This window comes from Streptosporangium sp. NPDC003464 (genome assembly GCF_053588315.1).
The window spans coordinates 1-40,473 of record NZ_JBSFPS010000056.1 but is presented as its reverse complement, the minus strand read 5'-3'; the positions used below and the strand labels follow the sequence as shown (position 1 = coordinate 40,473).

The window sequence follows — 40,473 nt, the reverse complement described above, 5'->3', positions numbered from 1 at the left end:
ATCACGCCGGGCGCGTCGATAGGGCGCCTGGCGAACTTGCGGGCGTTCTTGTGCGCCACCGAGCCGTCGGAGGACAGGTAGGGGTTCTCCCGGGGGTTGATGTCGACCGCCCTGCCGTAGGCGTGCTGGGACCAGTTGCTGGACCCGGTCGCCGGGCGGCAGTTGAAGGCCGAGGTGTTGTCGGCGTCGATCGAGTCGAAGTCGTCGCCCTTGTAGACGTCGACGAGCTCCATCCTGCGGATCGGCCAGCGCCAGTCGTACAGGCGCCTGAAGACCGTGACGATGTCGTCGGCCGCGCTCTTGTTCACCACCAGCTCGCCGGTGTGCGGCCGGTCGTCGAAGCCCCAGTAGGTCATCGTGATCAGCCGCAGGTCGCCGACGGGGACCGGGCAACCGGGCCGCCAGGAGTGCCGGAGCCGCTCACGGGCGACCTTGGTCACCTTGGCGGAGAACTTCGGCGGGGCGGTCGAGGTCGGGCTCGCGGCGGGGGACGGGCTGGAGGTGGTCGGCCTGGTCGAGGGGGTCGGCGGCGCGGGCGCCGGGGTGAGGGTCGAGGTGGGCTGCGCGGGCTGTGCGGGCTGCGAGGTGGCGGTCGCGCTGCACGCGGCCGCCGCCAGACAGCCGACGGCCAGCGCGGCGGCCGCCCGGACGCGTGTCATCAACGGAGAGCTGCTCACCTGTTGCCACCCCACAGCCGACTCGCCATCCAACCGACAGAGACAAGCCTCCATTGTATTTGACCGGCTACCTCAAGTTATAAGAGGCGGTGGCGGCCCGGAAAGTCATAAGAGGCGGTGGCGGCCCGGACCCTGATGGCTTCCGTCCCGGTTTGATCCATGTCGGCGGGGCGCCGACATTCTTTAGCTGAGCTTTCTCCGGGAAATCTCGGTCCTGTGTTCGAAGCCGCGCTACAGTCTGAGGCACCGGATCGAACACGGGTTCGGACGATGTCTCCGCAGGTGAGGAGTGATGTCATGGCGACGCTCGCGGCGCGGCCGACGGCACATGCTCCTGTTCTGCGGGGTTCCGTCCGGCATCGCGCGACACGCCGTAGCGCTTTCTACGGAAATCTACGTCGGCCGCTATATCCCGTCATAAAGTCCGAGAGCGTGGACCCCGTGCGCAATCCCTACGCCCCCGGTGCGGGGCAGCGTCCCCCAGAGCTCGCCGGGCGCGACCGCGAGCTTCAGCAGTTCGAAATCGTCCTGGAGCGGGTGGCGCGTGGCCGCCCGGAGCGCAGCATGGTCGTCACCGGTCTGCGCGGTGTCGGCAAGACCGTCCTCCTCAACACCTTCAAGTCGATGGCCATGCAGCGGCTGTGGGGGACGGGGAAGATCGAGGCGCGGCCCGACCAGTCGATCCGGCGTCCCGTGGCCGCCGCCCTGCACCTGGCGATCCGTGAGCTGGCGCCCCGGCACCGGGCGCCCGAGCGCATCGAGGAGTTCCTCGGCGTGCTCAAGGCGTTCGCGATGCGCGATCCGTCGGCGGCCAAGGGCACCTCGCACTGGTCGCCCGGGATCGACGTGCCCGCGAGCCGGGGCCGGGCCGACTCCGGAGACCTGGAGATCGACCTCACCGAGCTGTTCGTCGACGCGGCCGGGGTGGCCACCGACCTCGGCGTCGGCATCGCCCTGTTCATCGACGAGATGCAGGACGTGCAGACCCCCGACGTCTCGGCGCTCTGCGCGGCCTGCCACGAGCTCTCCCAGAGCGGCGGCCCGCTGATCGTGGTGGGCGCCGGCCTGCCCCACCTGCCCAGCGTCCTGTCGGCCAGCAAGAGCTACTCCGAGCGGCTCTTCCGCTACGCCAGGATCGACCGGCTCGACCGCGAGGCGGCCGATCTGGCGCTCATCGCCCCGGCCGAGAGCGAGGGCGTGGCGTTCACCCAGGAGGCCCTCGACGCGCTCTACGAGGCCGCCGACGGCTACCCCTACTTCGTCCAGGCATACGGCAAGGTCGCCTGGGATCTGGCGCTGCGCAGCCCGATCACCGTCGACGACATCAGGGTCTCGGCGCCGGAGGCCGAGGAGGAGCTCGCGGTCGGTTTCTTCGGCAGCCGTTACGAGCGGGCCACCCCGGCCGAGCGTGACTACATGCACGCGATGGCCTCCATCGGCGACGAGCCCGTGGCCACCGCAGAGGTGGCCGAGGGGCTCGGCCGCAAGCCGTCCAGCCTCTCCCCGGCCCGCGACAGCCTCATCAAGAAGGGCCTGATCTACAGCGCCGAGCGCGGACTGATCGCGTTCACCGTGCCGCACTTCGGAAAGTTCCTGCGTTCCCAGCCCATGTGAACATACGTTCGATATAGTGTGAGAGTCTCCTAGACCTCTATATGGCTCTCTAGTGGGGAAGCTAGAGAGCCATATAGAGCCGAATCGCGCTGGGTAGGAAAATCTAGGGCTCTCTAGTGCCCGGCCGATACGGGGATAGATTCCCGCAGAGAGCCGATCTCGATCTGCCGCCCGTCGGCGCCGACCATCGCCACCCGCACCGCCGGATGGCGCCCGCTCAGATAGACCGCGAAGACCACGTCCGCCGGGTCCCCGGTATGGCTGCGTCCCGGATAGACGAAGAACCGCCAGCAGAGCTCCCGCCAGCTGTCGACCGGGTCCGTGCTCGACAGGAGTCCCTCGTGCGCCCGCCAGGCGGTGCTCGAACGGAGCCGGTTGAGCGCCGTCGCCGGATCCAGCGGGCGCTGCTCGCAGGGGGCACGGTGCCGGAGCCGGGCCGCGGCCTCCTCGATCTCCGGCGAGAGGGCGGCGAGCACCAGCAGCCCGCCGGCCGCGGCCGCGATCTGGTGCCAGGTGATGCTGGCAAGTGTCGACCAGCCGGAGACCGGCGGAGTCCAGACCGTGCCCACGGCCATGGCGGTCAGCGTCATGGTGCGCCCCAGCGAGCGCAGCCCCACCGGGATGGCGCTGACCTCGCCGAAGCAGCCGCAGCCCACGTCCGGGCGGCGGCGGCGCAGCTCCCACAGGACGTAGGTCGACACGGCGAAGAAGGCGGCCGTGCCCCACCGGAACAGGGGATGGCCGGTCACCGCCAGGCCGACCAGCAGGACCGCCTCCACGGCCGCGCAGCCGAGCATGGCGGGCGCGCGCCAGCGGTCGGCCACCAGCACCGCCGGCCCGAGCCTGCTCAGCGCGCCCGGCTCGGACTCGCTCACCACGGTCCGCACCTTGGCCAGTGCGCCCGCGGCCAGCAGCGCGCCCAGCACCGGCAGTTGCGCGGCGGCGATCGTCGTCAGCATCCCTGTCACCCCAATCCGACCCGGGCGTTGAAGCACCCTCTGGTCAGGTCGCCGCCGAGCTCCACGAAGGCGGTCGCCGACAGCTCCACGATCCGGCCCCGCGGGGAGGTGCCGCACTCCAGGCACCGGTCGCAGAACCGGCCGGCCAGACAGCCGCAGGCCACGACGGGCAGGACCGAGGTGCGCCCGGCGCACACGTTGCGCACGTTGAGCGTCGAGCCCAGCGCGAGGTAGGGCAGGCCCGCGCAGGACACCCCGGCGTCCTCGCAGTCGGCGTCGGAGCGCTCCAACATGGGGTAGGCCGCCCCCGACTCGTCGCAGTCGAAGGCGTCCGACCAGGTGGCGGTGCCGGAGATCCGTGACTGCACACCGCTGTAGCCGGGGGGCGGCTGCGGCACCGCCGTCCACCGGTAGGGCGGCTGCGAGGTCGCCGGCAGCCGGGCCTGGGCCACGCCGTCCTCACGGACCCCGATGGCGTCGAACAGGTAGCCGGGCTCGAACTGCGGGTGCCGGACCCGCAGCCGCCCCGAGGCGCGGTAGGGGATGACGACCGTGCGCCGTCCCCGGTGCGGCCCGCAGTACAGCTCCATGGTGCGGTCCCGGGAGCCGGAGCCGATGGACTGGATCACGCCGGTGATCCGGGTGATGTCGGCCCAGATCCGGTCCACCACCCGGCCGGACCGGAGCGCCCTGATGACCACATGGGTGCCCAGCGGCAGGTCGGCCGGGGCGACGGCCTCGCCGCGCCAGGCCGTCGCCCACGGCGCGATGACGAGCCGCTCCTCACGGCCTTCGGGGGTGTCGACGACTATCAGGTGCGGGCTGACGTCGAGGATCTCACCGGTGACCGCCTGGAGGAGCTCGCCGTCGTCGGAGACCGCCCCCGGCTCCTCCAGGGTCCGGCCGAGCGCGGCCGCGGCCAGTACGCGGCGGCGGTCAACGCTGCGGTACGGCATCGCCACTCCCCATGTTTCGCCGAGGTTTCCCCGTTAGCGTCACATGCCTGCCGGGGTCCCGCCGTCCGCTTGCGCCAATAACTCCGGCAGGTGTCCGACCACGTATCAAAATTCCCATCCCTGGTGCAACGCGTTGTCCCCCACATTGGGGCAAACCCGCACCCAATGTCCCGCGGCTCGGTGATCACGGGGCTGGGCTGTTTTTGCCGTTGAGGGGATGAAATATAGGTTCCGGTTCAGCCGAATTATGGGCTCCGGCTGCGATTCTGGCCACGAGACGCACCCTGACCACGGGCTGGTGATCGCGGTGACCGGCGGGACCCACGAGGAGTTCCGCGAGTACGTCGTTGCTCGCGGTCCCGCGCTGCTACGCGCCGCCCACCAGCTCACCGGGCAGCCCAGCGACGCCGAGGACCTGCTCCAGGCGGCGCTGGTCAAGACGTACCTCGCCTGGGACCGCATCCAGGACCGCGCGGCCCTGGACGCCTACGTGCGCCGAGCGATGATCAACATCAACATCTCCTGGTGGCGGCGGCGCAAGCTGGAGGAGTATCCATCAGAGGAGATCCCCGAGCCGGTTCTGGTGGGCGGCCACGGTCACGGCTATCTGCCCGAGCGGGTGGAGCAGGCTCTGGAGCGGCTGCCGGCCCGCATGCGGGCCGCGGTCATGCTGCGCTACTACGAGGACATGACCGAACCGGAGATCGCCAAGACTCTGGGGATCAGCGTCGGCACGGTCAAGAGCACGGTCTCGCGGGCGATGGCCAAGCTCCGCGGTGACCTCACGATCCCGGAGCAGCGGCAGATGGAGACGCAGGCCCAGCGCTAGATCCGCGGGTGCCGCGCGACGGCGGACGGGGACTTCACCTGTCCGAGGGCGGATCGGACGGGGACTTCACCTGCCCGAGGGCGGATCGGACGGGGACTTCACCTGCCCGAGTGGGGATGAGGGAGTCTCCCCGCCCGATGGCGGCCGAGAGGAGCTCCCGTCATTCAGCGGCCGAGGGGAACTCCCGTCATCCGGCGCCGTCCGGACGGGGGCTCCCGTCGGCCGGACGCTGTGTGCCGCCCTCTGCCATCCGGACGCTGTGCGCCCTCCGTCATCCGGACGCTGTGAGCTCCGCCCCCGCCGTGGCGCACGGCCGTACGGCGTCGCGGATGATCCTGAGCGTGGCGAGGAAGGTACTGAGCTGCTCGGGGGTGAGCAGGCCGGTGAACCAGGTCTCGATGTCCGCCAGGTGCTGGGGGAGCACGGCGCCGAGCCGGTCGGTGCCCGCCTCGGTGATGGTCGCGTAGGAGGTCCGGCGGTCGCTGGCACACGCCTGCCTCGCCACCAGCCCCTCGCGCTCCAGCCGGTCCACGACCCTGGTCACCCCGCTGGTGGACAGGCTGGTCTGCGCGGCCAGATCGCTCATGCGCAGGCGCTGGCCGGGTGAGCGCGCCAGCCGGATCAGGGTCTCGAAGTCGATGTCTGAGAGTCCCGCCGCTGAGAAGGACAGGTGCATCTTCGCGGACAGGCCGGTGTGGGCCTCGGCCAGCAGGCCCATGGCGGTCAGTCGGGAATCGTCAAACAGGGTCACGTCCACACTGTATCCGACGATAGTTGACGTGCGGAATATTCCTCGTGTAGAAATCTGTTGTCGCAAACATCCTCACGGCAAGCATCTCGATCGGGAGTAGACATGAGCACTCGGACCTGGGAAGACCTGCAGATTCCGGCCCCCGGAACCTTCGCCATCGACGTCGCCCACACCCGGATCGGCTTCATGGCCAAGCACATGATGGTGAGCAAGGTCCGCGGCAACTTCGGAGAGTTCTCCGGGACCGTCACCATCGCCGAGAACCCTCTCGACTCCTCCGCCGAGCTCACGATCAAGACGGAGAGCATCACCACCGGCTCCGCCGACCGTGACGGCCACCTGCGCAGCGACGACTTCCTTTCGGCGGAGAAGTTCCCCGAGCTCACCTTCCGCAGCACCCGTGTGGTCGGCTACTCCGGCGGCGAGTTCACCGTCCTGGGCGACCTCACCATCCGCGACGTCACCAAGCAGGTCGAGCTCACCGTCGAGTACGGCGGCGCCGGCACCAACCCGTGGGGCCAGGAACTGTGGGGCTTCTCCATCACCACCGAGATCAACCGTGAGGACTTCGGCCTGACCTGGAACCAGGCCCTGGAGACCGGCGGCGTCCTGGTCGGCAAGAAGATCAAGATCGAGATCGAGGGCGAGGCCAACCCCGTCTGATCCCCGTGATCTACTCGGACTCCCTCCCCGTGTCCCCGCCTCCGGTGTGGGCGGGGAGGGAGTCCCTGCTGTGTCCGCCGGTTGAGAATCCGTGTCTCGCACTACGAGAATCCACAAGATATCCACCGTGTCGAGCTGCGAAGACTTGACTCTGTCCACAGTTGTGGAGCAAGTTATCCACAGATGGTGGATAACTTCACCGGTCCCGTTCTCGGCGACGCGACCGGTGGCCGCTTTGCTGCCTTGGCGGATGGCCGGTACTCTGTGCTGAGCCACACGGCAACCAGGAGGCTTCGCCTAGTCAGGTCTATGGCGCCGCACTGCTAATGCGGTTTGGGTTTACCGCCCATCCGGGGTTCAAATCCCCGAGCCTCCGCAGATCAAGAGGCCCTCTCCCGAAACCTCGGGAGAGGGCCTTTCTGCTGCCTGAACACTGCCGGGGTTGCAGTTGTCACCCGTCGCCCCAGAGAGCGGCCCCCATGCGCGTGCTCGCGTCCTGCATCAGCGCGCCGGCCACGTGGGTGTAGCGCTCCGTCGTGGTCACCCGCGCGTGGCCGAGGATCTCCTGAACCACACGGATATGCACACCCTGTTCCACAGGAGCGTGCCGGCCGTGTGCCGGGCGTCGTGGAGCCGAGCGTCACGGACACCGGCCCGCTTCAGGAGCGCCTTCCACGCCTTGTAGTCCTCGCTGCGGGTCAGCGGCTCAAGGTCGGGGCAGCGGCGCGCCGCGCCGCCGTATGCCCCGCGTCGACGTCCCCGCGCCGCGCTGCGACCTGGGGGCCGGTCACGGCGCGGGCGTCGCGCGGGGCATCGCCGTACGGCTGCCGCGCCGCAGCCAGCCAACGCGCCGACCGCCGACACGCCGCCGCTACCCACGGCCGATCCGTCTGGCGCCACAACCGGCCAGTCGAGCCGCCGCACACGCTTCTCTAGCCAATAAGCCGGTCCGGGTATCCCTGCGATCGGTCACCCAACGACTGGGCCATCCTTCACATCCTGAGCAGTTCGCTTTCGCACCAGATATACGACTCCGGCAACAAGCTTGAGCAGAATACTCAGAGAGAGAAACACCCACAGTCCTGTCAGCCAAGCATCCGGCATGGGCCCGCGAAACCCAGAGAGCCCGAACACCGCACCAGCCCCGCTCCACCCGCAGAAGATGAAGGTGCACGCAGACCCAAGCTGATACCAAAAAGATCGCCGCACATCCATGCCGCCGATCCTCCCGCTTCATCACGCAACCAAGCAATGCCTCCGGCGGGGGCCGCCAGCTCCGGGATGATCAGTCAGGGGCGGTGCATGCCGAGCGCGCACGCTGCTTGTTGACGCCGAGGCAAGCCACCACGCGTGACGCGTCGGGAGACAGGAAGAGCTGAAAGCGATAGTCGGACTCGGTGCTCTTGACGATGCCGAGGATGAGGTGCTGAAGCCCATAGGAGCAGAGCTGTGTGACCGCCTCGTCAAAGCCGAGGGACGGGATGTCCATCCGGCGGGTAAGGCGCGCGCGACGCTGGTAGATCTTGGTCAGGGGGAGCACCTCGACCGGGTCCGGCCAAATCTCGAAGGACGCCCCAGCCATGAGCGCCCGACGGCATGCACGGCCTGCTTCGCCTGCGTTGTCCAGGAGCTGAACGAGCGTCTCTCTGTCCACGAGGGCAGCGTACGCACAGCACAGTCTTCCGGTGCCATGCAATATACGTGCAATGATCATGAGGAGGGCGGCGTGCTTGTATCGCTCCGCCCCAGGTAGAAGGCCATGCGTCCGCCGTAACGGTCACGCGCTGTAAAATCGTCGGCACTCCGGTTCTGGGAGCCAACTTGGGAGCCAACGGGCCATACGACCCCGGACCGAGCTGGACTGATGTGAACAGGCGGATCGTTCGCGACCTGCGCGGCGAACTGGCCTGAACGGCCCTGGACATCGTTTGGGAACCTTCCGATCAGATGTCGCGGGCCGCGTCGCGATCTGATCGCTGCGTGACGCAGATCACATCCCCTGACACGAACTCGTGCCGACCCTTCGGGCGAAAGCTGGTGAACCACCGCTCAGGGATGGGAGCACCATGTGACCGATGACGAATCCGGTAGGGCTGACGACGCCGAGCTGATACGGCGGTCGGAGCACGACCCGGAGTCCTTCGCCGACCTGTTCGACAGGCACGCGCCCGCGTTACGGCGTTACGTTGCCCGGCGGCTGGGCCCCTCTCTTGCCGACGACATCGTCTCCGACGCCTTTCTGGCCGCTTTTCGGCGCCGTGGCCGCTATGACATGAGCCATTCTGACGCACGGCCTTGGCTGTACGGCATCACCGCTCGGCTCATCAGCCGGCACAGACGTGTGGAGGTTCGGTTCTACCGGGCGCTGGTCCGCAGCGGCATCGACGAGATCGCCGAGCCGTACGCCGAGCGTGTCGATGACCGGGTCGCCGCACAGCAGGCCGGGCTGGCGGCGGCGCTGGCAAAGCTGTCACCCGGTGATCGGGAGGTGCTGTTACTCGTGGCCTGGGCCGACATGTCATATCAGGACGTGGCCCGTGCACTGGATATCCCGATCGGCACTGTCAGATCCCGCCTGAACCGAGCCAGGACGAGGACACGCCAGGCGCTCGGCGGACACGACCCCGCGATGACCCGAGAGGAGTCTTTCGATGGATGACCTGCGATCGTTGCACGAGTGGCGTGCCAAGGTCCCCGAGCCCGGCCATGAGTGGATCATCTCGGAGCGCCGGCGGCTGCTGAAGCGGATACGGGGGCGCAGGCGATCAGTGGGGCGTCGCCTGCTTGCGATCGGGGCGCTGGGGGCCGCCGCCTCGGTCGCCGTGGCCACCCTATGGCCGCAACCGCCTGCTCCGGGGCCAGCGGCTACACCCTCAGTCATTCGGCTCGACTCCAACGTGGTGCTGGTCCGCGCCGCCGATGTGGCGAGCAGGCGTAGGAGCGCCCAGGTGCCGCTGCCGACCCAGTGGCACTACACCAAGACCCTGGACAAGCAGCCGAACTCAGAGACGACCAAGACCCAGGAACAATGGCTGCGCTATGACGGCAGGCAGGCCGCCAGCTTCGGCGAGGACGGCCAGCTCACCGTCGGTAAGGAACACAACCCGCTGGATCCCGGCGATGACGACCTGTCGCCGCAGCAGTACGACGCCAGGCTACGCAAGCTGCCCACTGACCCGAGGAAGCTGCTGGCCAAGATCACAGGTGATCGTCACTGGATCGAGGGAGCCCGCGAGGAGGGGGTGCCCAAGAGCGTCGAACCCGCCGACGCCCGCGCCTATCGCGTGATCATGCTCTATCTGAGCAGGTACGGCACGATGCCACCGCGGCTGGAGGCGGCCATGTTCCGCGCTCTGGCGCTCATTCCCGGCGTCCGGATCGAGCAGGGCGTGAGCGACGCCGCCGGTCGCAGTGGGCTGGGCCTCTGGCTGGAGCGCGCCGGCGATACGCGGCCCTTCCGCGAATACAAGATCCTGGATCCGGCCACCTACCGCTACCTGGGAACTCGGACCGTCTGGCTGCGCGATGCGTTCATGCCTGGCAGCGACGAGCCCACCGCCCGCAAGGGAGCGGTGTGGAGCACGGCATTGCTGACGTCGGTGATCGTGGAACGTCCCGGTCAGCGGGGCTGAGCGCTCACCCGTGGATGGGAAGCACGCAAAGATGAGGGCCGGCTTGGGGCCTGTTCGTCGTGCGCGACCGCATGAGCCAGGACGGTGGACGGCATGCACAGGGGCGCCGGGCTTGGCGTAATAGCGTCGTCGCGGGTTCCCAGGCTGATGATCGAGGCTACTGGCGTACAGGATTTCGGGCCTGAGCATGCGGAATGGAGGCGGCTTGGTCCGATCGCATGTGTGTTCCACCGCAGGCCACGAAGCATCGCGCAGCCAGAGTCCCGCTCCGCTTTCATCCGTTTGTTGCGGGAGCCACGTTGGGAGCCACCGGGGTGGACGATCATGAACTGAGCCGAACGAACCTGAACAGCGGGGCGACTGACAGCCAGCGCGGCGAACGATCCTGAATGGCCTTGGACATCGTTCGGGGATCTACGGATCAGAAGGTGCCGATCACGAAGGCGTTAGTCCGTTGCTGAGCTCTCACCAGGAACAATCGGGTCGTGAACTCCCAGAACTCCCCTCTTCTGAATCTTCCAGTCCTCGGTGCGTTCGATCGGACCGCCGTACCGGGTGGCGAACACGAGGTCGTGATCCTCCCAGCGATCCCCCGTCTTGAGTCGGTCCGCGGCCTGGAGCTTGTGGTGCACCTTGAATAGTGCGAGGAGCGAATAGTGCGAGGAGCTCGGGAGGGCACTGAAGGGTGAGCTTGCTCCTGCCCTTGCGCTGCCGGAAGACGACGCCCCCACCCGTACGTTCCGGGCACCTGTCGGCGTGGCTCGTACAGTCCTTGAGGCAGGTCCTCTTGAAGCAGGTGTGCCCCTGCTTCTTGCAGTCCTCCTCACAGCTGGGGTTGTGCCCGTGATTACTGCACTTCTTCTTGCAGGGCCAGCGGTGCCACCTCTCACCGCACCGGTGAGGATCAGGGCACCCGCGAAATAGCGACGGATGGGCTGAGCGACAACTTTCGAACGGCTGGCGGAGACGTCGATTTCGACGACTTCAGCAGGAGCAGCCCGGGAGTTCCCTCAGGAGGCTAAAGAAGCGGGCGTGCCATCCAATTAGCTTGACCATTTCGATGTACTTTGACGCTGATGGTGCAAATCTATCGAGATCTTGCGGAGATGAGCATTCGGAGTGCAATCACCTTCCGCGTCAACAACTGCTCGACACCTTGCGATGGACACAACACGCCTCTTCGAGGCGGCGGGCCCTATCCGAGCAGAGGTAGCCATTTCCTACTGATCGGGGCCGACGGGAACTCCGCCGGCCTCGATCAGGTGTCGCACACAGGCACTGGTGCGTCGCTGCCGGGCGTGAGCATTTTGTCGTCCTGGCGGACGCTATCGGCCGCGCTGGCCGTCGCCCGGTCGAGGCTGTGCCAGCCGACGGACCAGTGCCCACGCACCACGAGGCGCTACATGCCCGTTTCGTAGGTCATGTTCGTTTGGCCCGTCTTCACCTGGCCGGCGATGTGGAGGTTCCCGCTGGAGTCCAGGATCGCGATGATCTTCTTCTGCGACCCGTGGTGGGTCGTGAAGTAAATCTTGTCCGCCTCCTGAGAGGTGGAAAGGTTTGTGTTCACCGAAAACTCGATGCTCACCGGTGAGCTTATGAGCACGTCCTTCTTCGGAGAGGACGGGTAGATCTGGTTCTGGCGCAGCTTGATTCGGCCGTGGGTGTCACCTTCATCCCAGTCGGTGGCCACCCCAAGGTCGATATCCGGCATGTCGACTCCCTTCGTTTCTCCCCGTTTGAGAACGACCCTTATGGATCGTGCCACAGCGAAGGATATGTGGTTCTTAAGAGATTTTCTAGAGTTCTTCCAGGCACTTCCTAAATATGAAAATTGGGCCACCTAATATAAATCTGAGGCGTTAAATTCCCTTATCTGCTATTTGTCCGAATGTGATGAGTGGGGCAAGGCGTCGAGTGCGGAGTCGAGACGCCTCCGGCGGGGGCACTCCGGCTCCGGGATGATCATTGGTCCGGGCGGGGAGGTGCGCGCGTTCGCGCTGCGACCTGACACTCCTCGCCGCTGATAGGTGCCGCGATGGAGGCCGGCACGGGCTGCCGATGAGGTGGTTCCGGAGACGCCCAATACCCTTCGGAGGCTCCTCCTCGCCGGTCAAGTGTCCCGGCCGTACCCGCCGAATCGGCCACCGTGCCCGTTGCGTGCCCGATGGAGCGGTGATCAAGGGGGAGCGGCAGGGACTCAGGGGGAACGCGATCGGTGGCCCCAGCAGCAAAGACGCAGACCAATCATGATCGGCTTACGTCTTTGCAAGCAGGTGATCCGCTGGGCTTCCGGGAGTCATCGTGGGAGCCGCCCGGGTAGGTGATCATGAACTGCCGACAGCCTTGAACAATCGGAGCTCCGGCAGGCAGCACGGCGAACGGCTCTGAACGATCCCGGTCATCGTTTGGGGACCTACGGATCAGGAGGCGCCTGAGCTGAGGGCCGGCCCGTGGTCGGGCACGATCAGAGCGTGGATCTCCAGGATTCCTTCCTCCTGAAGGCTGCTCGGCTCTGCCCTGCCGACATCCGGACCGAGGCCGGCGTCGGTGTGGCCGACGTGCTGGAGCACCTGGAGCGCGATGACTGGGAGACAGCCCTCCTCCTTCTTGAAGAACTCGGCGACGCGCATCTTCAGTCGCCGGAGTTCTGGGACCTGCTGGCCGACACCGCCCGTCTGCTGTGGCTCCACAAGGACGCCGAGTGGTACGGATGGCGAGGCTGTGAGGTTCGCAGCGGCGCAGTTCTCGCCGAGCTTCACCTCATGAGCCCCGAGGAGGGAGGCCGGACGAGACCTGTGCCTCCTGACGTAGTGCTCCGGCCCATGTGGGACATCGGCCGTCTCACGCCCGGGGGTGACCCCCTGCTCAGCATCGCCATGCTCTGGGTCGAGGGCCGCGACCCCTTGGAGCCGGGGGAGTGCGGGCGGGTGAGACTGCTACCGCTGACGTTCGAGCACTGGCGGCACGTGAAGCCGGGCGATGTGATCACCATGCACGAGATACGGCCCCCGGCCGGTACGGCGCGCATCACCGAGATCATCCCACCCGGAGCAGCCGGTTCCTGGTTGCAGTTCCAGTTGCGATCCACCGTCGTGCCACGCCGTTCCAGACGGACCGGCCGCGCCTATTGGTCCAGGTGGAACCGATCGGGACAGGCAGGATCAGAGCCGCTGACGCGGTTTGGGTTTACCGCCCATCCGGGGTTCAAATCCCCGAGCCTCCGCAGATCAGAGGCCCTCTCCCAGAACTTCGGGAGGGCCTTTCTGCTGTCCGAGCACTGCCGGGGTTGTGGTTGTCATCCGTCCTCCGGGGTCCTCGGATCGTGAAGGGGAAAGGAGAAGCGCGACCGGAGGTAGTAGACGTTCATGGTCCGGGAAAGATTGATCGGTAGCATTTCGCCCCAACTATCTGATCCCAAGGAGTCATGGGTGCGACGGTCCCGGACACTGGCCGCTCTTCTCGTACTGCTCGCCGTACTGCCGACAGGATGCGCGAGTGCTGACGGCGGCAAGGGGGTCGCGATCCCCGACAGCCCGGTGGGCAAGCAGCTGCGGTGGTATCTGGATGCCGTGAATCGCGCTCCCCTTGCCGAGAGCGAGCTGAACGAGCATCTGAGCCAGGACTTCCTCAAGGAGATTCCTCCGCGGAAGTTCAATGAGATCGCCCAGAGCCTGAAGCGGCTGGCGGTGGACGAACTGAGCGGCATCAGACCGACGGAGCTGGTCGGGCTGACATCCATTCCCCTGGGGCAGAAGTACGGCACGAAGATCTCTGTCGATGCGGACGGAAAGATCGACTACTTGCTCTTCGACCCCAAGTAGCGGCACGGGGGGGCGGCGGCGGTGCCGGTGGCAACGGCCCCGGACTCGGCCGTATGATCTCGGCGCTCGATCAGGGCATCTGCGTCCGCCGCTCTCTAGCATTTCCGCCATGGAGAAGCGGAGCTGGCTGAACACGGGACGAGAGACCTACACCGCGAGGGAGCGCGAGCTGATCGGCGTCGATCACGCCGTGCGGGCCCGCTCCTTCTTCCGCGGTCATCCCGCCTACGGCCGCACCCCGCTGCGCCCCCTCCCCGCGCTGGCCGGTACGGCGGGCGTCGCCTCGATCCGGGTCAAGGACGAGAGCGGGCGCATGGGGCTGGGCAGCTTCAAGGCCCTGGGCGGCATGTACGCCGTCGCCCGGCTGGTGCGGACCGAGGCCGAGGCCGAGGCGGGGACGGGGACGGAGGGGGACCATGGCCCAGGGCCCGCCGAGGAGCGGTTGCGGGAGGTCGCCGCGCGCACCCCGTTCGTCTGCGCCAGCGCCGGCAACCACGGGCTGTCCGTGACGGCCGCGGTGCGCGGGCTTGGTGGCAGGCCGATCGTGTTCCTCAGCGAGGACGTCCCCGAGCAGTTCGCCCACCGGCTGCGCTCCCTCGGCGCGGAGGTGCGGCGCGGAGGGAGCGACTACGAGGAGAGCATGGCCACGGCCCTGGAGGCGGCCGGACGCCACGGCTGGCGGCTGGTCTCCGACAGCTCGTGGGACGGCTACACCACCGTCCCCCTCGACATCATGCGCGGCTACACCGTCCTGTTCGACGAGATAGGCGAACTGGGTGAACTGGGCGAGACGGGCGAGGCAGGTGAGGCGCCTACGCACGTCTTCGTCCAGGCGGGCGTGGGCGGGCTGGCGGCCGCGGCCGCCGGGTACGTACGCGACCGCTGGGGTGAGGGGCCCAGGGTCGTCGTCGTCGAACCGCAGGCCGCTCCGTGCCTGCTGGCGAGCGCCCGCGCGGGCAGGCCGACGCGGGTCGACGGCGGACGGACCCGGCTCGGGCGGCTGGACTGCCGGGAGCCGTCCCTGCTGGCCTGGCGGCTGCTGTCCCGGCTGGCCGACGCCTTCGTCACCGTCACCGACGGGCAGGCCGAGGCCGCCGCGAGGCTCCTGGCGGCCGAGGGCGTGCGGGTCTCGGCCTGCGGCGCCGCCGGCGCGGCCGGTCTGCTCTCCCTGGACCAGGACACGCGTGCCGCGCTGGAGCTGGGACCCGGCTCCAGCGTTCTCGTCGTGGGGACCGAAGGCGCTCTCTGACTGCCCGCCCCGGGGCGCCGGCGTTACGGCGCGGTCGGCGGCGACGGTGGTCTCCGCCGAACTCCAGCGGGCTGCACCGTCAGTCCAGGGACCTGTGGCGTTTCTGGAACCGGTTGCTCTTCGCGCGGTTGCCGCAGGTCTCCATGGAGCACCAGCGGCGACTGCCGTTCTTGCTGGTGTCGTAGAACCAGAGCACGCACGCGGGGTTGGAGCATTTACGGATCCGTTCGGGACGCTCGCCCATCAGGCGGACGAGGTCGGCCGCCGCCAGCCAGGCCGCGTGCCAGGACGGATGGTCGACGACGATCTCCTCGTACGGCTGCGCGCCCCGCAACCGGGGCCGCCGTGAACCGTGCTCGAGGACGGCGTCGAGCAGGGCCTCCCCCTCGCCGGACGTGGCGCCGGGCCGCTCCTCCCCGTCACTCAGGGTGGTCCGCAGCCTGTCGCTCAGGACGGTCCGTAGCGCCTGGCGCGCCATGACCAGGGGCTCCCTCGCCTGCTCGGCGTCGCCGGGCAGGCCGTGCTCGGCGAGCCAGGACTCCGTCCCGCCGAAATCGTCGAAGAAGTCCACCCAGGCGCCCTGCTCCACCCAGGCGGTGTTGACCAGGTCCAGCGCCAGGGGCTCGCCCAGCAGTGGCCGCGTTCTCGTCATGCTTCCAATATAACCCTCTAAGTGGACTTGACCGGTTGGTGGTGGCGCGCTACCTTGGCATCGCCAACCGGCAAAACGCTTTTAGATGGTTAGGGATGATCGTCATGGCAATCCGCCACCACTCAGCCAGGATCGATGAGCTGGACGTCTTCTACCGCGAGGCGGGTGACCCCTCCGCGCCCACGCTCGTGCTGCTGCACGGCTTCCCCACCTCGTCGATCGCCTACCGGGACCTCATGGAGGAGCTGGCCGACGAGTTCCACCTCATCGCACCGGACTATCCCGGTTTCGGGCACAGCTCCGCCCCGGCGGCGGACGAGTGGGACTACACCTTCGACCACCTGGCCGACATCGTCGACCGGCTGCTCGACTCGCTCGGCCTGACCAAATACGCGATCTACGTGCACGACTACGGCGCGCCGGTCGGCTTCCGGCTGGCCCTGCGCCACCCCGAGCGGATCACCGGCATCGTCACCCAGAACGGCAACGCCTACGAGGAGGGCCTGACCCCCTTCTGGGACCCCATCCGCGCATACTGGGCCGACCCGAGCCAGGCCAACGGTGACGCGCTGCGCGGCCTGCTCACCCGCGAGGCCACCCACTGGCAGTACACCCACGGCGTCCCCGACGTCTCGCTGGTCAACCCCGACAACGAGGCGTTCGACCAGGCGCTGCTCGACCGGCCGGGCAACCAGGAGATCCAGCTGGCCCTGTTCCTCGACTACGGGGTCAACCCCGGCCGCTACCCCGACTGGCAGGAGTATCTGCGCACCCAGCAGCCGCCGCTGCTCGCCGTCTGGGGACGGAACGACGAGATCTTCGGCCCGGACGGGGCCCGGGCCTACGCCCGGGACCTGAAGGACGCCCGCGTCCATCTCCTGGACGCCGGCCACTTCCCGCTCACCACGCGCCTGGCGCAGAGCGCCGCCCTGATCCGCGGCTTCCTCCGCGGCCTGTCCGACTGACCCGGTCTGTCCGGCTGGCCCAGTTTGCCCGGCTGACCCGGCCGGTCCGGCTGATCCGGCCTGCCGACTGGCGGGAGCGTCCGGTCCGCCCTCGGGCGGGTCGGACCCCGGCCCATCCCGTGGCCCATCCCGTGTCCTGAAGCGGCTCATCCAGCGTTCCGAAGCGGCTCATCCCGTGTCCTGAAGCCCGAACGGAGATCTCCGATGGCGATCCCTGCCTCCAGCCTGACGTCCAAGCCCTCGGCCGCGCCCGCGCGGCCGTCGGCGGTCGCCATCCTCGTCACCACCCTGGCCACCCTGGCCGGGCTGCTCCTGCTCGCCGCGGTGACCTCCGCGACCAGCCTCCCGCTGTTCGCGCTGCCGTTCGCGGCGAGCGCGGCCATCGTGGCGGTCGCCCCCGCCGCGCCGTTCGCGCAGCCGCGCAGCATCATGCTCGGCCACCTCAGCGCCGCCGCGCTCGCGCTGGCGATCACCGTGCTGAGCGGGCCGTCGATCTGGACCGCCGTCGTCGCGGCGGGCCTGGCCACCGCGCCCATGCTCCTGCTGCGCGCCCCGCACCCGCCCGCGACGGCGACCGCGGCCCTGATCGGCCTGACCGACCCGGACCCGGTCTTCCTGATCAACCCCGTGCTGGCCGCCGGCGTGGTCGTCATTCTCGGCGGCGTGGCCCTCGGCCGGGCACTGCCCGGCTACCGCTACCCCGCCTACTGGCGCTGACCGGAGCGGGACGGCCCGGTGAGGACGCCGTGCCCGCCCGGTGGCGGGCACGGCGTCCTCGGGCGTCCAGCCGGGTCCCGGCCGCACTCGGTCCGACGTGGTCGCGGTGCTCAGTTCGGCGGGGTCAGATCGACGAAGGCGGTGCAGTTACCCGGCCACGCCGGGTTCCCGGGGGTCCCGGGGGTGGGCTGCACGGTGCACCTCGTGTGGGCGATCTCGCCGATCGCGCTCCGCACCGTGACATGGATGTCGTTGCCCATGCTCGCCATGGAGACGCCGACCACGCTGCCGGGGTAGTTCGCCACCGATGAGATGTCGACCCAGCGGGGCACCGTCCGCAGGTCCCGGATCAACGTCGCCCCGTTGCTCTTGACGGCCCCGATGAACGTGAGGCTGCCCTGGAACGCCGTGGCGACGCTCGCGCTCGACCCCTGCGGCCCCTGGGGGCCCCGTGGCCCCGTCAGGCCTTGCTGACCTTGCGGACCCTGCTGACCTTGTGGCCCCTGAGGGCCGGGCAGACCCTGAGGGCCTTGAGGGCCCCGGGCTCCCTGCGGGCCGCGTACGCATTTGGAATTCTTGGCGTATCCGTTTCTGCAGTCCGTCCATGCGCGGGCCGCCGACTTCTGGGAGGCGATGCTGAAATAGCGGTTCAGCGCCGCCCCGCCGTTGGGGAAAGCGGAGCGCGGGCGGGCGGTGTCCGATTTATCGGTGGCGCCGGCCGGAGCCTGGTGCGATACCGCGAGAAATGCGCTGATCACCGCCATCGCGGTGATCCAAGTCCGGCCCCGCCTGCCGGGCCGCGGAGACGGGACGCCCCTGCTGTCATTGGGAGTCATTTAGTTCCGTATCGTCGGTGATTTCAGTGAATCGGCATCGGATGAGACCGCCGTTGCGGCGGCAGCCGGGAGATACCCGCTGTCCGGTGGGATGGCACGTCGATCCGGTTAACGGAGATTAAATGAGTGTCGCAGTGACGGGAAAACGCAATTCGCGCACGCTTCCGGCGCTCTGCGTTTCCCGTCGAATTGTTCCTTCGGCGCCGATAATCGAATTAGATGTGATTGATTTGCGATGAGAGTGCTTGGCCGAGATTCGGCGGGTCGCGGCTGCACCGGGGCACGGTGCCGCCGCCCTCCCGGCACCGCGGGAGGGCGGCGGCTCACAGACGTCGGCGTCACAGACGCCGGCCGGTCACAGGTAGACGCGGGGGTCGGCCAGGAGCGGACGCGGCAGCCGTACGGTGATGAACTCGTTGTCGTCGGGCCTGCCCGGCGTGCGGCCGGAGGAGAACGGGAAGTTGTTGTCGTCGAGCACGCCCAGCGTCCAGTCGTCGAGGATCACGACGTCCTCGATGGTCTGGAACGGGAAGCGGAAGGTCTCCCCGGCACCGCCCAGGCCGCGTGGGTCGGCCAGGTCCAGCAGATCGGCGACGAGGGTCTTGCGCAGCTCCTGGCCACGGGTGTCCACAAGATAGATGCGCTTGGTCCTGGCCTCCTCCCCCTGGAGGTTGTCGCGCTCGATGACCAGGAACCGGTGCCGGTCGACCGCGATCATGTCGCCGATCGCGTTGTCGGGGCTGTCCAGCCGGTAGGTCCAGCGCTTGCCGGTGTAGGTGTGCCGGCGCAGGTCGAACTCGTGCATCCGCAGCGTTCCGGCCGGATCGCCGGAGACGGTGCCCTCCAGCAGCGGGTAGAGGGCGCGGCCGTCGACCGAGCGGGCCATGCCCTCGAACCCCTTGCTCCGGCCCAGGTTGGGCTGCTCCCCGCCGAGGGACGGGTTCTCCGGGGCCTTCACGCCGGGCAGCGGGACGGGGGCCTCCAGCAGCTTGCCGGAGGGGGAGAAGTGGAGCAGGAACGGGCCGAACTCGTCGCCGATCCAGTAGGTCCCGTCGAGGGTCCGCACGATCGACTCCACGTCGAAGTCGGCGCCGGTCAGCACCCGGTCGGCGCGGACCAGCGGCCAGGTCACATGGCCGTCGGGGTCGCTCAGGCCGAACCCGCCCAGCACCTTGACCTCGCCCCGCCGGAAGTCGGGCTTGATCCGGTGCACCCGCAGCAGGAAGTCGGCGCTGTTGGCCTTGGCGCCGTAGCCGTTGTCGGACAGCACGTCGAAGGTGCCGTCGTGCCGCCGCACGATGCCGCTGAACCCCTGCACCGGCTGCGCGGCGAACGGCGGGGTCACCCCGTTGACCGGGGCAGTGCCGAGCTGGGCCCCCGACGGCTCGCTCCCGGGCACGAACGTCTGGGCGGGCAGGGAGGCGAACCCGGTCAGTGTGGCCCGGTCGGACCCGGGGTGCCAGGGGTCGGCCACCGCGGGCGCGGCCATCGCCAATGCCAGTACGGCCGCGCCCAGGGTGATCGTCATGCGTCGTCTCATGGCGGCACGCTAGGGAGCCCGCGTGAACTGCCGATGTTGTGGTGCGGGCCGCACAGCAAACAGCGGCAGAGCCGCACAAAAACCTTCAGACACGTGCATATGGCTACAGATAGCCAGATAGCAGGACAGAACCAGCCTTAAGGTCTGTCCGGCGTTCCGACCATGAGACGGGGGACTCTCCCGCCCCGTGCCGTCCGGCCCCTGTTGAGTCCTCCCGCGGCCGGTTCCGACCCCTGTTGAGTCCTCCCGTGACCGGTTCCGGCCGGGGGACTCCCGCGCCTCTCCGCAGGACGATGCAACAGTTCGCCGGGCAAGTCCATCTGAGAGGTGACATGGACGACGGAAGGCGGAGGCAGTTGGAAGCAGATCCTCGGTTCGCCGGGTTCGTCGCCGAGCGCGGTGATGCGCTGTTGCGTTACGGCTATGTCCTGGCTGGGAACCCGCACGACGCGGCCGACCTGGTGCAGGAGGCGCTGCTGAAGCTGCGCGCCTCCTGGCCGAGACTGCGTGCCAAGGACAATCCGGAAAGTTATGTGCGCACCACCATGGCCAGGCTGCACACGGCGGCCTGGCGATTGCGGCGGCGCGAACTGCTGGCCTGGGACCCACCGGAGCACGGATACCACGACGCGCTGCCCGGCGAAGACGAGCAGGCCCTGTGGGAGGCACTGGCCGGGTTGCCCCGCAAGCAGCGGGTGGTGCTGGTGTTGCGTTACTACGAGGGGCTGAGCGACGAGGAGATCGCGGCGGCCCTGAAGATCTCTCGTGGGACTGTGCGGAGCCAGGCGTCGCGGGCGCTCGGCAAGCTCCGGGCCACGGTGGGCGAGCACATCGAGGAAGGCGTCATGTCGGATCGTGGGGAGCGGCGATGACTGGCATCGAAGATCGGTTGAGCAGGACCCTGGAGCACGTGGCCGATCGAGCGCCGCGGCTGGCCCCCTCGGCGGCGGAGCGGCTGGAGACCGGCCACCGGCGGCGCAGGCACAGGTCCCAGGCGCTGCTCGCGGCGGCGGCCGTGGTGGTGGTCGCCGGCGGGGCGGTCGTGGGCCTGCAGAGGGCCGGCGACGGGAGGGCGTTGCCCGCGGTCGGCCCGTCGGAAGCGCCGTCCGTGGCGATCAGCGTCGCCGCGCAACCCGTCGAGAAGGTGTGGCCGCAGGCCGTATGGAAGATACCCGTCAAGGACCCCGAGGGCAGGGAGCTGCGTCCCGTCGCGCTGACCGACGACGGGATGCTGCTGATCAAGGCATGGCGCAAGGTCGAGCAGCCTGAGGTTCTCTACCTCTACAACCTGGCCGGAAGGGATCTGCGGAAGATCGCGGACGTGCGCCAGCCGAGGAAGGCCGCGGGGGGCGTCGCGGGCTTCAGCATGGGTGAGGGCGTGGTGGCGTGGTGGACGTCGACGAAGACCTCCGTACGCCTCTGGGCCGTGCCGCTGACCGGCGGCGAGGTCAGGCAGGTGGCCGAGCACAAGACCGGAGGCGACGTGATCGACAGCCTTGCCGTGGCGGAAGGCGCGATCGTGTTCTCCGTGCTGAAGGGCGGGGTGTTCAGCGTTCCTCTGGACGGGGGCCAGGTGACGCCGGTCGACCGCGGGACCGGGCTGCACCTGTTGTCCTGGCCGTGGGCGGGCTCGCCGGGCACGTGGAGCCCCCAGGACGGGGCGCCGTTCACCCACCTGGTCAACCTGGAGACCGGGCAGACCAGCGACGCGGCCCCGGCCGGCCAGGGAACGCAGTTGCTCGCCTGCGGCGTTCAGTCCTGCCTCGCGACGACCTCCGGCGGAGCCAGAGCGTTCACCCGGCTGCGTGACGGCTCAGATCAGCAGGAGGTGCCGACCGGCTTCCAGATCCCGGAGCCGCCCAGCCAGAGCCGCTTCTACGTGCGCGCCCTCAGAAGCGACGCCCCGGGACTTGGGCTCTACGACCTGAAGACCGGGACGCTGGCGGACCTGGGCATCAGGGACGAGGCCGCGCGGGGCGAGGTCCCGGTCGCCGACCGGGCCGGGCGGATGATGACATATCTGACCGCGAGCGGCAGGTACGTGATCGACCTGTCCAGGATTCCCTGATCGGGCCCAGGATTCCCTGACCGGGGGCGGGCCGGGTGATGCAACAGAGCCGGGTGATGCAACAGAACGGTCCCCCCGTGCGTCCCTGGGATCGTGGAGTTCAGCGATTTCGTCGCGGCGCGCGGGGACGCGCTGTACCGGTACGGCTACGTCCTCACCGGCAACGCCGAGGACGCGGCCGACCTGACGCAGGAGGCGCTGATGCGCCTGGGAGACGCCTGGTCCAGGATCCGGAAAAGAGATGACCCGGAGGGATACGTCCGTACGACCATGGCCCGCCTGCACATCAGCATCTGGCGGCGGCTGCGCAGGGAACGGCTGGTCGCGGCGGTCCCGGAGACGACCTACACCGATGACCGCCTCGACGATGACATCGGCCTGTGGAAGGAGTTGAAGGGCCTGCCGCCCCGGCAGCGGGCCGTGCTGGTCCTGCGCTACTACGAGGACCTGCCGGACCAGGAGATCGCCGAACTCCTCGGCGTTTCGCGGGGCACGGTACGCAGCCAGGCGGCCCGTGCGCTGGAAAAACTCAGAATCCGGGTCACCGATCTCGAAACGGGGCGAGTGTGATGACGTACGACAGGAGCGAGGCGGAACTGGCCCGCACGCTGGCCGGCGCGGCCGACGCCGCGCCTCCACCGGTGGACGACCTGCTCGCGGCGGTCCACCGGCGGCGCGGGCGGCGCACGCGCAGGCGGGTGCAGTCAGCGCTCGCGGTCGCCGGGGTGATCGCGGTGATCGGTGGCGGTACGGCGGTGGCCAGGGGATCCTTCTCCAGCGGGGGCGGAGAAGGGAACGCGCTCACCAAGGTGACGGCCGCGCCGTCGGCCGAGCCGTCCTCGGAGGACCGGGCCGGCGAGGACGGGGCCGAGGAGGCCGGGCGGCTCGACCTCCGGCCCGCCGCGGAGGTCTGGCCCTCGGCGGTGTCCACGATCCCGGCCGCGGCGCCGGACGGCTGGCGCTACCGGCCGGTGACCGGGCTGAGCGCCACCGAGCTGCTGCTGACCGCCGAGTCCTCCTTCGAGAAGGCCGGACGGCTGGAGGTCTACGACACCGCGACCCGCGAGCGCAGGATCCTCACCGAGATGACCGAGCCGCCGGGGGTGAAGGGCTACTTCGTCCAGGACGTCGAGGTGGGCCCCGAGCACATCGCCTGGTACGGCAGCAGGCCCAACAGCGGTGAGAAGTGGGCCGACTTCTGGGTGGTGCCCCGCTCCGGCGGTACGGCCAAGCGGATCGCAGAGGTGTCCGGCGGCGTGAACGTGGAGCGGATCGCCGTCACCCGCGACCACGTCCTCTGGTCCGACCGTTCGGGGGGCGTCTCTCGCGTCCCGATCACCGGAGGCACTCCGGAGAAGGTCCCCGGTGGAGAAGGGCTCCACCTGCTCTCCTGGCCGTGGGCCGCGGACTACGTCAGGTCCAGCGGCATGTGGAAGAACCAGAGCGTGCTCGTCAACCTGGAGACGGGCGAACGCCAGGAGATCCAGGTGCCCGACGGGGTGAGCGGGCTGCGCTGCTCCGAGACCTGGTGCGCCGGACAGCGGAAGGGCGGCGGTCTCCTCGTGCAGCGGCCGGACGGCTCGGACCGCCGGGACGTGGCGGACCTCTCCTACGGAGGGGATCTGGACATCGCGCTGGGACGCCACCTCACGGTCTCCCTGTCCGGTCCCTCCAGGAAGTTCTTCTCCGCGTCCTACGACCTGGCCACGGGCGCCGCGGGCGGGATCGGGTGGGTGAGCGAGGACGGCACCTCGGGCGGCATGGGCACCGGGATCTCCTCCAGCCCCAGCTCGATCCACTACTGGCGGGCGGGCACCGTGAAGATGGAGAAGGTCTGCCACAAGCGTGCCTGCGACACCGAGGAGGTGGGCAAGGCGACGGAGTACACGGTGCTGAACCTTCTCGCCGTCCCTCCGGCGGAATAAAGTTCCGAGCATGAGGATCTTCAAGGATGTCATGGAGCTCAAGGCGGCCGTCGGCGAGCACCTGGGCTACACCGAATGGCGCCAGGTCACCCAGGAACAGGTCAACCTGTTCGCCGACGCGACCGACGACCACCAGTGGATCCACGTCGACGTCGAGAAGGCGGCGCAGGGCCCGTTCAAGGGGACCATCGCCCACGGCTACCTGAGCCTGGCGCTGCTGCCGTCGTTCATGACGGAGCTGATGGAGGTGGGCAGCCTGGCCATGGGCATCAACTACGGGCTCAACAGGGTCCGCTTCCCCGCGCCGGTCCCGGTCGGCGCGCGGATCCGGGCCGGGGCGGAGCTCGGCGACGTCAAGGGGACCCCCTCGGGCTACCTGTCGAGCATGCGCCTGACCATCGAGGTGGAAGGCCAGAAGCGGGCCGCCTGCGTCGCCGACACCCTCTCTCTCTACGTCCCCGAGAAGACGTCCTGAGAGGACGTCCTGAGCGGGTGTCGAGGGGACGTCCTGACGGGACCTGGAGTTTCCGAGATCGGAGCCCTACGTCCCCGCTGACAGCTCCTGAGCGAGGATCGCGGCCTGGACGCGGCTGCGGAGACCCAGCTTGTTCAGCACCCTGCTGACGTGGGTCTTCGTGGTCGCCTCCGCCATGTCCAGCTCGGTGGAGATCTCCGCGTTCGACATGCCCCGCCCGATGCAGGCCAGCACCTCACGCTCACGCGGTGTCAGGCTGCCGATCTCCTGCGGCCTGCGCTCCGGGACGGACGTCCCGAAGGCCGAGATCAGCCGCCGGGTGACCGACGGCGAGATGAGCCCGTCCCCCCGGGCCACCACCCGCAGCGCGTCCACCAGCGCGCCGGCGTCGGTGTTCTTGAGCAGGAACCCGGCGGCCCCCGCCCGCAGCGCCCCGAAGATGTATTCGTCGATGTCGAACGTGGTCAGGATCAGGACGTCGGCGATCCCGCTCAGCTCGCGCGTCGCGGAGATCCCGTCCAGCTTCGGCATCCGGATGTCCATCAGCACCACGTCGGGCCGTAGGGCGATGGCCATGGCGACGGCCTGCTCGCCGTCCGCGGCCTCCCCGACGACCTCGATGTCCTCCTGACCTCCGAGGATGAGGACGATCCCGGCGCGGACCGCCGCGTGGTCGTCGGCGACGAGGACTCGGATGGTCATGAGATCTCCCCGGTGGGCAGTTCGGCGCGGACGCGCCAGCCGTCCTCGTACGGCCCGGCCTCGAAGAGGCCGCCGACGAGGGTGGTCCGTTCCCGCATGCCGATGATCCCGGCGCCCGCGCCGGGGAGCGCCCGCCCGGCGCCGCCGACCGGATTGTCCACGGTCAGCGTCACCAGGCCCGGCCGGTAGCCGATCACCAGGTCGGCGACCTTGCCGCCGTGCTTGAGCGCGTTGGTCAGCGACTCCTGGACGATCCGGTATCCGGCGAGATCCACCGGGGCGGGCAGCTCCCGGATGTCGCCGTCCACGCGGAGCCGTACGTCCAGCCCCGCCTCCCGGGCCCGCTCCACCAGCTCTTCCGCCTCGGCGACCCGCCGCCGCGTGGCCTCGGCCTCCTCGCCGTCCTGCCGGAGCAGCCCGATCATGGCGCGCATCTCGGCCATGCCCTGGACGCTGTTCTCCCGGATGGACTCCAGCACGCCCCGCACGGTCTCCGCGTCCAGATCCCTGCGGGACAGCACGGCCGTGGACTGGATGGCGATCGCGCTGAAGTGGTTGGCGATCATGTCGTGCAGCTCCCTGGCCATCCGGGCCCGCTCGGCGTCCACCGCCGCCTGCCGGTCCAGCTCGGCCAGCCGGGCGACCTGCTCGGCCCGGGCGCGCTCCAGCTCGGCCTGCTCCTGGAACTGCCTGATGATCATCCCGGTGAGCACGGGGGTGACCCCGATCAGGCCGAGCTGGACGGCGGTCACCGGCAGGACGCCCAGGTCGCGGAAGATGAACACCGCGGTCGTCCCGCCGATGACGGCGAAGACCGAGGTGACGCCGAGCAACCACTTGCCCAGCCGGGCCGGGCCGTACCGGGTGGAGGCGTAGAGGTTGTCGGTGAAGACCGCGATCGTGCCCATGGACGGGCCGAGGAAGCCGTCGGCGGTCAGCGCGACGACGCCCAGCGCGAGGGCGGCCCTCGGCGAGGTCCGCCGCACCGCGACCCCCAGGCAGCTGACCAGCAGCGGCCCGGCGAGCAGGTAGGCGGGCGTCGACCGGTGCAGGTAGGCGCCGGCGAAGAGCAGGACGATGCCGACGACGAAGGAGGCCACGGCCCACAGCGCGTCGTCCCGTCTCATGTCCCTTATCTCATCATCTCCGGGCGTCCCGTTGATCCGGAAGCAGGCGGGTCCGCCGTACACACAAGGATGTAGGCCGGTTCATCAGTGCCGACGATGTCCCGGCCGGCGGCGGCCCGGGATCATTGACGCATGATTCTGGCGGTTATCATCGGCTGCGAGATCGGGTTCTGGGTCTTCCTCGGGCTGGGCCTGGCCTCGCGCTACCTGTGGCGCATGCGGCGGCTCAGCACGGCGCTGCTGCTGTTGGTGCCGGTGCTGGACGTGATCCTGCTGGCCGCCGCCGTGGTCGACATGCGTGGCGGCGCGGAGGCGGACTGGCGCCACGGCCTGGCCGGCGCCTACCTCGCCTACTCGATCGTCTTCGGCCACCGGACCCTGAAATGGGCCGACGCGAAGTTCGCCCACCGCTTCGCCGGAGGCCCCGAGCCCTGGAAGCCCCCGCCCGGCGGCATGGCCAGAGCTCGGTACGAATGGGGCATGTGGCTCCGGATCGTCATCGCGTACGGCCTCGCCTGCGCCCTGCTGTACGGCCTGGTCTGGATCGTCGACGCCCCCTCCCGGACGGAGGCGCTGACCGCCTTCATGGTCAGCATGCTGAAGGTCCCGCTGATCGCGGTGCTCTGGCCGGTGAGCTACACCCTGTTCCCGAAGAAGGTGGCCGCCTCTCCCGAGAGGGAGGCCGCGCACTCGGAGCGGTAGCCGTGTCCCGGGAGCGGTAGCCGTGTCCCCGGAAGGCGGCCGCGCTCGGAGGGGACGGCCGCCGGGGCCCGGGGAGGATCACCAGCGTCCCAGTGCGTCACCTCCTCCATCGGCCCCCTGCGCGCGGGCTTGAAATCCGTCCCGATCGTGTAGGCCAGGGGACGAAGGCCGCCTGCATCACCCGCCCGTACGGTGTGCCGGGGATCTGGGCCCCCTCCCGCTCCAGGCGGAGCGGCCCCAGCCAGGCCGTGCCCAGCGAGCGGGCGCGCGGCCGGCATGGAGCTCCACACCGCAGGCATGATGGAGCCGAAGGTGTTGGCCTGTTCGAGAACGCTCTCGCTCTCGGTCCGCCCGATGATGCACGGCACGAGGAAGGGCCAAGGAATCCAGGCACGAAGATCTCGCCAGACCCAGATCCATTAAGTGGTTCGAGGCACGCCCCAAGACCCGCTATGATTACTTACGCAGCGAGCGGCCGTAGCTCAATGGATAGAGCATCTGACTACGGATCAGAAGGTTAGGGGTTCGAGTCCTCTCGGCCGCGCAGATGCAAGAAGGCCCCTGAGCAGGGATTATCCGCTCAGGGGCCTTCTTCTTTTTTGACCGTCCGGGGTTCTTGCTAACAGGGTGGCTCCCATCACCCTTCAGGAACGATCAACACGACTTGTTCGAGCAGGCCCCGGCCGCGACCGCGACCGCGCCGGGAAGCCACATCGGCGCATGCTCCTTGCCTCGTGACAGCAGCAGGACGCCCCGGTCATACGGCTTCTGCACCCCCACCTGAACGATATGAACAACCACGGCAGAGAACCTCGTCAGCCAGGGGTAGGCGGCGAAGCTCACTTCAGGATGCAGGACCATGACGAAGGTCAGGATCAGCCCGGCAAACCCCGCGCAGGCAATGAGCACCCTGCCCTTCCTGGGTACACCGAGGCGAGCGGCGTTGATCAGCGCAATGACGGTGACGGCGACACAGCCGCCGAAGAGGGCCACGTATCCCTGCGACTGGAGCCGCCACGGCCGGGCGCGTTCAGCGATCACCGGTGGCTGAGACGGTGAATCTGTGGACATCGCAGGGACGACCTCCAAGTTTTGATCTTGGAATTCTTCCCCATCCGGGCATCGTTCTGCTAGATGCCCATATGCGACGACACACCAGTAGACCCGCTGGGCGAAATGCCGTCACGGGCCTACTGGATCGTGAAACCTCGACCGAAAGGGCGGCCGGTCCGCGAGGGGACGACGGCCCAGGCGGACCATCGGGAGTCAGGCCGGCTTGTCGAGCGCCGCGAGCCGCTGCGCCGCAGTTGCCGCAGTTACAGCAGGTCGCGTACGACCCGAGTGTCGGCGAGGCGGTCGTGCAAGGTGCGAGCGGCCGGGTCGGCCACCGACCACAGAACGTCCACCAGGAGCACGACCGGCCCGCACTGTGGCACGCAGACGAGGACGGGGAAGACAAGCGCGCGGACCGCGGCCCTGTGCCAACCCGGCCAGTGGCCGGTGTCGGCGGAGACGACGCGGATGCGCATCAGCCGCTTGCCGAACGTCCGTCCCGTCAGGACGTAGAAGAACGCGGGCACGGCGACAAGCAGCGATGTCGGTTCGTTGACCCTGAACCAGTTCAGGAGGCCGTAGTCCAAACTGCTGAGCCCTCCCTCTAAGAGACTCAGTAAGGCGACGAAGATCAAGTAATCGAAGGTGAACGCCACCGCCCGGCGCTCGGCGAACCCACTCGGCCAGGTGTCCCTCACGGTCCGGGAGGCCAGCAGCACCAGCAACGCGGAGAGCAGGAGGGCCGACTGCGCAGGCCCGTAGGCGCTCGCCACGGTCGCGAACCATTCGCTGCTGAGGACGGGGATCATCGAGCAGCCGTCCTCAGCCATGTACGAAGGGGTGGCCGGTCCGACGATCGCGAGAAGGACGAACAGGCCGGCCACCCGGCGTCCGATGATCGCTCCGTTCCCGGTGGCGGCCGACATCAGGAACCCCGTGAGGACGAGGATGGAGGGCACGCCCCATCGCAGGACCAGGCCCGCGATCTCGTAGGCGTCCCCCACGGGTGCCGACGCCAGCCTGGTGAGGGCGAAGCCACCGGTGTCGAAGAACCTTACGCAGCCAAGGACGGCATAGGAGGACCCGTACTCGACTTGCCAGGTGCTCCAGGTCGAGTACGCTGCGGCGGCTAGGGCGGTCGCCCATGCGAGTTGGGCTGATCGCGACAAGATGATCTCCGTTTTCGCGACACCCTAGCGGTATGGGGAAGCCTCCATATCGACCCGTGGCACTGTGGTGGTGGCGTTGATCGGGTGGGCTCCCAAGGCTCAGAGCGAGCTCGTGTCCGTGATCCAGCGTTTCGGCTGATCATGAACGTCAACGCCGACGGACGTGTCGTCTTGAAGCGGCGCCGGCCTGGGGATCTTGCTAACGCTGTTGCTGACAACGTGCCTGGACGTCGGTGTACGAACCTGGAAGCCGATCAAGTAGGAAGGGCCGCTGAGCAGCCATTCGCGACAGTGGTGGTCGCCCGTAGACGATCTCGAACTGGCTACGGATCAGAAGGTCAGAGGTTCGAGCCCTCTCGGCCGCGCAGCAGGTCAAGGGCCCTCCGGGATTATCCCGGAGGGCCTTTGTCATACCCGTACAGCAGCGAAATGCAGCAACGGCGTCTGTCGGCCACCACTGATCGATCGAGTGCCCTGGGGCATGCTCCGCGTGAGAGGCATCCGCCACGTGCGGGCTCACGCACTCATCCAGCGCGATCACGACGTGTTCCCCTCAGGGTGCACGTGCTTCTTACGGAGAACGCCATAGCGGAATCGGAGTAGCCGCTACTGCGATGTCCACCTACCTTCACCGGCTCACTAGCCTCATGGCATGACCACGGAAGATCGACTCGCCATCGTCGACGACCTGCTGGCCCTTCCTTTCCCGGGGGAGGACACGCGGGAGGGACGTCGCTCCAGCGGGCCGGGTCATCACGTGTGCGTCCTGCAGGCCAGCCGGGATTTCTGGGACGACCGCAGCGAGGAGACCGTCGAGGCGGCCGAGGAGGAGATCGACACCGCCCTCCAGGCACTGGTGACCGCTCTGACGACACGCTGGGGCGAGCCCGAGACCATCGATCTATGGCCTTATCTGCGGGGTGAGGACCCAGCTCCGGAGCCGATGATCACGCTCTGCCAGCTCAGCGGCACGATGCTCCTCTGGCGGCTGGAAACCGGCCGGTGGATCGCGCTCGCCGTCGGCCAGGCCGATCCGGAGTTCCCGATCGAGCTGCTCGCAGCGGTCGCTGAGGCGCCGGTCCCCACACCACCTGATCAAACCCGGCGAAGGTCCGTGCTCACCCCACGAGGGTCCACATCAAGCATCACGCGTTAAGCATCACACGTCGCCGTCGAGTGTGAGGCTCACAGACCCAGGCGACCCCAACCTCGCCCGGCGTGTTCCCGGACCCGGTGAACGTAGGTGGTCACCGCACTACAGACTCAAGATCACCAGGGGTCACCCACGAGCCATGGGCTGCGGATGAGGACTTTCTCCACGTCTTCAAGGCGGCCCGCTCCCCTGTCGGGGGCGGGCCGCTTCGTGTTGCCGAAAGATCCGAGGCCAGGATCACGGCGGACAAGCCTTGACGACTGCTCAGTTCTGAAGGCCTAGAGATCTCCCAGCCCGGACAAGAGGCTCCAGATCAAGGCGAAGAGGCGCCAGAGCCGACGGAAGGGCCACAGCATCCACATGAAGAACAGCTCGATCAAGGCGAACGGCGTCAGCACGTCAGGGATGATCTCCCCCAGGTTCAGCGAATGCAGCGCCCAGCACCAACCACGATGCCCCCGTCTGCGGTACACCACGGATGAGACCAGGAGGAGCAGGAGCGTCACCGCCAGCATGAGTGCGAGCCCCGGCGGCCCCCACCACCAGATCACCCCCGCCGTCCACAGGATCCCGTAAAACGCCCAGAAGAGCGCTAGCCCGCTCAGAAGCCAGCCCATACCACCTTCCGATTGGACGTACAGCGCGAAGCACGTCTTCCGGTGCACACACACGTCGGGCAGGGAGGCGTCAAAGGGAACCGTCCGCTCCTCCTCCGCTGGAGGCACCGGGCCCTCCCGCCGGCTCAAGGGGTGTATCTCATTACTCATGCCCCTGGTCTAACGGAACCTGTTTGGATCCCACTGGTCGGCAATTGGATCCCACTGGTCGGCAAGTTGCGGAGACCCCCGCCTGTCGCTTTGCTGAGCTGCCGTCCCCTCGGGCGGTGTCGAGAAAGCAACACGAGTCAACACGGGACCTCTTGCCGAATTGCCGAATTGTTCTTATAGGGGTCCAGCGGGTGTCTACCTGTACCGGGGCAACTCGGGAACATGCCCTGTACGCTCTTCCGGTGCTGACGTGGAGGAACGTGCCGACCGGCCGGCGTTCGTGGGCGTGGGTCGTGGTGGCGGTGAGTGCTTCACTGGTGCCGTGGGCGTTGCTCGCTACGACGACAAGCGGATGGTCTTCCCCTCCCTTGCCTTTGGCGGTGATCGCCGACGACATCGCCGGGGCCTCGAAGCGAGATCTCTTAGTCCTCGACCTTTTCGTCATCGGCGTCCTGCCATTTCTGATGGGCGTTGTCGCCATGGCAAGAAATCGCACGCTGGTCGGCGTCATCAGCGGAATCTGCGGTGTCCTGGCCTTGCTCCATCTACCGCTTGTGCTGAGAGAGCTCCCGATCACCCTCCCGCCGGAGGGCATCCCCGCGGACGTGCTCGCGGACATGTTCGCCGGTAGTCAGCCGGACTTCCACTTCGGTACGCGCCCCGAGGGCGGATACTGGGCGCTGGCACCCGTCGCCTACGCGATCAGCGCCATCGCGCTCCTCGTCGCCACCCGGCGGGGAGGTCACGGTGTAATACGCGACGACTGACGCCGTGCCTGTCGTACTCCCTGCTCACTCTCCGTTCCATGTTCCATGCCCTGATGCCGAGCTCGCCTTGGGGCCGCGGTGGCGGTGTTTGGTCGTCGGTAGCAATGACTGGCTATGTCGGCAGAGCTCATCGGGTCGATCGGCCTGAGTGTCCGCGCAGGTCAGGAGTTCTCACGGGTTGCAGTTCGGGTCGCGGTCCACCGCCGTACCAACACGTTCCAGGGAGACCGGAGATCCTGGAGCGGGCCTCCGTGTTTGCCAGGACACTCTCGGGATCTTGCCAACCGGGTGGCTGCGTTACTCGCCGATCGCCTGGGCGGAGACGTCTGCCGCCGAGGCTTCCGCCGCGCGGATCATGTGAGCGTAGACGCGCAGTGTGATGGACGGGTCGGCGCGGCCGAGGCGGGCCGCGACGACGTGGACGGGCACGCCGGCCAGGAGGAGCGCGGTCGCGTGAGGTGGACGGCCTCGCCCCAGCCGGTCGTGAAGACGTAGTCCGTCGTCATCTCGCCATTCAGGGCCGACCTTGAGCCTGTCGACGGTCTGCATTTTGTGCTGGTTGCGGAGGACCACGATGGTGCCGTCGTCGAGGCTGACGATGCGTTTCCTGCCGCTCTTCGCGGTTCCCTCGAGCGGCAGCAGGCCTGGCGTCCTCATCGCCGGGTGCCACACCAGGTGCTCGGCCAGTGATTCACCCCGGTCCCGTGCCCCTTCCGGAGAGGGTGGTCGATGCCGGCCCGGGTAACCGGTGCATGATTTTTTGGACTTGCTAGTCCATTTTTGACACCGCATGATGAGTGGACCGTGAAGTCCAGAACGGAAGTCGCCAACCTTTCGGTGATGCCCACATCACCGAGCAGGTTGATCGCCAACCCTCACCGGGGCGCGTGTTGACTTTGGAGACGGACTGGCGGCGCAGGAGATCTGCGAAGGCCCGTTGCCGTGTGGCGGGAGCGCGCATGTCGCCTATGAGACACAGAGCAGCCCGCTTGAGGCCCCGGCCGGCCGAAGCACAACACCGGCGGGACGTCCGTCCACATCACCGGTAGAGGGGTGATCGATCATGGATGCCATTGAGCGTCTGAGCATTACTGAGGATCTTCGTCGCCTGATGGCTCGCTACGTCCGTTACGCGGATCATCAGCGCTGGCAGGACCTGGCGAATCTGTTCACGCCAGACGGCACGTTCACCCCGCACAGGCCGGACGGATCGGTTTGGTTGCACATGGAGGGCCGGGAAGGGATCGCCGCCACGGTCGGCGCCGGCGGCGGCCCCGGCGTCACCCTGGTCCACCACCTGTTCTCCGACGAGATCGACGTCGACTCGGCGACCGCCGCCCACGGCGTATGGGCGATGGAGGACATCATCACCCGGCCCGAGGACGCCGCCGTGTCCGAGGACATTCCTTTCAGGGGCATGCACGGCTTCGGCCACTACCACGCACGCTTCGTCAGGACGGACGGTTCCTGGTACATCGCCGAGCTCAAGCAGACCCGGGTCCGCCTGGACTTCACCAGCTGACGCTACCTGCGGCCCCCTCACACCTCGCCCGGTCACACCCGACCATGGCGCGAGCAGAACACCGGTAGGCGGCGGCACCCGCCTGCCGGACAGCAACTTCTCGTTCACCACTACGCGAAAGCAGCCTTGCCGTGAGCAACAACAAGTTCAGCGCGCTGGAACCGTACAAGATCGATGTTCCCCAGGAGGCCCTGGACGACCTCAAGGACCGTCTGAAGAAGACCCGCTTCTTCGACGATCTGGACAATGAGGAGGAGTACTACGGGATCAGCGCCGCCTACCTCAAGCCGCTCGTGGAGTACTGGGCGGACGGCTTCGACTGGCGCGCGCAGGAGCAGCGGCTGAACACCTACGACCAGTACAAGGCCGAGATCGACGGCACGCCCGTGCACTTCTACTACGTGCGCGGTAAGGGCCCGAACCCGGTCCCGCTCGCCGTTCATTCCGGCTGGCCGTGGTCCAGCGGGTTCAGCCTCCCGCTCATCGGCCCGCTGACGGACCCCGCCGCCCACGGCGGTGACCCGGCGGACTTTTTCGACGTCATCATCCCCGACCTGCCCGGATTCGCCTGGTCCACCCCCGTCGGCAGGGGCGACCTGAACTACTGGAAGATCGCCGACATCATTCACAAGCTCATGACCGAGGTGCTGGGCTACGAGAAGTACGCCGCGGCGGGCTCCGACTACGGCGCCCTCGTCACCAGCGCGCTCGGCCACAAGTACGCCGACAGCATCATCGGCCTGCACTACGGTCACGACATGCCTCCGGGCCAGTTCGCGAACGAGCGGTTCTGGGACCTGACCGACGGCGCCAAGATTCCCGAGGACGCCACACCGGAGCTGCGGGCGGCCCTGGAGAACCTCATCAGCACCTACGTCTCCCACGTCGCGGTCCACATGCTCGACGCATCGACCCTCACCCACGGCCTGAACGACTCTCCCATCGGCATGCTCGCCTGGCTCCTGCGGAGGTGGAAGAAGTGGAGCGACAAGAGGGGCGACTTCGACGAGAACTTCCCCCGCGACTTCATCCTCACCGAGGCCACCGCCTTCTGGGTGAACCAGGCCATCGGCCCCTCCATCCGCATGTACCGCAACGCGGTGCGCTACCCGTGGGTGCCCTCCCACAACCGCCAGCCCGTCGTCGAGCCGCCGGCCGGCTTCACCTTCCTCCTGGGCGACGCCTACCCGCCCGGCGTCAACACCGTCGAAGAGCGCATCGCCGCCTTTGACAACGGCCCCACACGCAGCTCCTTCAACGTGATCAACGTCAACGCCCACATGAAGGGCGGCCACTTCGTCCACTACGAGAACCCCGAAGCCTTCACCGACGACGTCCGGGAGACCTTCCGAAAGCTACGCTGACCATGGTGTGGGCCTGCCCGGCAGGGCCCCGGAGATCGCTTCCGTCGCCGCGCGTTTGTCGCCCTCCATCAGGTGTGATGGTGACGTCGGGTATTGGAACCCTGTGAATGCCTCTGTTGATCAGGGCTTGTGATCTTGCTCTGGGAGATAGGGGCTGAAATGGTCGGCGACGATCCCCGCGATCGCGGTGGCGTCACGGGAACCGTCGACTTCGATCACGCGGATGCCGAGCCGGTGGGCGGTGCGGACGGCGTCCTCCGCGACGAGGCGATCCCGGGTGAGGCGGTTGACCTGTGCGCGGGCCGGATCGCTGACGCGGTGCCCGAGCGAGGCGGCGCGCGGTAGTTCCTGGAGCTGGTGTTGGCGGAACTCTGGCGTGGGCACCATGACGACCATCCGGCGCGGTGAGTCGATGATGGGTGCGACGAGTTCGGGGCGGAGTCCCCAGCCTTCGGCGATGATCGGGTGGCCTGAGACGAGCGCGCGCAGGTCGTCCAGGGCCCACTCGAACCGGTCCGGGAAACCGGCCAGGGTCGTGGTGGTCATCTCTTCTGGGGTGGTATGGACCCACACCTTGTCCGGGTCGGGCTCGGTGGCGGGCTCGCCGAGGACGACGCGACGGGCGATCCGGCGATCGTTGTGACCGCGGGCGTCGTGGTAGTCGTAGTGATAGACGGTGATGCAGTATTGGACGGCCAAGAGCCGGGCCACGGTCGACTTTCCGGCCCATTGACCACCGCCGATCCACAATGCGCGGCGCAACGTGCCGAAGGGATCCCGGACTTCGCTGTCCGCAAGGGAGTTGTGGCTGGTCATCTGGTGTCCTCCTGTGTTGAGGTGCGGCGGCTGATCTCGGCGGCGTAGTTGGTCCAGCCGCCCGCGGACAGACGTTGCCAGGCGACGGCGACATCGGTGTGGATGCCCAGGGTTCGGGCGAGGATCACGGCGGGGATCTCGGTGGCGAGTTGGAGGAGCGCGGTGCTGCGGGCCTGGCTGGGCCGGATCCCGAGCCGGTTCAGCCGCTGCGTCAGCTGCGCGGTGCTGATCGGCCGTCCCGGCCGGCCGCCGGGGAAGAGTCATGGAGACGGGGCCGGAGCCCCAAAGGTCGCATGCCCCTTGCGGTCGGTCGGGGCCGGACGGACTGCCGAGAGCGGTCGAGAAGATCAGCCCGTGCTCGGTCCACTCCTGTCCGGCCTGAAGGCGTTCTCTGTTGTGCGCGCCCTTGTGCCGCTTGAGCGCGTCGACCAGCTCGGGAGTCAGGCAGAGCGCCCGGCGTGACTTGCGGGCCTTCAGCTCGGAGATCACGAGCTTGGACTTGCGATCGGCATCGGCGTCGCGGTTTTTGACCCGCTCCAAAGCCAGAGGTCCGGGTCAGGGGTACATCCCACCCCAAGAGTTGATCGTTTCTATGGGCTTTCCTCACTCGACCGGTCGGCAGGAGGCGGCCGGACCTCAGAAGGCGCTCATCGGGCGGTCGGTTCGAGCGATCGCCCGGTCTCGGGGTCCAGGACGATCACCCGCCCGCCCCAGAGCGCCCGATCATCGCCCGGCCTGTCGTCCAGGCGCACGTGCGAGGGATCGACCCAGGTCACCACAGGCAGGCCGTCAGCGTGTTCGGAGCTGAAGCGCTCCACCAAGGGCCACTCACGCGTCAGCAGGCCGTCGTTCTTGCGGACCACGAGCGCCCAGTCAGGGATGATCCAGTCGTCGTACAGGACACGCACTTCCAGTCCGCTGCCGGTCGGGCCGGGGATCTGGGCATGCAGCTGCCAGTTGTTCACGTAGGTGACGAACCCCACCGTCATCCAGATCATCCCAAGCGCGATGACGGGCCCGTGGGGCTCTCCCCCGAGAACGAGCGCCCCGGAGACGATGATCAGGCTCACGGCCAGGGTGCCCAGCAGGACCGGCCGGTCGAGGACCGTGTAGTGCCCGATGGCGCCGACCAGGGCGCTCGCCACCGCGAGGACCGCCAGGACGAAGAGAACACCGGCGACCCGTGTGCGTAGATGCGAACTCATGGCGGCACGCTATGGACCGGGACTTGTGGTCCACTGGGAAACGAGACTGAGCGCGGACCGAGACCGCGGCCCTGTCTGTCCGGTACATCCAGCGTGACGGCACCAGCGCCGACCGCGGGGCCGCCCTGCGCTCATTGGCTGAGTGGGAGGAGGAGAACGTGACTGGGACCCGCATCCTCTCGTTCGCAGCTTGGCGAGGGGGCCGCTACGTCGGCCTGGCGGAGGTTCTTGCCTCCCTTGGTTCGGTGATCGAAGACCACCGTTGGCGGCTGATCATCGACTGGCTCGTCTCCCCCGAGCTTGAAGCGATCACCGAGGCCACGGCGAGCTCACTGGTGAGCACGCGTGAGATCGTTGAACTGTTCAGCGTGGACTGCCAGCTCATCGATGGAGAAATCGTGGGCCACGGCGGCAGCTCGTCGGTGCCGGAGGTGAGGATCCGGGCATTCGACAGCGGCCACTGGGATGTGCGGACAGACAGCTCTGAGCTCTTGGAGAAGATCGTCATGCTCTATCCCGACGCACATGAGCTCCCCGAGTGGTGAACCGGCGAGGCGTGCTGCGAGCAGCCTCCGGCGGGCAGAGCTGATCGCCTCAGCCAGTTGGAACTCTGCCGGGTCCCCTGGAGTTGGTGAGGATGAGCGTTGATCGACTTCCCCGAGGGGTCCCATGGTCACGGTAGACAAGACCGGTCTCATGCCGCGTGCGGCGAAGAGCGCACAGGTCGTCATGATGATTCAGGCGATGCTCGGGCTGGTGGCCGTCGTGCTGCTCTCCGGCCTTCTCTTCGGAGGGAGCGCCGAGCCGGACGGCGCCGCGGGCTTCCTGTCCCTGACGTCCATTCTCGTGGTCACCGGGTTGATCGGCTGGCTGGCGTTCAGATGGGACTCGCGCAAGCGGGGTGTGTGGCTCGCAGCGGTTGCGGTCGAGAGCTTGTCGGTGCTCTTCCCCGTGGTCGGTCTTGCTCTTGATGCCGATCTCGGCGTTCACAGCGTGCTCGATGTCGGCCTGGTGCTGCCGGCCGTGGCGGTCGTCCTGCTGCTCCTCCCCTCGGTGAGGGCCTGGTTCGATCATTGATCAGAGCCCGTGGATCCCAAGCCGAAGGCCCTCTCAGCGGCAGTGAGTTTCGAAGGCGCGATTGAAGCTACGCCGTTCGATCGGTGGGCCTTTCCGCGTGGTGAAGACGAGATCGGAGACCTTCCACTTCTCACCGGCCGCCTTGCGAGCGTCCTCCTGGGTGCGCCGGCGGTGCTTGAGCGTTGCTCGCTGCCGAGGTCGACGCAGCCCCAGGCCGGCCCGAGCACCTCACCCCGCCGCAGTACCCGGCCCTCTGCACTCCGCTGCCGTACCCGGCCCTCTGCACTCCGCTGCCGTCCGGGAGTGCGGCCTGGGGGCCGGTCCCGGCCGGCGGCGCCCGGGCCGTCCACCGACCCGCGCGCCCGCCGTACCCAACCGATTCGCCGCCCCTGCGACGCGCCGCCGCGACCGTATGCTGCTCGGATGGACGTGATCGCGATGCTCGGATGGCTCCTGGAACGCGATGTGAACGCCCTGATCAGGGTGAACGCCGAGCGTGGGGGCGTTCGGCCCTGGACCTTCCACGCGAGCGGCGGACCCCGAAGTGACCGATGGGCCATTCGAGCCGACGCTGACTCCGCCGAAGAATGCCTCCAGCAGGCGCGCAAGGCGCTCAAAGCTCATGGGCTGGATCTGCCGGAGTAAGGCACCTACTGAGGTCAAGCTCTCCGGTACCACCCTCACGATCGCCCAAAGCGTCAGGCCAGGTAGACGACCGGCGCTCAGCCTCACTGGGGTTCGCGGAAACATCAACGGGCTATCGCGGCATCGCGTTCAACACCTCGCGGTGTGGCCACTCGTCGGTGATCACCTGGCCCAGCAGTTCATGGGAAGTCTCCACGATGTACGGCACATGTTCCGGATCCTTCACGACGGCACGTGCGGGAGCGGCCAAAAGCTCTGCGCCCCAAGGCTCAACGGCATTGGTGACGGAGCCGGTCAACTCTAGATCGGCGTACTCCGGCGCTGTCCACACCTCATAGGCGGTCTGCAGGTCTGATGGATGCACGGCGAGCCAGAGGGCGAAGGTGGCCGAGAAGCCGTGCGAAAGCTTGACCGGCAAGAGGCATCGGACGAACGCCCCCACTCCCTCGACCGCCATCATGACGTCGCTGCCCCACCTGCGAGCTTCGAGGTCGGCAGGATCAAGGTCCAACACGGGATCGGGAAGCCGAAAGCGTACTTGGCGATCATATTCATCGAGCGGAGACCCGCATGCACACACCCCTCCGGGGGGGAGCCGTCTCGTTCGGTCATATCCAAACCCTTCCATAGTGCGCCGTACTCTCATCTTTGATGATCTTGGAGGCTCCGTCCGCTTGCCGGCGTCCTGCTTGCTTCGCTACGCCTTCAGAACCCTGACCGTCCCGTCGTCGAGGCTGACGATGCGCTTTCGGCCGCTCTTGGTGGTCCCCTCGATGCGCTCGCCGTCGACGAACGTGGTCGAGCGGTGATGGTGATCTGTTTGCCGTCGAGGTCGGCGTCGGACCGGCGCAGGTTGGGCAGTTCCCCGCGCCGGGCACCCGTGTAGGCGGCGACATGGAAGAAGGCCCGTCCCGGAGGCCGGGTGATCGGGCTTCCGCACCCCAGCGCCGTCCGTCGGACCGCTTGGCCGTTGATGTCCCGAGTTGACTGAATGCTCCTCGTGTTTCTAGGTTGAACGCAAAATTAGGAAAGTTTCCTAACTTCAAGGAAGGATGCCGGAGTGAAACTCGCCGTTATCGGAGGCGGTTCGACCTACACGCCGGAGCTGATGGACGGATTCGCCCGTCTGCGCGACGAGCTCCCGCTGACCGAGATCGCACTCGTCGATCCCGATGCCTCCCGCCTGGAGCTGGTGGCAGGGGTTTCCCGCCGCATGCTGGCTCGGGCCGGACATCAGGCCAAGGTCGTCGCCACCGCCGACGTCCGGCAGGGCGTCGAAGGTGCGCAGGCGGTGCTCTTCCAGCTCAGAGTGGGCGGCCAGGCGGCACGCGCCGTCGACGAGACGTTCCCGCTGACGTGCGGCTGCGTCGGACAGGAGACCACCGGCGCCGGAGGCCTGGCCAAGGCCCTGCGCACGGTGCCGGTCGTGCTCGACCTGGCGGCCAAGGTCAGGGAGCACGCGCCCGAGGCCTGGATCGTCGACTTCACCAACCCCGTCGGCATCGTGACCAGGGCACTGCTGGACGCCGGGCACCGCGCGATCGGGCTGTGCAACGTGGCGATCGGCTTCCAGCGCCGGTTCGCCGGCTACCTCGGCCTGGCCCCCGATCAGCTCCAGCTCGGGCACGTCGGGCTCAACCACCTGACCTGGGAGCGCGCGGTCCACGTGGACGGCGAGAACGTGCTGCCCAAGCTGATCGCCGAGCACGGGCAGGCCATCGCCGACGACCTGCACCTGCCGCTGGAGCTGATCGAGCGCCTCCAGGCCGTGCCCTCCTACTACCTGCGCTACTTCTACGCCCACGACCTCGTGGTCGAGGAGCAGCGGACCCGGCCCTCCCGGGCCGCCGAGGTCGCGGCGCTGGAGGAGCAGCTGCTCAAGCTGTACGCCGATCCCGGCCTCGACACCAAACCCGAGCAGCTGGCCAAGCGCGGCGGAGCGTTCTACTCCGAGGCGGCCGTGGCGCTCATCGCCTCGTTGCTCGGTGACCGTGGCGACGTGCAGGTGGTCAACACCCGCAACAACGGTACGCTGCCCTTCCTCGCCGACGACGCGGTCATCGAGGTGCCCTCGA

At 68.1% G+C, this 40,473-nt stretch carries 44 protein-coding genes and 2 tRNA genes; 26 read left to right on the top strand and 20 right to left on the bottom strand.

The genetic code is table 11. The annotated features are described in order from the left end of the window. Positions 1–659, bottom strand: a 659-nt coding sequence (locus ACWDS7_RS15350) for a M15 family metallopeptidase (RefSeq protein ID WP_451929796.1), incomplete at its 3' end; no start/stop codon positions are given. A 450-nt stretch (positions 660–1,109) separates the two neighbouring features. Between ACWDS7_RS15350 and ACWDS7_RS15345 the strand changes: the two genes are divergently transcribed. Then, entirely contained in the window at positions 1,110–2,291 is a 1,182-nt protein-coding gene (locus ACWDS7_RS15345) for an AAA family ATPase (RefSeq protein ID WP_451929795.1), read from the top strand. A gap of 113 nt (positions 2,292–2,404) precedes the next feature. Here ACWDS7_RS15345 and ACWDS7_RS15340 read toward each other — a convergent pair whose 3' ends face one another. Further along, positions 2,405–3,250, bottom strand: a complete 846-nt coding sequence (locus tag ACWDS7_RS15340) for a MauE/DoxX family redox-associated membrane protein (RefSeq protein ID WP_451929794.1) — start codon at positions 3,248–3,250, stop codon at positions 2,405–2,407. Between the two features lie 5 nt (positions 3,251–3,255). Then, on the bottom strand, positions 3,256–4,206 hold the full coding sequence (locus ACWDS7_RS15335; protein WP_306861930.1) for a hypothetical protein: 951 nt from the start codon (positions 4,204–4,206) through the stop codon (positions 3,256–3,258). Positions 4,207–4,423: 217 nt separating this feature from the next. Between ACWDS7_RS15335 and ACWDS7_RS15330 the strand changes: the two genes are divergently transcribed. After that, on the top strand, positions 4,424–5,035 hold the full coding sequence (locus ACWDS7_RS15330) for a SigE family RNA polymerase sigma factor (RefSeq protein ID WP_306861931.1): 612 nt from the start codon (positions 4,424–4,426) through the stop codon (positions 5,033–5,035). A gap of 271 nt (positions 5,036–5,306) precedes the next feature. Here the strand turns inward: ACWDS7_RS15330 and ACWDS7_RS15325 are convergent, their stop codons facing one another. Next, positions 5,307–5,786 carry a MarR family winged helix-turn-helix transcriptional regulator gene (locus tag ACWDS7_RS15325; protein WP_306861933.1) on the bottom strand — a complete coding sequence of 160 codons (480 nt, stop codon included), beginning with the start codon at positions 5,784–5,786 and terminating at the stop codon, positions 5,307–5,309. A gap of 102 nt (positions 5,787–5,888) precedes the next feature. Between ACWDS7_RS15325 and ACWDS7_RS15320 the strand changes: the two genes are divergently transcribed. Together ACWDS7_RS15320 and ACWDS7_RS15315 are read left to right on the top strand one after the other, a co-directional pair. Next, on the top strand, positions 5,889–6,449 hold the full coding sequence (locus ACWDS7_RS15320; protein ID WP_306861935.1) for a YceI family protein: 561 nt from the start codon (positions 5,889–5,891) through the stop codon (positions 6,447–6,449). Positions 6,450–6,735: 286 nt separating this feature from the next. Continuing rightward, positions 6,736–6,825 (top strand) — tRNA-Ser (locus ACWDS7_RS15315). 75 nt (positions 6,826–6,900) lie between these two features. Here ACWDS7_RS15315 and ACWDS7_RS15310 read toward each other — a convergent pair. Both ACWDS7_RS15310 and ACWDS7_RS15305 read right to left on the bottom strand, forming a co-directional pair. After that, complete coding sequence (locus ACWDS7_RS15310; RefSeq protein WP_451929793.1) at positions 6,901–7,035, bottom strand: hypothetical protein; 135 nt, start codon at positions 7,033–7,035, stop codon at positions 6,901–6,903. A 699-nt stretch (positions 7,036–7,734) separates the two neighbouring features. Continuing rightward, complete coding sequence (locus ACWDS7_RS15305) at positions 7,735–8,103, bottom strand: hypothetical protein (protein ID WP_451929792.1); 369 nt, start codon at positions 8,101–8,103, stop codon at positions 7,735–7,737. 414 nt (positions 8,104–8,517) lie between these two features. Here ACWDS7_RS15305 and ACWDS7_RS15300 point away from each other — a divergent pair, with 414 nt between their 5' ends. Together ACWDS7_RS15300 and ACWDS7_RS15295 are read left to right on the top strand one after the other, a co-directional pair. Beyond that, on the top strand, positions 8,518–9,108 hold the full coding sequence (locus tag ACWDS7_RS15300) for an RNA polymerase sigma factor (protein WP_451929791.1): 591 nt from the start codon (positions 8,518–8,520) through the stop codon (positions 9,106–9,108). Beyond that, a complete protein-coding gene (locus ACWDS7_RS15295; protein ID WP_451929790.1) occupies positions 9,101–10,081 on the top strand; it encodes a CU044_5270 family protein in 981 nt (326 codons plus the stop codon). The genes ACWDS7_RS15300 and ACWDS7_RS15295 overlap by 8 nt, the downstream gene beginning before the upstream one ends. 1,399 nt (positions 10,082–11,480) lie before the next feature. Here ACWDS7_RS15295 and ACWDS7_RS15290 read toward each other — a convergent pair. After that, a complete protein-coding gene (locus ACWDS7_RS15290; RefSeq protein WP_306861947.1) occupies positions 11,481–11,792 on the bottom strand; it encodes a DUF6342 family protein in 312 nt (103 codons plus the stop codon). A gap of 760 nt (positions 11,793–12,552) precedes the next feature. Here ACWDS7_RS15290 and ACWDS7_RS15285 point away from each other — a divergent pair. The 3 genes from ACWDS7_RS15285 (at position 12,553) to ACWDS7_RS15275 (ending at position 15,151) form a co-directional block, all read left to right on the top strand. Continuing rightward, the gene (locus tag ACWDS7_RS15285; protein ID WP_451929789.1) at positions 12,553–13,407 is read left to right on the top strand and encodes a hypothetical protein; all 855 of its coding nucleotides are present in this window, start codon (positions 12,553–12,555) and stop codon (positions 13,405–13,407) included. A gap of 102 nt (positions 13,408–13,509) precedes the next feature. Then, positions 13,510–13,902, top strand: coding sequence for a Cpe/LpqF family protein (locus ACWDS7_RS15280; RefSeq protein ID WP_451929788.1), 393 nt, complete (start codon positions 13,510–13,512; stop codon positions 13,900–13,902). Positions 13,903–14,011: 109 nt separating this feature from the next. Continuing rightward, complete coding sequence (locus tag ACWDS7_RS15275) at positions 14,012–15,151, top strand: diaminopropionate ammonia-lyase (RefSeq protein WP_451929787.1); 1,140 nt, start codon at positions 14,012–14,014, stop codon at positions 15,149–15,151. Positions 15,152–15,230: 79 nt separating this feature from the next. Here the strand turns inward: ACWDS7_RS15275 and ACWDS7_RS15270 are convergent, their stop codons facing one another. Then, complete coding sequence (locus ACWDS7_RS15270) at positions 15,231–15,803, bottom strand: CGNR zinc finger domain-containing protein (protein WP_451929786.1); 573 nt, start codon at positions 15,801–15,803, stop codon at positions 15,231–15,233. A gap of 104 nt (positions 15,804–15,907) precedes the next feature. On the opposite strand from ACWDS7_RS15270, the gene ACWDS7_RS15265 reads away from it, so the two are divergent. Further along, positions 15,908–16,768, top strand: coding sequence for an alpha/beta fold hydrolase (locus ACWDS7_RS15265; protein ID WP_451929785.1), 861 nt, complete (start codon positions 15,908–15,910; stop codon positions 16,766–16,768). Between the two features lie 204 nt (positions 16,769–16,972). Next, positions 16,973–17,485, top strand: coding sequence for an HPP family protein (locus tag ACWDS7_RS15260; protein WP_451929784.1), 513 nt, complete (start codon positions 16,973–16,975; stop codon positions 17,483–17,485). Between the two features lie 110 nt (positions 17,486–17,595). On the opposite strand, the gene ACWDS7_RS15255 is transcribed toward ACWDS7_RS15260, so the two are convergent. Together ACWDS7_RS15255 and ACWDS7_RS15250 are read right to left on the bottom strand one after the other, a co-directional pair. Beyond that, positions 17,596–17,838, bottom strand: a complete 243-nt coding sequence (locus tag ACWDS7_RS15255; RefSeq protein ID WP_451929783.1) for a hypothetical protein — start codon at positions 17,836–17,838, stop codon at positions 17,596–17,598. 838 nt (positions 17,839–18,676) lie between these two features. Continuing rightward, entirely contained in the window at positions 18,677–19,861 is a 1,185-nt protein-coding gene (locus ACWDS7_RS15250) for an esterase-like activity of phytase family protein (protein WP_451929782.1), read from the bottom strand. Between the two features lie 356 nt (positions 19,862–20,217). On the opposite strand from ACWDS7_RS15250, the gene ACWDS7_RS15245 reads away from it, so the two are divergent. From ACWDS7_RS15245 to ACWDS7_RS15225, 5 genes are all read left to right on the top strand, one after another. Then, on the top strand, positions 20,218–20,733 hold the full coding sequence (locus tag ACWDS7_RS15245; RefSeq protein WP_451929781.1) for a SigE family RNA polymerase sigma factor: 516 nt from the start codon (positions 20,218–20,220) through the stop codon (positions 20,731–20,733). Beyond that, the gene (locus ACWDS7_RS15240) at positions 20,730–21,929 is read left to right on the top strand and encodes a hypothetical protein (RefSeq protein WP_451929780.1); all 1,200 of its coding nucleotides are present in this window, start codon (positions 20,730–20,732) and stop codon (positions 21,927–21,929) included. Before ACWDS7_RS15245 ends, ACWDS7_RS15240 begins: the two co-directional genes overlap by 4 nt. 93 nt (positions 21,930–22,022) lie before the next feature. Continuing rightward, positions 22,023–22,499 carry a SigE family RNA polymerase sigma factor gene (locus tag ACWDS7_RS15235; RefSeq protein WP_451929779.1) on the top strand — a complete coding sequence of 159 codons (477 nt, stop codon included), beginning with the start codon at positions 22,023–22,025 and terminating at the stop codon, positions 22,497–22,499. Further along, the gene (locus ACWDS7_RS15230) at positions 22,499–23,854 is read left to right on the top strand and encodes a hypothetical protein (protein ID WP_451929778.1); all 1,356 of its coding nucleotides are present in this window, start codon (positions 22,499–22,501) and stop codon (positions 23,852–23,854) included. Before ACWDS7_RS15235 ends, ACWDS7_RS15230 begins: the two co-directional genes overlap by 1 nt. Positions 23,855–23,864: 10 nt before the next feature. Continuing rightward, positions 23,865–24,329, top strand: coding sequence for a MaoC family dehydratase (locus ACWDS7_RS15225; protein ID WP_306861972.1), 465 nt, complete (start codon positions 23,865–23,867; stop codon positions 24,327–24,329). Between the two features lie 66 nt (positions 24,330–24,395). Here the strand turns inward: ACWDS7_RS15225 and ACWDS7_RS15220 are convergent, their stop codons facing one another. Next, complete coding sequence (locus tag ACWDS7_RS15220) at positions 24,396–25,031, bottom strand: response regulator (RefSeq protein ID WP_306861974.1); 636 nt, start codon at positions 25,029–25,031, stop codon at positions 24,396–24,398. Beyond that, positions 25,028–26,158 (bottom strand): sensor histidine kinase, encoded by a 1,131-nt coding sequence (locus ACWDS7_RS15215; protein ID WP_451929777.1) that lies wholly within the window; start codon positions 26,156–26,158, stop codon positions 25,028–25,030. Before ACWDS7_RS15215 ends, ACWDS7_RS15220 begins: the two co-directional genes overlap by 4 nt. Before the next feature lie 132 nt (positions 26,159–26,290). On the opposite strand from ACWDS7_RS15215, the gene ACWDS7_RS15210 reads away from it, so the two are divergent. Both ACWDS7_RS15210 and ACWDS7_RS15205 read left to right on the top strand, forming a co-directional pair. After that, positions 26,291–26,860, top strand: coding sequence for a hypothetical protein (locus tag ACWDS7_RS15210; protein WP_451929776.1), 570 nt, complete (start codon positions 26,291–26,293; stop codon positions 26,858–26,860). A gap of 471 nt (positions 26,861–27,331) precedes the next feature. After that, positions 27,332–27,404: transfer RNA gene (locus tag ACWDS7_RS15205), tRNA-Arg, on the top strand. A 110-nt stretch (positions 27,405–27,514) separates the two neighbouring features. Here ACWDS7_RS15205 and ACWDS7_RS15200 read toward each other — a convergent pair. Next, complete coding sequence (locus tag ACWDS7_RS15200; protein ID WP_451929775.1) at positions 27,515–27,901, bottom strand: hypothetical protein; 387 nt, start codon at positions 27,899–27,901, stop codon at positions 27,515–27,517. Between the two features lie 275 nt (positions 27,902–28,176). After that, positions 28,177–29,082: an RDD family protein gene (locus tag ACWDS7_RS15195; protein ID WP_451929774.1), complete on the bottom strand. Its 906-nt coding sequence runs from the start codon at positions 29,080–29,082 to the stop codon at positions 28,177–28,179. Positions 29,083–29,734: 652 nt separating this feature from the next. Between ACWDS7_RS15195 and ACWDS7_RS15190 the strand changes: the two genes are divergently transcribed. Then, positions 29,735–30,238 carry a hypothetical protein gene (locus ACWDS7_RS15190; RefSeq protein ID WP_451929773.1) on the top strand — a complete coding sequence of 168 codons (504 nt, stop codon included), beginning with the start codon at positions 29,735–29,737 and terminating at the stop codon, positions 30,236–30,238. Between the two features lie 275 nt (positions 30,239–30,513). Here the strand turns inward: ACWDS7_RS15190 and ACWDS7_RS15185 are convergent, their stop codons facing one another. Further along, on the bottom strand, positions 30,514–30,852 hold the full coding sequence (locus tag ACWDS7_RS15185; RefSeq protein WP_451929772.1) for a hypothetical protein: 339 nt from the start codon (positions 30,850–30,852) through the stop codon (positions 30,514–30,516). Positions 30,853–31,382: 530 nt separating this feature from the next. On the opposite strand from ACWDS7_RS15185, the gene ACWDS7_RS15180 reads away from it, so the two are divergent. Then, positions 31,383–31,769 carry a hypothetical protein gene (locus ACWDS7_RS15180; protein WP_451929771.1) on the top strand — a complete coding sequence of 129 codons (387 nt, stop codon included), beginning with the start codon at positions 31,383–31,385 and terminating at the stop codon, positions 31,767–31,769. A 297-nt stretch (positions 31,770–32,066) separates the two neighbouring features. On the opposite strand, the gene ACWDS7_RS15175 is transcribed toward ACWDS7_RS15180, so the two are convergent. Next, positions 32,067–32,426 carry a hypothetical protein gene (locus ACWDS7_RS15175; RefSeq protein ID WP_451929770.1) on the bottom strand — a complete coding sequence of 120 codons (360 nt, stop codon included), beginning with the start codon at positions 32,424–32,426 and terminating at the stop codon, positions 32,067–32,069. A 406-nt stretch (positions 32,427–32,832) separates the two neighbouring features. Here ACWDS7_RS15175 and ACWDS7_RS15170 point away from each other — a divergent pair, with 406 nt between their 5' ends. Then, positions 32,833–33,291 carry a nuclear transport factor 2 family protein gene (locus tag ACWDS7_RS15170; RefSeq protein WP_451929769.1) on the top strand — a complete coding sequence of 153 codons (459 nt, stop codon included), beginning with the start codon at positions 32,833–32,835 and terminating at the stop codon, positions 33,289–33,291. 131 nt (positions 33,292–33,422) lie between these two features. Next, positions 33,423–34,655, top strand: coding sequence for an epoxide hydrolase family protein (locus tag ACWDS7_RS15165; protein WP_451929768.1), 1,233 nt, complete (start codon positions 33,423–33,425; stop codon positions 34,653–34,655). A gap of 120 nt (positions 34,656–34,775) precedes the next feature. On the opposite strand, the gene ACWDS7_RS15160 is transcribed toward ACWDS7_RS15165, so the two are convergent. The 3 genes from ACWDS7_RS15160 to ACWDS7_RS15150 all read right to left on the bottom strand — a co-directional run bounded on the left by ACWDS7_RS15160 (position 34,776) and on the right by ACWDS7_RS15150 (position 36,676). Beyond that, positions 34,776–35,471, bottom strand: coding sequence for a hypothetical protein (locus ACWDS7_RS15160; protein WP_451929767.1), 696 nt, complete (start codon positions 35,469–35,471; stop codon positions 34,776–34,778). Then, the gene (locus tag ACWDS7_RS15155; protein WP_451929766.1) at positions 35,468–35,599 is read right to left on the bottom strand and encodes a hypothetical protein; all 132 of its coding nucleotides are present in this window, start codon (positions 35,597–35,599) and stop codon (positions 35,468–35,470) included. Before ACWDS7_RS15155 ends, ACWDS7_RS15160 begins: the two co-directional genes overlap by 4 nt. Positions 35,600–36,118: 519 nt before the next feature. Beyond that, a complete protein-coding gene (locus tag ACWDS7_RS15150) occupies positions 36,119–36,676 on the bottom strand; it encodes a hypothetical protein (RefSeq protein ID WP_451929765.1) in 558 nt (185 codons plus the stop codon). A gap of 134 nt (positions 36,677–36,810) precedes the next feature. On the opposite strand from ACWDS7_RS15150, the gene ACWDS7_RS15145 reads away from it, so the two are divergent. From ACWDS7_RS15145 to ACWDS7_RS15135, 3 genes are all read left to right on the top strand, one after another. Further along, a complete protein-coding gene (locus ACWDS7_RS15145) occupies positions 36,811–37,221 on the top strand; it encodes a hypothetical protein (protein WP_451929764.1) in 411 nt (136 codons plus the stop codon). A gap of 124 nt (positions 37,222–37,345) precedes the next feature. Then, a complete protein-coding gene (locus ACWDS7_RS15140; protein WP_451929763.1) occupies positions 37,346–37,753 on the top strand; it encodes a hypothetical protein in 408 nt (135 codons plus the stop codon). Positions 37,754–38,176: 423 nt separating this feature from the next. Further along, positions 38,177–38,398, top strand: coding sequence for a hypothetical protein (locus ACWDS7_RS15135; protein ID WP_451929762.1), 222 nt, complete (start codon positions 38,177–38,179; stop codon positions 38,396–38,398). 112 nt (positions 38,399–38,510) lie between these two features. Here the strand turns inward: ACWDS7_RS15135 and ACWDS7_RS15130 are convergent, their stop codons facing one another. Further along, positions 38,511–39,026: a DUF2199 domain-containing protein gene (locus ACWDS7_RS15130; RefSeq protein WP_451929761.1), complete on the bottom strand. Its 516-nt coding sequence runs from the start codon at positions 39,024–39,026 to the stop codon at positions 38,511–38,513. Positions 39,027–39,458: 432 nt separating this feature from the next. On the opposite strand from ACWDS7_RS15130, the gene ACWDS7_RS15125 reads away from it, so the two are divergent. Beyond that, positions 39,459–40,473 (top strand): family 4 glycosyl hydrolase (locus ACWDS7_RS15125; RefSeq protein WP_451929760.1); only part of this gene is annotated, 1,015 nt, incomplete at its 3' end.

What these genes read in the sequence shown, in the direction of transcription:
- ACWDS7_RS15340 (WP_451929794.1), bottom strand. Translation starts at nt 3,250, where the DNA reads ATGCTGACGACGATCGCCGCCGCGCAACTGCCGGTGCTGGGCGCGCTG.
- ACWDS7_RS15335 (WP_306861930.1), bottom strand. Translation starts at nt 4,206, where the DNA reads ATGCCGTACCGCAGCGTTGACCGCCGCCGCGTACTGGCCGCGGCCGCG.
- ACWDS7_RS15330 (WP_306861931.1), top strand. Translation starts at nt 4,424, where the DNA reads ATGAAATATAGGTTCCGGTTCAGCCGAATTATGGGCTCCGGCTGCGAT.
- ACWDS7_RS15320 (WP_306861935.1), top strand. Translation starts at nt 5,889, where the DNA reads ATGAGCACTCGGACCTGGGAAGACCTGCAGATTCCGGCCCCCGGAACC.
- ACWDS7_RS15295 (WP_451929790.1), top strand. Translation starts at nt 9,101, where the DNA reads ATGGATGACCTGCGATCGTTGCACGAGTGGCGTGCCAAGGTCCCCGAG.
- ACWDS7_RS15290 (WP_306861947.1), bottom strand. Translation starts at nt 11,792, where the DNA reads ATGCCGGATATCGACCTTGGGGTGGCCACCGACTGGGATGAAGGTGAC.
- ACWDS7_RS15275 (WP_451929787.1), top strand. Translation starts at nt 14,012, where the DNA reads ATGGAGAAGCGGAGCTGGCTGAACACGGGACGAGAGACCTACACCGCG.
- ACWDS7_RS15270 (WP_451929786.1), bottom strand. Translation starts at nt 15,803, where the DNA reads ATGACGAGAACGCGGCCACTGCTGGGCGAGCCCCTGGCGCTGGACCTG.
- ACWDS7_RS15265 (WP_451929785.1), top strand. Translation starts at nt 15,908, where the DNA reads ATGGCAATCCGCCACCACTCAGCCAGGATCGATGAGCTGGACGTCTTC.
- ACWDS7_RS15260 (WP_451929784.1), top strand. Translation starts at nt 16,973, where the DNA reads ATGGCGATCCCTGCCTCCAGCCTGACGTCCAAGCCCTCGGCCGCGCCC.
- ACWDS7_RS15250 (WP_451929782.1), bottom strand. Translation starts at nt 19,861, where the DNA reads ATGAGACGACGCATGACGATCACCCTGGGCGCGGCCGTACTGGCATTG.
- ACWDS7_RS15240 (WP_451929780.1), top strand. Translation starts at nt 20,730, where the DNA reads ATGACTGGCATCGAAGATCGGTTGAGCAGGACCCTGGAGCACGTGGCC.
- ACWDS7_RS15230 (WP_451929778.1), top strand. Translation starts at nt 22,499, where the DNA reads ATGACGTACGACAGGAGCGAGGCGGAACTGGCCCGCACGCTGGCCGGC.
- ACWDS7_RS15225 (WP_306861972.1), top strand. Translation starts at nt 23,865, where the DNA reads ATGAGGATCTTCAAGGATGTCATGGAGCTCAAGGCGGCCGTCGGCGAG.
- ACWDS7_RS15220 (WP_306861974.1), bottom strand. Translation starts at nt 25,031, where the DNA reads ATGACCATCCGAGTCCTCGTCGCCGACGACCACGCGGCGGTCCGCGCC.
- ACWDS7_RS15215 (WP_451929777.1), bottom strand. Translation starts at nt 26,158, where the DNA reads ATGAGACGGGACGACGCGCTGTGGGCCGTGGCCTCCTTCGTCGTCGGC.
- ACWDS7_RS15210 (WP_451929776.1), top strand. Translation starts at nt 26,291, where the DNA reads ATGATTCTGGCGGTTATCATCGGCTGCGAGATCGGGTTCTGGGTCTTC.
- ACWDS7_RS15190 (WP_451929773.1), top strand. Translation starts at nt 29,735, where the DNA reads ATGACCACGGAAGATCGACTCGCCATCGTCGACGACCTGCTGGCCCTT.
- ACWDS7_RS15185 (WP_451929772.1), bottom strand. Translation starts at nt 30,852, where the DNA reads ATGGGCTGGCTTCTGAGCGGGCTAGCGCTCTTCTGGGCGTTTTACGGG.
- ACWDS7_RS15175 (WP_451929770.1), bottom strand. Translation starts at nt 32,426, where the DNA reads ATGAGGACGCCAGGCCTGCTGCCGCTCGAGGGAACCGCGAAGAGCGGC.
- ACWDS7_RS15170 (WP_451929769.1), top strand. Translation starts at nt 32,833, where the DNA reads ATGGATGCCATTGAGCGTCTGAGCATTACTGAGGATCTTCGTCGCCTG.
- ACWDS7_RS15160 (WP_451929767.1), bottom strand. Translation starts at nt 35,471, where the DNA reads ATGACCAGCCACAACTCCCTTGCGGACAGCGAAGTCCGGGATCCCTTC.
- ACWDS7_RS15150 (WP_451929765.1), bottom strand. Translation starts at nt 36,676, where the DNA reads ATGAGTTCGCATCTACGCACACGGGTCGCCGGTGTTCTCTTCGTCCTG.
- ACWDS7_RS15140 (WP_451929763.1), top strand. Translation starts at nt 37,346, where the DNA reads ATGGTCACGGTAGACAAGACCGGTCTCATGCCGCGTGCGGCGAAGAGC.
- ACWDS7_RS15135 (WP_451929762.1), top strand. Translation starts at nt 38,177, where the DNA reads ATGGACGTGATCGCGATGCTCGGATGGCTCCTGGAACGCGATGTGAAC.
- ACWDS7_RS15130 (WP_451929761.1), bottom strand. Translation starts at nt 39,026, where the DNA reads ATGGAAGGGTTTGGATATGACCGAACGAGACGGCTCCCCCCCGGAGGG.